This window comes from Glycomyces endophyticus (assembly GCF_039531525.1).
Taxonomy (GTDB): domain Bacteria; phylum Actinomycetota; class Actinomycetes; order Mycobacteriales; family Micromonosporaceae; genus Glycomyces; species Glycomyces endophyticus.
On sequence record NZ_BAAAQF010000015.1, the window covers coordinates 170,595 to 215,043 of the forward strand.

The 44,449-nt window shown below is 71.6% G+C and carries 44 protein-coding genes (1 of these 44 running past the window's edge); 11 read left to right on the forward strand and 33 right to left on the reverse strand.

The features are described 5' to 3' along the window. Together ABD419_RS18165 and ABD419_RS18170 are read right to left on the reverse strand one after the other, a co-directional pair. On the reverse strand, positions 1–17 hold the 5' portion of the coding sequence (locus ABD419_RS18165; protein ID WP_344489082.1) for a UTP--glucose-1-phosphate uridylyltransferase. The gene continues 874 nt to the left of window position 1, outside the view; 17 of the gene's 891 nt are visible here — the first part of the coding sequence; its start codon is at positions 15–17; the stop codon falls past the left edge of the window. Positions 18–156: 139 nt separating this feature from the next. After that, positions 157–2,103: a diguanylate cyclase gene (locus ABD419_RS18170; protein ID WP_344489085.1), complete on the reverse strand. Its 1,947-nt coding sequence runs from the start codon at positions 2,101–2,103 to the stop codon at positions 157–159. Positions 2,104–2,262: 159 nt separating this feature from the next. On the opposite strand from ABD419_RS18170, the gene ABD419_RS18175 reads away from it, so the two are divergent. Next, positions 2,263–2,817 (forward strand): 5-formyltetrahydrofolate cyclo-ligase, encoded by a 555-nt coding sequence (locus ABD419_RS18175; protein ID WP_344489088.1) that lies wholly within the window; start codon positions 2,263–2,265, stop codon positions 2,815–2,817. 114 nt (positions 2,818–2,931) lie between these two features. Next, positions 2,932–3,255, forward strand: coding sequence for an FmdB family zinc ribbon protein (locus ABD419_RS18180; RefSeq protein WP_344489091.1), 324 nt, complete (start codon positions 2,932–2,934; stop codon positions 3,253–3,255). A gap of 61 nt (positions 3,256–3,316) precedes the next feature. Here ABD419_RS18180 and ABD419_RS18185 read toward each other — a convergent pair whose 3' ends face one another. The 5 genes from ABD419_RS18185 to ABD419_RS18205 all read right to left on the reverse strand — a co-directional run bounded on the left by ABD419_RS18185 (position 3,317) and on the right by ABD419_RS18205 (position 7,916). Continuing rightward, positions 3,317–5,425: a transglycosylase domain-containing protein gene (locus ABD419_RS18185; RefSeq protein WP_344489094.1), complete on the reverse strand. Its 2,109-nt coding sequence runs from the start codon at positions 5,423–5,425 to the stop codon at positions 3,317–3,319. Positions 5,426–5,499: 74 nt separating this feature from the next. Continuing rightward, positions 5,500–6,453 carry a complex I subunit 1/NuoH family protein gene (locus ABD419_RS18190; RefSeq protein WP_344489097.1) on the reverse strand — a complete coding sequence of 318 codons (954 nt, stop codon included), beginning with the start codon at positions 6,451–6,453 and terminating at the stop codon, positions 5,500–5,502. Then, a complete protein-coding gene (locus ABD419_RS18195) occupies positions 6,443–6,997 on the reverse strand; it encodes an NADH-quinone oxidoreductase subunit C (RefSeq protein ID WP_425556113.1) in 555 nt (184 codons plus the stop codon). The genes ABD419_RS18190 and ABD419_RS18195 overlap by 11 nt, the downstream gene beginning before the upstream one ends. 29 nt (positions 6,998–7,026) lie before the next feature. Next, entirely contained in the window at positions 7,027–7,551 is a 525-nt protein-coding gene (locus tag ABD419_RS18200) for an NADH-quinone oxidoreductase subunit B (RefSeq protein ID WP_344489229.1), read from the reverse strand. Continuing rightward, on the reverse strand, positions 7,548–7,916 hold the full coding sequence (locus ABD419_RS18205; RefSeq protein ID WP_344489103.1) for an NADH-quinone oxidoreductase subunit A: 369 nt from the start codon (positions 7,914–7,916) through the stop codon (positions 7,548–7,550). The genes ABD419_RS18200 and ABD419_RS18205 overlap by 4 nt, the downstream gene beginning before the upstream one ends. A gap of 405 nt (positions 7,917–8,321) precedes the next feature. On the opposite strand from ABD419_RS18205, the gene ABD419_RS18210 reads away from it, so the two are divergent. The 4 genes from ABD419_RS18210 (at position 8,322) to ABD419_RS18225 (ending at position 13,061) form a co-directional block, all read left to right on the forward strand. Then, the gene (locus tag ABD419_RS18210; protein ID WP_344489106.1) at positions 8,322–8,969 is read left to right on the forward strand and encodes an RNA polymerase sigma factor; all 648 of its coding nucleotides are present in this window, start codon (positions 8,322–8,324) and stop codon (positions 8,967–8,969) included. Continuing rightward, positions 8,966–9,865 (forward strand): hypothetical protein, encoded by a 900-nt coding sequence (locus ABD419_RS18215; protein WP_344489109.1) that lies wholly within the window; start codon positions 8,966–8,968, stop codon positions 9,863–9,865. Before ABD419_RS18210 ends, ABD419_RS18215 begins: the two co-directional genes overlap by 4 nt. Before the next feature lie 324 nt (positions 9,866–10,189). Next, complete coding sequence (locus tag ABD419_RS18220; RefSeq protein WP_344489112.1) at positions 10,190–12,046, forward strand: 2-oxoacid:acceptor oxidoreductase subunit alpha; 1,857 nt, start codon at positions 10,190–10,192, stop codon at positions 12,044–12,046. Beyond that, a complete protein-coding gene (locus ABD419_RS18225; protein WP_344489115.1) occupies positions 12,039–13,061 on the forward strand; it encodes a 2-oxoacid:ferredoxin oxidoreductase subunit beta in 1,023 nt (340 codons plus the stop codon). The genes ABD419_RS18220 and ABD419_RS18225 overlap by 8 nt, the downstream gene beginning before the upstream one ends. A gap of 63 nt (positions 13,062–13,124) precedes the next feature. Here ABD419_RS18225 and ABD419_RS18230 read toward each other — a convergent pair whose 3' ends face one another. Continuing rightward, positions 13,125–14,318 carry a hypothetical protein gene (locus ABD419_RS18230; RefSeq protein ID WP_344489118.1) on the reverse strand — a complete coding sequence of 398 codons (1,194 nt, stop codon included), beginning with the start codon at positions 14,316–14,318 and terminating at the stop codon, positions 13,125–13,127. Positions 14,319–14,386: 68 nt separating this feature from the next. After that, a complete protein-coding gene (locus tag ABD419_RS18235; protein WP_344489121.1) occupies positions 14,387–15,235 on the reverse strand; it encodes an IclR family transcriptional regulator in 849 nt (282 codons plus the stop codon). 492 nt (positions 15,236–15,727) lie between these two features. Between ABD419_RS18235 and ABD419_RS18240 the strand changes: the two genes are divergently transcribed. After that, on the forward strand, positions 15,728–16,900 hold the full coding sequence (locus ABD419_RS18240) for an MFS transporter (RefSeq protein ID WP_344489124.1): 1,173 nt from the start codon (positions 15,728–15,730) through the stop codon (positions 16,898–16,900). 139 nt (positions 16,901–17,039) lie between these two features. After that, entirely contained in the window at positions 17,040–17,978 is a 939-nt protein-coding gene (locus ABD419_RS18245; protein ID WP_344489232.1) for a polyprenyl synthetase family protein, read from the forward strand. 22 nt (positions 17,979–18,000) lie between these two features. Here ABD419_RS18245 and ABD419_RS18250 read toward each other — a convergent pair whose 3' ends face one another. The 17 genes from ABD419_RS18250 to ABD419_RS18330 all read right to left on the reverse strand — a co-directional run bounded on the left by ABD419_RS18250 (position 18,001) and on the right by ABD419_RS18330 (position 35,383). Next, entirely contained in the window at positions 18,001–18,249 is a 249-nt protein-coding gene (locus ABD419_RS18250; RefSeq protein WP_344489127.1) for a type II toxin-antitoxin system RelE family toxin, read from the reverse strand. Continuing rightward, positions 18,246–18,506 carry a type II toxin-antitoxin system Phd/YefM family antitoxin gene (locus ABD419_RS18255; RefSeq protein WP_344489130.1) on the reverse strand — a complete coding sequence of 87 codons (261 nt, stop codon included), beginning with the start codon at positions 18,504–18,506 and terminating at the stop codon, positions 18,246–18,248. The genes ABD419_RS18250 and ABD419_RS18255 overlap by 4 nt, the downstream gene beginning before the upstream one ends. Positions 18,507–18,637: 131 nt before the next feature. Then, complete coding sequence (gene nuoN, locus ABD419_RS18260) at positions 18,638–20,185, reverse strand: NADH-quinone oxidoreductase subunit NuoN (protein ID WP_344489133.1); 1,548 nt, start codon at positions 20,183–20,185, stop codon at positions 18,638–18,640. After that, positions 20,178–21,716, reverse strand: coding sequence for an NADH-quinone oxidoreductase subunit M (locus ABD419_RS18265; RefSeq protein WP_344489136.1), 1,539 nt, complete (start codon positions 21,714–21,716; stop codon positions 20,178–20,180). Before ABD419_RS18265 ends, nuoN begins: the two co-directional genes overlap by 8 nt. Beyond that, on the reverse strand, positions 21,713–23,614 hold the full coding sequence (nuoL, locus tag ABD419_RS18270; protein ID WP_344489139.1) for an NADH-quinone oxidoreductase subunit L: 1,902 nt from the start codon (positions 23,612–23,614) through the stop codon (positions 21,713–21,715). The genes ABD419_RS18265 and nuoL overlap by 4 nt, the downstream gene beginning before the upstream one ends. 10 nt (positions 23,615–23,624) lie before the next feature. Beyond that, positions 23,625–23,924 carry an NADH-quinone oxidoreductase subunit NuoK gene (nuoK, locus tag ABD419_RS18275; RefSeq protein WP_091052246.1) on the reverse strand — a complete coding sequence of 100 codons (300 nt, stop codon included), beginning with the start codon at positions 23,922–23,924 and terminating at the stop codon, positions 23,625–23,627. Then, a complete protein-coding gene (locus ABD419_RS18280; RefSeq protein WP_344489146.1) occupies positions 23,921–24,700 on the reverse strand; it encodes an NADH-quinone oxidoreductase subunit J in 780 nt (259 codons plus the stop codon). The genes nuoK and ABD419_RS18280 overlap by 4 nt, the downstream gene beginning before the upstream one ends. Continuing rightward, the gene (nuoI, locus tag ABD419_RS18285; protein ID WP_344489149.1) at positions 24,697–25,266 is read right to left on the reverse strand and encodes an NADH-quinone oxidoreductase subunit NuoI; all 570 of its coding nucleotides are present in this window, start codon (positions 25,264–25,266) and stop codon (positions 24,697–24,699) included. The genes ABD419_RS18280 and nuoI overlap by 4 nt, the downstream gene beginning before the upstream one ends. Then, positions 25,266–26,576 carry an NADH-quinone oxidoreductase subunit NuoH gene (gene nuoH / locus ABD419_RS18290; protein ID WP_344489152.1) on the reverse strand — a complete coding sequence of 437 codons (1,311 nt, stop codon included), beginning with the start codon at positions 26,574–26,576 and terminating at the stop codon, positions 25,266–25,268. Before nuoH ends, nuoI begins: the two co-directional genes overlap by 1 nt. Continuing rightward, positions 26,573–29,026, reverse strand: a complete 2,454-nt coding sequence (locus ABD419_RS18295; RefSeq protein WP_344489155.1) for an NADH-quinone oxidoreductase subunit G — start codon at positions 29,024–29,026, stop codon at positions 26,573–26,575. Before ABD419_RS18295 ends, nuoH begins: the two co-directional genes overlap by 4 nt. A 2-nt stretch (positions 29,027–29,028) precedes the next feature. Continuing rightward, entirely contained in the window at positions 29,029–30,375 is a 1,347-nt protein-coding gene (gene nuoF, locus ABD419_RS18300; protein ID WP_344489158.1) for an NADH-quinone oxidoreductase subunit NuoF, read from the reverse strand. Continuing rightward, positions 30,372–31,070, reverse strand: a complete 699-nt coding sequence (gene nuoE / locus ABD419_RS18305) for an NADH-quinone oxidoreductase subunit NuoE (protein WP_344489161.1) — start codon at positions 31,068–31,070, stop codon at positions 30,372–30,374. Before nuoE ends, nuoF begins: the two co-directional genes overlap by 4 nt. After that, positions 31,067–32,401 carry an NADH-quinone oxidoreductase subunit D gene (locus ABD419_RS18310; RefSeq protein WP_344489164.1) on the reverse strand — a complete coding sequence of 445 codons (1,335 nt, stop codon included), beginning with the start codon at positions 32,399–32,401 and terminating at the stop codon, positions 31,067–31,069. Before ABD419_RS18310 ends, nuoE begins: the two co-directional genes overlap by 4 nt. Beyond that, on the reverse strand, positions 32,398–33,093 hold the full coding sequence (locus ABD419_RS18315; protein ID WP_344489167.1) for an NADH-quinone oxidoreductase subunit C: 696 nt from the start codon (positions 33,091–33,093) through the stop codon (positions 32,398–32,400). The genes ABD419_RS18310 and ABD419_RS18315 overlap by 4 nt, the downstream gene beginning before the upstream one ends. Further along, complete coding sequence (locus tag ABD419_RS18320; RefSeq protein ID WP_344489170.1) at positions 33,090–33,725, reverse strand: NuoB/complex I 20 kDa subunit family protein; 636 nt, start codon at positions 33,723–33,725, stop codon at positions 33,090–33,092. Before ABD419_RS18320 ends, ABD419_RS18315 begins: the two co-directional genes overlap by 4 nt. A gap of 9 nt (positions 33,726–33,734) precedes the next feature. Then, complete coding sequence (locus ABD419_RS18325) at positions 33,735–34,094, reverse strand: NADH-quinone oxidoreductase subunit A (protein ID WP_344489173.1); 360 nt, start codon at positions 34,092–34,094, stop codon at positions 33,735–33,737. Between the two features lie 2 nt (positions 34,095–34,096). Continuing rightward, positions 34,097–35,383 carry a geranylgeranyl reductase family protein gene (locus tag ABD419_RS18330; protein WP_344489176.1) on the reverse strand — a complete coding sequence of 429 codons (1,287 nt, stop codon included), beginning with the start codon at positions 35,381–35,383 and terminating at the stop codon, positions 34,097–34,099. A 444-nt stretch (positions 35,384–35,827) separates the two neighbouring features. On the opposite strand from ABD419_RS18330, the gene wrbA reads away from it, so the two are divergent. Next, on the forward strand, positions 35,828–36,448 hold the full coding sequence (gene wrbA, locus ABD419_RS18335; RefSeq protein WP_344489179.1) for an NAD(P)H:quinone oxidoreductase: 621 nt from the start codon (positions 35,828–35,830) through the stop codon (positions 36,446–36,448). Between the two features lie 75 nt (positions 36,449–36,523). Here the strand turns inward: wrbA and ABD419_RS18340 are convergent, their stop codons facing one another. Further along, positions 36,524–36,985, reverse strand: a complete 462-nt coding sequence (locus tag ABD419_RS18340; protein ID WP_344489181.1) for a MarR family winged helix-turn-helix transcriptional regulator — start codon at positions 36,983–36,985, stop codon at positions 36,524–36,526. 83 nt (positions 36,986–37,068) lie between these two features. Here ABD419_RS18340 and ABD419_RS18345 point away from each other — a divergent pair, with 83 nt between their 5' ends. Further along, positions 37,069–37,929 (forward strand): dioxygenase family protein, encoded by an 861-nt coding sequence (locus ABD419_RS18345; protein ID WP_344489183.1) that lies wholly within the window; start codon positions 37,069–37,071, stop codon positions 37,927–37,929. Between the two features lie 7 nt (positions 37,930–37,936). Here the strand turns inward: ABD419_RS18345 and ABD419_RS18350 are convergent, their stop codons facing one another. From ABD419_RS18350 to ABD419_RS18375, 6 genes are all read right to left on the reverse strand, one after another. Next, positions 37,937–38,350 (reverse strand): PIN domain nuclease, encoded by a 414-nt coding sequence (locus tag ABD419_RS18350; protein ID WP_344489185.1) that lies wholly within the window; start codon positions 38,348–38,350, stop codon positions 37,937–37,939. Then, positions 38,347–38,553: a type II toxin-antitoxin system VapB family antitoxin gene (locus ABD419_RS18355; RefSeq protein ID WP_091052212.1), complete on the reverse strand. Its 207-nt coding sequence runs from the start codon at positions 38,551–38,553 to the stop codon at positions 38,347–38,349. Before ABD419_RS18355 ends, ABD419_RS18350 begins: the two co-directional genes overlap by 4 nt. 99 nt (positions 38,554–38,652) lie before the next feature. Continuing rightward, positions 38,653–39,291, reverse strand: a complete 639-nt coding sequence (locus ABD419_RS18360) for a class I SAM-dependent methyltransferase (protein ID WP_344489235.1) — start codon at positions 39,289–39,291, stop codon at positions 38,653–38,655. 800 nt (positions 39,292–40,091) lie between these two features. Further along, complete coding sequence (locus ABD419_RS18365; RefSeq protein ID WP_344489189.1) at positions 40,092–41,336, reverse strand: amidohydrolase family protein; 1,245 nt, start codon at positions 41,334–41,336, stop codon at positions 40,092–40,094. Positions 41,337–41,359: 23 nt separating this feature from the next. Then, positions 41,360–42,451, reverse strand: a complete 1,092-nt coding sequence (locus ABD419_RS18370) for an adenosine deaminase (RefSeq protein WP_344489192.1) — start codon at positions 42,449–42,451, stop codon at positions 41,360–41,362. A 36-nt stretch (positions 42,452–42,487) separates the two neighbouring features. Beyond that, positions 42,488–43,117, reverse strand: coding sequence for a DUF4272 domain-containing protein (locus tag ABD419_RS18375; protein WP_344489194.1), 630 nt, complete (start codon positions 43,115–43,117; stop codon positions 42,488–42,490). A 389-nt stretch (positions 43,118–43,506) separates the two neighbouring features. Here ABD419_RS18375 and ABD419_RS18380 point away from each other — a divergent pair. Next, on the forward strand, positions 43,507–44,449 hold a 943-nt coding region (locus ABD419_RS18380), incomplete at its 3' end, for a serine/threonine-protein kinase (RefSeq protein ID WP_344489196.1).

The window sequence follows — 44,449 nt, forward strand, 5'->3', positions numbered from 1 at the left end:
GGCGCGGAATCAGACATATGGCGAGGGTATCGTGGGCACGCAGCGTCAGGTCTCGGCCACCCTGGAGAACAGGGCGTGAACGTTCGAGTTCCCGGGACTCGCGTCGCGGTGCTCCGCCGCTCCACGCGCTGCCTCGGACCGGCCTGCCGCCGCGCGTCAGACCGCGACCCGCCAGGTGTCCCTGCCGGCGGCCTTCGCGGCGTAGAGCGCCTCGTCGGCGGCGGCGAGGACGTCGTTCGCGGTGTCGGCGTGCTCGCCCAGGACGGCGACGCCGATCGAGACGGTCACGCGCAGCTCACGGCCGCCGGAGGCGTCGTTCACCTTGAACGGGCGCGCGGCGACGGAGCGGCCGAGCCGCTCGGCGACCGCGGACGCCCCGTCGGCGTCGGTCTCCGGCAGCAGCACCATGAACTCCTCGCCGCCGTGGCGGAACGCGAGGTCGACCTCGCGGATCTGCCCGGTGATGCGGCGCGCGAGCTCGGTCAGGACCTGGTCGCCGACCGGGTGCCCGTACGTGTCGTTCACGGACTTGAACCGGTCGAGGTCGATCGCCAGCAGCGCCGACGGGCGCTGATAGCGGCGGGCCCGCTCGGCCTCGCGGCGCAGCGACGTCTGCATGAACCGGTAGTTCCACAGGCCCGTGAGCGGGTCGGTCAGGCTCAGGCGCTGGGCCTGGCGGTGCAGCAGCACGTTCTCGACCGCGACCGACGCCTGCCCGGCGAAGGTGCGGAGCGTGTCGACGTCACCGGGCTCGAAGTCGTCGCCCGCGATCCGGTTGTAGAGGACGAGGACGCCGAGGACCCCGGACTCGGTGCGCGGGGCGCCCGCCTCGTCGGTCTCGGCCGGGGCGCGGCCCTCGAAGGGCACCGCCACGATCGTGCGGGCGTCGGGCTCGGTGTCGGCGCGCCGGCGGCCGTCGAAGACGCCGTCGACGATGCGCCCGTGCGCGGGCGCGCCGCTCGCGGCGATCGACCCGACGATGCCCTCCCCGAGGCGGATCGTCGCGGGCTGCGCGACCCCGAGGTCGCCCTCGCCGGCGCGCTGGCGCAGCTGGTCGGCGTCGTCCACGTCGACGAGCATGACCACGCCGGCCTCGGCGCCGGCGGTGACCATCGCGGTGTCGAGGATGACCTCGAGGATGCGGTCGAGGTCGAGGGTGGCGGTGAGGGTCTGGCCGAGGCGGCCCAGCTGGCCGCGCATCTGGTCGCGGGAGGCGGTGAGGGCGTTCACGTACGCCTGGGTCTGGGCGGTCATGCGGTTGAACGCGAGCGCGAGGTGGGCGACCTCGTCGCGGCCGTGGACGGGCACGCGCACGTCCAGGTCGCCTTCGGAGACGCGCTCGGCGGCGGCGGCGAGCTCGTGGAGGGGCCGGGTCGTGGAGCGGGCGAGCCAGGCCGCGAGGCCCATCGCGCAGAGGCCGGAGACGAAGACCATCGCGGCGAGCGTCCAGTACATGGGGGTGACGTTGGTGGCGACCGTGCCGATGTGCAGCGGCAGGAACGCGTCGGTCGCGTCCCAGCGGCCCGCGTCGACGTCGCCGACCTGGAGGCGGTCGGAGCGGCCGTCGAGGAGGACGAGGTCGGCGTCGGCGACGTTCGCGATGCGGTCGAGGAAGCCCCGGTCGACGACGCGGAACGCGGAGAACACGGAGACGGTGCCGTCGGCGTTCTGGACCTCGGCCTGCGCGCCGAGCGCGACGATCGGGCCCGCGCCCGCGTAGGCGGCGGCCTCGCCGCAGTCGACCCAGGCGCCGTCGGGCGCCTCGGCGCCGACGTCGGGGCTCGGGGTCGCGCCCGCGTCCTGGAGGCCGGTGAAGACGACGCCGTCGACGACCCGGCGGTCGACCACGAGCTGGGCCATGTCGATCGCGTCGGCGCTCCCGCCGCTACTGTGGCTGAGCGCGACCACGGCGGCCGAGGCCTGGATGCGCTCGCAGATCGTGCCGAGGGTCGAGTCGACCGTCGTCACCGCCGAGCTCGCCAGCGCGTCGCCGCGGGAGTCCGCCAGGTGGGACATGACGGCAGCGACGAAGACGGCCCCCACCAGGACCGGCCCGAGCACGACGACCAGGAACGCCGTGGTGAGCCGTGAGCGCAGCGACACCGAAGCCCCCTCAAGTTCACTCCCTTAGAAGACTACCTAGAGCTACCGACCGGACACGACACGGCATATGGTTTTCCGGCAGTCTGGCCGAAAGGACGACTGCAATCGCCTGTTCGGGGGAATCCTTCCAGGTGAGGATCGCCGACGGAGGGAATTGGCATGCATGACAGCAAGCAGGCGGCGCGCCGCGCGCTGCTCGGAGCGCGCCGGGCGATGCCCGGGGCGGCCCGCGCGGCCGCGGACGTGGCGGTGTGGAAGGCCTTGCGGGACTTCCTGATCGAGGCCGTGCCGGAGGGGTCGACGGTCGCGGCGTACCGGCCGTTCGGCGCCGAACCGGGCGCGACGCTCGAACCTGAACTGCCCGAACGGCTCACGGTGGTCCACAAGGTGGTCCTTCCGGTGCTGCTGCCGGACGACGACCTCGCCTGGGAGCAGATCGGCGGCGACGGGACGGCGGGGGAACGCCGGGAGCCGGCGCGCATCGAGGACGCCGCGGCGGTCGTCGTCCCCGGCCTCGCCGTCTCATATGACGGGATCAGGCTGGGCCGCGGCGGGGGCTCGTACGACCGGGCGCTGGCGCGGGTGGGGCCGGGCGTGCCGGTGGTCGCGCTCCTGCGCGACGGCGAGTTCGGGCCGGAGGTCCCGGCCGAGCCGCACGACCGGCCGGTGACGGGCGTCATCACGCCGGCGAAGGGGTTCGTGTCGCTGCGGTAGCGGGGCGGGCCGGGCAGTGGGCGACGCCTCACGCCCGCGCAGGATGGAATTAGCAGTCGCCTGCGTTGACTGCTAATGTCGATCGGGTCCCGTGTCAAGTCCTGGAGGTTGGACGTGCCTGTCTACGAATACCGCTGCAAGGAGTGCGGGTACGAGTTCGACAAACACCAGTCGTTCTCCGAAGCGCGGTTGACGGACTGCCCGAGCTGCGCCGCCAAGGGCGCGCTGCGCAAGGTCTTCGGGAACGTCGGCGTGACCTTCAAGGGCAGCGGCTTCTACCGCACCGACTCCCGCTCCACCGACTCGTCGTCGCTGAGCTCGAACGGCTCGCAGAGCGGCGCGAAGAAGGCCGACGCGAAGTCGGACTCCAAGCCCGCGGCGGCGTCCAAGAGCGAGGCCAAGCCCGCCGCGAAGTCGGACTCCGCCAAGGCCGCCTAAGGCGGTCCCAGCACACTCCAGCCGGTGCCCGGCCGCGTCATGCGGCCGGGCGCCGGCTCGTTCAGTCCCCGGTCGGCGGCGCGCTCTCGGCGGGGGCCTCGCGGCTCTCGGCGCCCGCGGCGGGGTCGAAGGGCGCGTCGGCGTCGGGGTCCGGGCGGTAGCGCTCGGGGCGGGCGTCCATGATCCGCCACCAGATCGCCTCGGCGACGGTGCCCTCCGGGGAGCTGCCGTCGCCCTCCTTGGTCTCGTCCCCGGCCCACACGGCGAGGGACAGGCCCGTCGCGGTGCCGGTGAACCAGGTCGGGGAGGCGTTCACGGACAGCGCCTCCTGGACGCGGCCCGGGTCGGAGAACGCCGCGCCGCCGAAGAGGAGCGCGCCGTCGGTGAGCACCGACGACAGCGTCCGGGCGTCGACCGGCGCGATCGCCTCCGCGACGACCTGCGGCTCGGCCTCGTAGACCGGGCCGTCGGGGCCGTCGGCGCGCTCGACGAAGTAGGGCTCGGCGCGGGTGCCGTCGGCGGCGATCGTCGCGTACAGGGAGGCCATGTCGAGGACGGTGACCGGGTAGGCGCCGATGCCGAGGTCGGGCCGGAAACCGCCCGCGCCCGGCTCGGTCTCGGCGGCGACGCCGTGCTCGTCGCGGTCGTGCGGGTCCCACAGCCGCCGCACGCCGAGGTCCGCCGCGGCCGCCGCGACCGCGTCGCCGCCGAGTTCCTCGGCGACCTGGTAGACGGGCGTGTCGAGCTTGTCGAGGACGGCTTGGAGGAGGCTGGTCTCGGGGTCGGAGGCGCCGCCGGTGTTGACGAGTTCGAGGGGTTCGCCGTCGTCGCCGGTGTAGGAGGCGAACTCGCGGGGCGAGGAGCCGTCGAGGTGCTCGGTCCACACGTCGTACCCGGCGGCGAGGGCCGCGAGCGCGGTGACGGCGTTGAACGCGGTCCCGGGCCGGTGGCCGACGTCGTTCGCGAGGTCGAGGCCCGCGCCGTTCTCGCCGCCGTAGTAGGCGAGGACCCGCCCGGTGCCCGGTTCGACGGCGGCCGCCGCGGCGGCGAGGGCCTCGTCCGCCGCGGCGACCTCGCGCAGGCCGCTCCCGCCGAGGGCGAGGGCCTGGAGGTCGGCGTCGAGGGTGGTGGTGATGTCGAGGCCGCCGCGCATGACCTCGTCGGTGGTGATCCCGGCGGCGGCGAGCTCGCTCAGGACGAACCCGTCGGTGACGAGGCCTTCGGGGCCGAGGGCCTCGGCGTCGTCGCCCGGGTCGAGGGTCTCGGGGAGCTCGGTGAGGGCGTCGCGCTTGACCTGGTCGAGCCTCCCGGCGGCGACCATCCGGTCGAGCACGTACGCCCAGCGCTCGGTCGCCTCCTCGACGCTGCCGCCCTGGCCGTAGGGGTCGCGGGGGTCGTAGGGGCCGTCAGGGGACTTGACCTGGGCGACCAGGAGCGCGGACTGGGAGGTGGAGAGGTCGGCGGCGGGGCGGCCGAAGAACGCCTGCGCGGCGGCCTCCACCCCGTACGCGCCGCGTCCGAAGTAGACGATGTTGAGGTAGTGGTTGAGGATCTCGTCCTTGTCGTACTCCTCCTCCATCTTCATCGCCATCGCGGCCTCGCGGGCCTTGCGCAGGTACGAGCCGTCCCCGCGGATGTCGGCGACCAGGCCCACGTACTGCTGGGTGAGGGTCGAGGCGCCCTGGCGGTCGCCGCCGGAGGCGTTGTTGACCAGGGCGCGCAGGACGCCCTTGGCGTCGACGCCGGGGTGGTCGTAGAAGTCGGCGTCCTCGGCGGCCACGAGCGCCCACTCGACGTCGTCGGCGATCTCGTCGAGGCCCACGGAGGTGCGCCGCTCGGCGGCGAGCTCGCCCATGACGGTGGTGCCGTCGCTGTAGTAGACCGTGGAGCCCTGGCTCAGTGCCGCGTCGAGCTCGCCCGGGAGGTCGACGCTGGCGTAGAAGACCGAGCCGACGACGACCGCGGCCCCGGTCAGGACGGCGAGGACGAGCCCGAGGGCGATGAGGCGGCGGCGCCCGCGGCGGCGCGGGCGCTTGCGGGAGGGGCGGTCGCGGGAGGACCGCCTCGGAGTCCGCCGGTCCGGAGCGGCGTCCTCCGGAGCGGGCGGTTCGGTCGGCTGCTGCTTCGCTGCGTCCGCGGTGGTGCGGCGCGCGCCGTGTCGGCCTGCCATACCGGGAAGACGCAGGCGCGCTCGACGGCGGTTGCGTTGGGCCGCAGACCAACCCGAAGCGTGACGAACCGGCCTCAGATCGCGAGGACGACGGCGGTGGTGAGCACGAGCTGCGCGAGCGCGGCCGGCACCAGGACCTTCCAGCACAGGGCCTGGATCTGGTCGACGCGCAGGCGCGGCCAGGCGACGCGGAGCCAGATGACGACCGCCGCCAGCGCGCCCGTCTTCACGAGGGTCCACAGCCAGCCCAGGGACTCGGGGCCGGGGCCGCGCCAGCCTCCGAGGAAGAGGACAGTGGTGAGGGCGGCGATGACGACGATGCCGACGTACTCGGCGAGGAGCAGCAGCGCGAACCGGAGCCCGGCGTACTCGGTGAGGTAGCCGAAGACGAGCTCGGAGTCGGCGACGGGCGCGTCGAACGGGGGCCGGCGGATCTCGGCCAGCCCGGCGGTGAAGAACACCAGCGCCGCGGGGGCCTGCCACAGCAGCCACCAGGGGTTCCAGGCCTCGACGATCGCGGGGAGGCTCAGGGTCCCGGCCGCGACGGCGACCGAGGCGGCGGCGAGGACGAGCGGGAGCTCGTAGGCCATGAGCTGGGCGGCGCCGCGCAGGGCGCCCACGAGCGCGTACTTGTTCGCGGAGGACCAGCCGGCCATGAGCACGGCGAGGACGCCGACGCCGACGAGCGCGACGACCGCGAACAGGCCGGTGTCGAGCGCGGAGCCGACGAGGTCGCCGGGGCCGAGCGGGATGAACAGCAGGACCAGGAGGTACGGCAGGAGCGCGACGGCGGGCGCGAGCTTGAAGACAGGCTTGTCGGCCGCGTCGGGGACGAGGTCCTCCTTCTGCGCGAACTTGACGCCGTCGGCGATGAGCTGGGCCCAGCCGTGGAAGCCGCCGGCGTGCATCGGGCCGAGGCGGCCCTGCATGTGGGCCATGAGCTTGTGCTCGGTCTGGCCGACGACGAGGGGCAGCACCAGGAACGCGGCGAGCACGGCCGCGGTCTTGACGGCGATCTCAAACAGCATCCGGGCCGGCCCCCTCGGGTTCGATCCAGTCCTCGGGGACGCCGGGCGGGCGCTTCGGGGCGCGCTTGCGGGCGGCCTTCGGGCCGTCGGCGTGCCGGCCCTCGCCGGGCTCCTTCGCGCCGGGCCAGGGCTTGACGACGCGGGAGGCGAGCACGAAGTCCTTGCGGAGCGGGTGGCCCTCGAACTCGGGGGCGAGAAGAAGCGGCCGGAGCCCCGGGTGGCCGGGGAAGTCGACGCCGAACATCTCGTGGGTCTCGCGCTCGTGCCAGTCCGCGCCCGGGTAGAGGCCGGTCACGGAGGCGACGGCCGGGTCAGTGAGGAGGGCGCGCAGGACGACGCCGCGGCGGCCGGCGACCGACCAGAGGTGGGCGACGATCCGGAAGCCCTCGGGGCCCTCGTCGACGGCGGAGAGCCAGTCGAAGAAGTCGCAGCCGAGGTCGTCGCGGCAGGCGCGCACGGCCCCGTGCCAGTCGTCGGGGGCGACGTCGGCGACCGCGCGGGGCCCGTCGGCCGCGGTGTCCGCGACGCCGAGGGCGGCGCGCACCCGGCCGTGCCAGTCCGTCGCGTCCGCGGTCACTCGGGCCTCCGCAGCAGGGGCCGCAGGCTCGGCCTGCGCAGGGGCGCGGCGGCGATCTGCCGCTGGAGCTCGCCGATGCCGTGCAGGAGCGCCTCGGGGCGGGGCGGGCAGCCGGGGACGTACACGTCGACGGGGATGATCTGGTCGACGCCCTTGGTCACGCAGTAGGAGTCCCAGTAGGGGCCGCCGGAGTTCGAGCACGCGCCGAAGGAGATGACGTACTTCGGCTCGGGCATCTGGTCGTACAGGCGCTTGATCGCGGGCGCCATCTTGTCGGTCACCGTGCCCGAGACGACCATGAGGTCGGCCTGGCGCGGCGAGTGCGCGAACGGGATGACGCCCAGGCGCATGAAGTCGTGGCGGCTCATCGACGCGGCGATGAACTCGATCGCGCAGCACGCGAGCCCGAAGTTGAAGACCCACAGGGAGTACCGGCGGCCCCAGTTGAGGACGAACCGGATCGGCTCGCCGACCACGCTCGGCGCCCCGGCGCCGGGCCGGGACGGGAACGGGAGCTTCACCGCCACCGCAGGACCCCCTTCCGCCAGGCGTAGGCCAGGCCGAGCGCGAGGACGCCCACGAACAGGCCCATCTCGACCGCGGCCGCCGCCCCGAAGGCCCGGAAGACCGCGGCCCACGGGAACAGGAACACGGCCTCCACCGCGAAGAGGACGAACAGGAACGCGTAGACGTAGTAGCGGATCTGGACCTGGGCCCAGTCCTTGCCGACCGGGTCGACGCCGCACTCGTACGCCGCGCCCTTGGCCGCGCACGGCGCGCTCGGCCGCAGCACCGCGTTCGCGGCCATCGCCGCCGCCACGAACGCGCACCCGACCAGCAGCAGCACCCCGAACGTCGCGTATTCGCCCAGACGAGAGGTGTCCATTCCGACACCCTAATGCCGCAACGGGGTTCCGCGATACCCGTGCGCGCCGGTTTCGCGGGGAACTCCGCCGCGCGGCCCGCAACCGAGCGGCGCTCACACACGTGTTGGAGCTGTACACCCGCGAACAGAAGCTGACACTTTGGAGGGGGGTCACCGCCCGTGACCGCTGCCAGCGCACCGCCGCTCCGCGACCACGCCGCGGTCGAGGCCGAATTCGCCCTGGTCGTCGGCGGCTGGGCGGACGATGGTGTTCGGGGACCCCGTGATCGGGTCGCTGACAGTATTGTCGACATGGCGACCCCCCCTCGTGTCTCCGGCCGCGCGAAAGCGACAATGGTTGCCGCCGGGCACGAGTATCAGGGCCCGATGAATGCCCAAGTTTCCCCTACCTGCGCAGGAGCGGATGTGCGAACGGAGGCGGAGTTCACCGACCTCTACGAGAGCCACTTCTCGGAGCTCGCCGCTCAGGTGTGCGCATATCTCGGTGACGCCACCGAGGCGCAGGACCTCGTCCAGGAGGCCTTCCTGCGCGCGTGGCAGCGCTGGGACAAGGTCGGCGGGTACGAGGAGCCGGTCGCGTGGGTCCGCCGCGTCGCGTGGAACCTCGCCACGAGCCGCCACCGCCGCAACCAGGTGGCCCGCAAGTTCCTCCAGAAGTCGCAGGCCCCCGAGGCCGCTCCCGCCGCGAGCCCCGACCACGTCGCGCTCGTCGCCGCGCTCAAGCGGGTCCCCGCGAAGCGCCGCCAGGCCCTGGTCATGCACTACATGGCCGACATGACGATCAGCGCGATCGCGAAGGAGACCGGCGCCCGCGAGGGCACCGTGAAGTCCTGGCTGCACCGCGGTCGCAAAGAGCTCGCCGCGCTCCTCGCCGACCCCGACGACACCGCCGTCATCAGGACCGGCGCCCCCAAGTCCAGTGCCCCGAAGACCGCTGCGGCCGCGGCCGCCGAGACCGATCCCGACACCATGCCGATTCGCATCCGCCGCGCCGCCCCGCGCGCGCCCCGTACCGCCGGCCGCCGCGCTTCCGTGAAGGAGGACCGCTCATGAGCGCCGACTTCGATCGCGAGCACGAGACGGTCAAGGCGGCCTTCGACGGCCTGAAGGCGGACGCCGCCGGGCAGTTCCCGCCCCCGCCGGTCCGCGAGCTCATCATGCGCGGCCCGGCCGCGCTGCGCCGCCGCCGCCTCGTGTCGCTCGCCGCCGTCGTCGGCGCGTGCACCGCGGTCACCGCGGGCGGGTTCGCCGTCGCGCAGACCCTCGGCCCGCTCAAGGGCGAGCCCGACGCGGCCGAGTCCGCGAACGGCCCGGTGTCCTCCGCCGAGTCCGACGACGGCCCGACCGGGTTCCCCGGCAGCCCGTCCAGCGACGAGGACGACGACGGCGCCGCCACGACGTTCACCCCCTCCCCGCCCGCCGACGACATCGAGGCGCTCCTCATCGAGGGCCCGTTCGAGGGCGACTGGGCGGAGGACTGCGCCGCGGGCCTCCAGGACGCCGACTTCGAGTCCTGGGAGATCACCGGCGACACCGGCTGGAGCATCGCGTTCGCCGCCGAAGGCGACGCGGACGGCGACGGCCCGGTCGACACCGTCCTGGCCCTCACCTGCGGCGAGCAGACCGGCGTGGCCGCGTTCGCCGCCGGCGAGGACGAGGACGGCGAGCCCGTCCTGGCGTCCTTCGGGTGGGTCTGGCAGCCCGACGGCGCCCACGCGCCGACCGCGGTCACCGCGGTCGAGGCCGGGAAGGTGACCCTGGAGGGCGTCGACGCGGCCACCGCCGAGGCGTGGACCGTCGCGTACGCGTGGAACGCGGAGACCGGCATGTTCGCCCTCGTCGACGACGGCGCGACCTCCGAGCCCACGACCGACCCGAGCGAGACCCCCTCGACGCCCGCCGAGACGCCGACGTCCGACGGCGCCTCGACCGGGTCGACCGGGTCCTGACCGGAGCCGCCGCGGACCGCCCCGGCGTGTCGCGCCGCCCAGCATCCGGGACGGCCCGGCGGGCCGGAATCGGGCCCGCCGCAGCCGAAACCGGAGGTCTGGGTCACTCATCCGGGCCGCGGGTCCCATACAGTGAGAGGTAGCGCACCTGGTGGTGTCGCCTACATCGCGCCCGCCGCGCTGGGTTGGCACCGCCGGACCGCGCCCGCGTAGCATCGCAAGTAAGACACGGCGGCGCCCGCTCCACGGCGGGTCCCCGCCGGCCGTCAACCGGAGCACGGACGCCGCAGGCCCTCGTGCCAGAACCCGCAAGAGGAGAACTAGGTGAATACCGTCCGGCAGCTGGACCGGGTCGTCATCCGCTTCGCAGGGGACTCCGGCGACGGCATGCAGCTCACGGGGGACCGCTTCACCGCGGAGACCGCCAAGCTCGGCAACGACCTGTCGACCCTCCCGAACTACCCCGCCGAGATCCGGGCCCCCGCCGGGACCCTCCCGGGCGTGTCGAGCTTCCAGATCCACTTCGCGGACACCGACATCCTCACCCCGGGCGACCAGCCCGAGGTGCTCATCGCGATGAACCCGGCCGCCCTCAAGGCGAACCTGCGGGACCTCAAGCCCGGCGGCACCATCGTCGTGAACACCGACGAGTTCACCAAGCGGAACCTCACCAAGGTCGGCTACGACGACAACCCGATCGAGGACGGCTCGCTCGACGACTACCAGCTGTACCCGGTGGCCCTCGCGACCCTCACGATCGGCGCGCTCGCCGAGCTCGACGTCTCGAAGAAGGACGCCGAGCGCTCGAAGAACATGTTCGCGCTCGGCCTCGTCTCGTGGATGTACTCGCGGCCCACCGAGGCCACCGAGGACTTCCTGCGCGGCAAGTTCAAGTCCAAGCCCGTGATCGCGGAGGCGAACATCGCCGCGCTCCGGGCCGGGTGGAACTACGGCGAGACCGCCGAGGCGTTCGCCGTCCGGTTCGAGATCCCGCCGGCGAAGCTCGCCAAGGGCACCTACCGGAACATCACCGGGAACACGGCCCTCGCGTGGGGCATCACGGCCTCGGGCGTGGCCTCGGGCCTGCCGGTGTTCCTGGGCGCGTACCCGATCACCCCGGCCAGCGACATCCTCCACGAGCTGTCCAAGCACAAGCGCTTCGGCGTCACCACGGTGCAGGCCGAGGACGAGATCGCGGCCGTCGGCGCGGCCCTGGGCGCCTCGTGGGGCGGGGCGCTCGGCGTCACCACCTCCTCGGGCCCGGGCATCGCGCTGAAGTCCGAGACGATCTCGCTCGCGGTGTCCCTGGAGCTGCCGCTCGTCGTCGTCGACGTCCAGCGCGCCGGCCCCTCGACGGGCATGCCGACCAAGACCGAGCAGGCCGACCTCGTGATGGCGATGTTCGGCCGCCACGGCGAGGCCCCGATCGCGGTCCTCGCCCCGCAGTCCCCGTCGGACTGCTTCGACATCATGCTGGAGGCGGCGCGGATCGCGCTGACCTACCGCACCCCGGTCATGGTCCTGTCGGACGGCTACATCGCCAACGGCGCCGAGCCGTGGAAGCTGCCGGAGATGTCCGACCTCCCCGACCTGTCGGTCGAGTTCGCGACCGAGATGAACGCCGTGGACGCCAAGGGCGAGGAGATCTTCCTCCCGTTCCAGCGCGACCCCGAGACGCTCGCGCGGCCCTGGGCGGTCCCGGGCACGCCCGGCCTCCAGCACCGCATCGGCGGCATCGAGAAGGCCGACGGCACCGGCGACATCTCGTACGATCCGATCAACCACGACCACATGGTCCGCACCCGCGCCGCGAAGATCGCCGGCGTCAAGGTCCCGGACCTGGAGGTCGACGACCCGACCGGCGACGCGAACGTGCTCGTGCTCGGGTGGGGCTCCACGTGGGGCCCGATCGGCGCGGCCGTGCGGGCCGTGCGCGAGAAGGGCGTCTCGATCGCCCGCGCGCACCTGCGCTACCTGAACCCGATGCCGCGCAACACGGCCCACGTGCTGGAGCGGTACGACAAGGTCGTGGTGCCGGAGATGAACCTGGGCCAGCTGGCGCTGCTGCTGCGCGGCCACTTCCCCGGCACCGACGTGGTCGGGTACAACAAGGTGCGCGGCCTGCCGTTCACCTCCAACGAACTCCAGGACGCCCTCGAGGAGGTCATCAAGAATGGCTGACGCGGTGAAACTCGACGCCCCGAAGCTGAAGGCCAAGGACTTCAAGTCCAGCCAGGAGGTGCGCTGGTGCCCCGGCTGCGGCGACTACGCCATCCTGGCCGCGGTCCAGTCGTTCCTGCCCGAGCTCGGCCTCCAGCGCGAGAACATCGCGTTCGTGTCCGGCATCGGCTGCTCCTCGCGGTTCCCGTACTACCTGAACACGTACGGCATCCACTCGATCCACGGGCGCGCCCCGGCGATCGCGACGGGCCTGGCGGTCTCCCGCCCCGACCTGTCGGTGTGGGTCGTCACCGGCGACGGCGACGCGCTGTCGATCGGCGGCAACCACCTCATCCACGCGCTGCGCCGCAACGTGAACCTGAAGATCCTGCTGTTCAACAACCGGATCTACGGGCTCACCAAGGGCCAGTACTCCCCCACCTCCGGGCCGGGCACGCTGACGAAGTCGAGCCCCATGGGCTCGGTCGACGCGCCGTTCAACCCGCTGTCGCTGGCGCTGGGCTCGGAGGCCACGTTCGTGGCCCGCACGCTCGACTCCGACCGCGCGCACCTCCACGAGGTGCTGCGGGCCGCGGCCGAGCACGAGGGCTCCGCGTTCGTGGAGATCTACCAGAACTGCCCGATCTTCAACGACGGCGCGTTCGAGGTCCTGAAGAACCCCGACACCCGCGACGAGTCGCTGATCCGGCTCCGCCACGGCGAGCCGATCCGCTTCGGCGACAAGGCCGTCGTGCAGTCCGGGTACGGCCTCCAGGTCGTGGACGCCGACTCGGTCGACGAGTCCGAGATCGTGGTCCACAAGGCCGACGTCGACGACCCCGCGTACGCGTTCGCGCTCTCGCGGCTCTCCGGCATCGCCCTCGACCACACGCCGATCGGCGTGTTCCGCTCCGTCAAGCGGCCCACGTACGACAAGGACGTGCGCACGCAGGTCGACGAGGCCGCGGCCGGCGTCGACCGCAAGGAGGCCCTCGACCGGCTCCTGAACGGCGGCGACACCTGGACCGTCCTCTAAGGGACGCAAGCGGACTGCGGCGGCCGGGCCCTTCGGGGCCCGCCCGCCTGCCGCTTGTCCGGCTCAGCCCTCGATGACGTCCTGGGCGGTCTCCAGGACCGCGCGGATCTCGTCCTGCCAGGCGTAGACGGCGGTCTCGATCGACAGGTAGTAGGCCTCGCGGGAGTCCGCCCACTCCTGCTCGGCCGTGTCGCGGAACCCGGTCTCGTCGCCGCACGCGGCGAGGTCGACGGCGAACGCGATCTCGAACGCCTTCTGGCCCTCGTAGTCCGAGGGGGCGTCCCCGGGCAGGTCCGGGTGGTCGTGGACGTCCGCCGAGCCCTCGTACAGCTCGAAGAAGTAGTCCGTCAGCGGCAGCGAGCCCTCCTCGTCGAACACCCAGCCCGCGCGGCCGCGGCCGTCGAGGCACGCCACGAGCTCGTTCTCGACGGCGGCCATCCCCTCGCGGTAGCGGACCTCCGCCTCGTCGATCGGCGCGAAGTCGTCCACGGGGTTCACCGGGCGCCACGACCAGTTCGCGGTGCGGTACTCGCCGCCCTCGGGGTCCTCGACGAGCTCCATGTCGCCGTAGAGCGCGTCGATCATCTCCCGCTGGCATCCGCCCGGTTCGGGCTGCACGTAGTCGAAGTCGCCGCCGAGGTCGATCTCGCCGTCGCCGCCGGCGCCGTCCGCGGTCTCCGCGCCGACCAGGTGGCCGTACTCCTGGACCGCGGTCGCCTCGCCGAAGTACGCGGTGTACCAGTCGTACTGCTCCTGCGGGGAGAGCGCGGCGAACTCGGCGTCGTCGGGCACGGCGCCGCCGCCGCCGGCCTCGGGCGAGAAGTCGCCGTCGCCGCCGCCGTGGGCGCCGCGGTAGGCCTCCAGATCCGGATCGGACTGGCCGCCTTCGGTGATGGCCCACACGCCGAGCCCGTACCGGGCGGCCTCGTCGGAGTCGGGAAGCCAGTTCCCCCAGTCCTCGGCGCCGTACAGGGCGTCCTGCTCCTCCGGTTCGGCGGTCGTGAACCAGAGCGGGTCGTGCACGGCGAAGCCGTCGCGCTCCAGGCAGTCCTGGATGATGCGGTACTCGGCGCTCTCCAGTTCGTACTGGAGCCGGGCGCTCTCGTTGACCATGGTGACCAGGCGGTCCTCTTCGAAGACCTGGCCGGCCTCGGGGTCGGCGGCGCCCTCGCCCGCGCCGTCGTCCGAGCAGGCGGCCGCGGCGGCCAGGGCCAGGGCCGCGCAGACGGCGCCCGCGGCGCGTTTCCTCGATTGCATGGACGCGTTCCTCTCGAGTCGTGGAATTCCGACTCCCCTGGTACGCCTCCAGAAGGGGCGGGGTTGCCTCAGATGAGCGGCTGAAGTTCGGCGGCCGCCTCGCGCAGGCGGGCGGACATCTGCTGCCAGGACTCGCGGATGTCGGCGATGGGCATGGCGACGGCGAAGACGACGCGCTCGGAGGGGCTGCCGTCGCGGCGGACCACGACCCCGGCGCAGGCGACGTCCTCTTTGAACTGGCCGAGCTCGGCGTAGACCCCGGACTCGCCGTAGACGGCGAGGTCGTGCTCGAAGGCGTCGGGCTCGATGAGGGTGCGGCCGGTGAAGCGGCGCATCCCGGCGGCGCGCAGGAAGCGGGCCCGGTCGGTGGGCAGGAGGGTCGCGAGGAGGGCCTTGCCGAGGGCGGTGGCGTGGGCGCCGTCGTCGAAGCCGACGATGAGGTCCTCCACGTGCGGGCTGCGGTTGCCCTCGATGACCTCGGTGACCGCCGGGCGGTCCTCCACGAAGCGGGCGACGAACGTCGAGTAGCCGGTCTCGACCGAGAGGCGGCGCATGTAGTCGCCGCACGTCTTCGGGCCCGAGATCGCGCGCGTGAGCTCGGAGTAGCGGTCGGAGACCTCCAGGCCGAGGGAGTAGCGGCCCTCGCCGTCGCGGCGGAGGTAGCCCTCGTAGACGAGGGTCCGCAGGAGGTTGTACGCGGTGGCGCGGTTGAGGCCGCACTCGAACGCGATGCGGGGGGCCGAGACGCCGTCGGCGTGGCGGCCCACGAGCTCCATGATGCGCAGGGCCCGCTGGACGCTCTGGATGAGCTTCGTCGGTTCCGGGCGCGCGGGCGCGGCGCCTCTCGGGTCGTCCTCGCGGGCGCCCTCCGCGGGTCGCCGCTCCGAAGGATTCCCTGGTCGCTGCCGGTCCACCATGCCGCCGCTCCAATTGCACACCCATGACCTGACGGCTGCGGCGCCGCACGGGCGCCCGCCAGATCGGCCGTGATCTAACTATATAAACAACAGCCGGTTGCGTCGCCGTCGCATACAGGGCAGTATCGATGTGTCAGCACCGTTCGCGAACCGGCTCCGGCCGGCCGCGGACAAACCGCGGCGGCGGCGTCGAGTCCCCACCAAACTTCCTCGCCGAAGCCGCGGACATTCGAATAACCGAAACGCGGCGGCTCCCTCCCACCAGGGCCGCCGCGTTTCGCTTGTGCGGTGCGATCGCGGTACGGCCAAGCGGGCCAACGTGATCCGCGAACGATCCTGACCTGTACCGGCTGATCACGCCGGGTTCAACCGTCGCACACGCTGCGTGGTCGCGTCAAGCCGAGTCACCCGTCTCCGTGAACGCACGCAGGCGATCCCTGTATGTGAGCACGATTCCGGACGCATCGGACCGCTTGGAGTACGGTTGCCAGCGTGCCCGCCGCCGTCCTGGACCCCACCAGACCCAAGACCTCCACCACGATCACCGCCGCCATGAGCGTGCAGGTCGCGGCCGTCCTGCCGCTGTTCCTCTTCGGCGGGCTGGCCGTGCAGATCGCCGAAGAGCTCGGCATGGGCGTCAGCGGGATCGGCCTCATCTCCGGCATGTACTTCGCGGTCTCCGCGCTCACGACCGTCCCCTCCGGACGGCTCGTCGACCGGTTCGGGGCGCTGGTGACCGCGCGCGTGGCCGTGGGGCTCTCGGCGCTGTCGCTGCTGCTCATCGCCGCCGCCGCGCACCATCCGGTGGCGCTGACGGCGTTCCTGCTGCTGTGCGCGCCAGCGAACGGGCTCGGGCAGCTCGCGTCGAACGTGGTCCTCAGCGAGTGGGCGCCCGCCGAGCGGCGCGGCCTCCTGTTCGGCGCCAAGCAGGCCTCGGTCCCGCTGTGCATCATGCTCGGCGGCCTGAGCGTCCCCGCGGTGGCGCTGACGCTCGGCTGGCGGTGGGCGTTCGTGTTCGGCGCGGCCCTGGTGCTCGCGGCCCTGGTGCCGCTCGCGGGCCTCGGGAGGCCCGCGACGCGCCCGAAGGTCGCCGGGGCCAGGGCGTTCGACCGGCAGCTCCTCGTCTTCGCGGTCGCCACGTTCCTGGGCGCGACCGCGGCCACCCCGATCGGCTCGTTCCTCACCACGTACACCGTGGACATCGGCGGGTCCGAGACCTGGGCGGGATTGAACCTCACGATCGGCGGGATCGCCGGGGTGATCGGGCGCACCGCGTTCGGCGCGGTCGGCGACCGCGGGAACGGCCGCGAGTTCCTCGTCATCACGCTCATGCTCACCGGCGGCGCCGCCGGCGTGGCGACGTTCCTGTTCGAGCTGCCGTGGCTGCTGCCGCTCGGCACCGTCGCGGCGTACGCGCTCGGCTGGGCCTGGCCGGGCCTCATGAACCACGCCGTGACCAGCAGATACCCGGACGCGCCGGCCGTGGCGACCTCGGTGACGCAGACCGGGATCTTCCTCGGCGGGGCCGTCGGCCCCATCGGCTTCGGGTTCGTCGCCGAGCACTTCGGCTGGGGCGCTGGCTGGATCGCCGTGTCGGCGGCCATGGCCGCCTCCGCGCTGTTCATCGTCGCGGGCAGCACCGTCTTCGCCCGGCCCCGGCATTGACGTTCCTCATTGCGGCGCGCGCGACTCCCGATCCCGCCCCCGCTCGCCCGGCGCCGTCACACGATAAGGTGAGGCTGTGGTGACCACCCGACGTGCGCAGACCGCGCTGACCTTTACCGACGAGGCGTTCGCCGAGGCGATGCGCGCCTCGCTCGCCCTCGTCGAGGAGCGGCTGCTCAAAGCCGTCGACACGGAGCAGCCGCTGCTGCGCCAGTCCGGGTCCCACCTGATCCGGGCCGGCGGGAAGCGCTTCCGCCCGATGCTCACCCTCACGTGCGCGCACCTCGGCGACCCCGACCGCCCCAACATCCTGGAGGCGGCCGTCGCCTTGGAGCTGACCCACCTGGCGACGCTCTATCACGACGACGTCATGGACGAGGCCCTCGTGCGCCGCGGCGCCCCCAGCGCCAACGCCCGCTGGGACAACTCCGTCGCGATCCTCACCGGCGACTACCTGTTCAGCCAGGCCGCCCAGATCATGGCCGACCTCGGCACCGAGGCCGTGCGCCTCCAGGCCGCGACGTTCGCGCGCCTCGTCCGCGGCCAGATCAACGAGACGATGCCCCGCCCCGACGGGATCGACGCCGTCGAGTGGCACCTGGAGATCCTCTCCGAGAAGACGGGCTCCCTCATCGCCACCTGCGCGAAGTTCGGGGCCTGGTTCGGCGGCGCCGACGAGGCGACCACCGCCGTCGCCGAGGAGTACGGCGAGGTCATCGGCGTCGCGTTCCAGATCGCCGACGACATCATCGACATCGCCTCGGCCTCCGACGCCTCCGGCAAGACCCCCGGCACCGACCTCCTCGAAGGCGTCCCCACCCTCCCGGTCCTCTACGCCCTCGCCGACGACGACCCCGCCGGAGCCCGCCTCCGCGACCTCGTCGCCGGCCCCGTGGCCGAGGAGGACCTCGAGGAGACCCTGGCGCTCCTGCGCGCCTCCAAGGCCCTCGTCCAGGCCAAGGAGACCCTCCACCAGTACCAGGAACGCGCCCGCAACCTCGCCGCGTCCCTCCCCGAGGGCCCGGCCCGCGACGCCCTGGTCGACATCTGCGACTACATGATCGAACGCGACGCCTGATCCACCGGTCCCGCTCGCTCGGTCAATCGGTCCGCCCGACGTTCTCGATGCCGACGACGCTGATCGCGTCGTCGATCCGGTACAGCACCCGCCACGCGCCGACGCGCGCGCGGCGATAGTCCGGGCCCCATGCGACCGAGCCGACCGGTCGCGGTTGCTCTTCCAACGAGTCCAGGAACTCCAGAAGCGCTTCAAGTTCCTTGTGGTGGGTCGCCATGAACCGCGAGACCTGGGCGACCACCGCCGGTTCCCACTGGACCGAATAGCTCACTGCGCCGCGGCCTCGGCCGCCGCTTCCCGAAGGGTCCGCTTGGCGTCCTCGTGGTCGACGGGCCGCACCCCTTCGGCGCGGGAGATCTGGTTGCGCAGTGCCGCGATGGTGTCCTCCATGTCCTCCCAGTCGTTGAAATTGACGACGAGGGCGATAGGGCGGTCGTGGTCGGTGATGACGGTCTGCTCATGCGCGGCGGCGCGGCGGACGATGTCGCCGAGCTTCGGTCGCGCCTCAGTGATTGAATAAGCGGTCATACAACTAGATTAACATGACATTAATGTCGGCTCGAGGCGCGAACCGGTCCCCTCAGGCGGAGCACCCGCTTCGGGCTGTGCACACGACGAAGGGCCGCAGGGGAACCCTGCGGCCCTTCGTCGTGCCGATGTCAGGTGTTCAGGAAGGTGCTGGCCTGGTCGACGATGTCGAGGAGGAAGCCCGGGGCGACGCCGAGGAGGAGGGTCGCGGCCACCCCTGCGGCGACGACCGTGCCGGCCATCGGGCTGGGGAGGTTGACCGTGGGCGCGTCCGGGGCGGGCTCGTTGAGCCACAGGAGGACCACGACCCGCAGGTACGGGAACGCGAGGATCGCGGAGGAGACGACGCCGACGATCACCAGGCCGAGCTCGTCGGCCTGGAGGGCCGCCGCGAACAGCGAGAACTTCGCGGTGAAGCCGCTCGTGAACGGGAGGCCCGCGAGGGCGAGCATCAGGATCGTGAACACGACCGCGGTGCCCGGCGACTTCTTGCCCAGGCCCGCCCAGCGGGCCAGGTGGGTCGCCTCCTCGTCGCCGTCGCGCACCAGCGAGACGACGGCGAACGCGGCGATCACCGTGAAGCCGTAGGCGGCCAGGTAGAACATGGTCTGGCCGACGGCGTCGCCGAGGGCGATCACGCCGATGAGCAGGTAGCCCGCGTTCGCGATCGAGGAGTACGCGAGGAGCCGCTTGATGTTCCGCTGGGTGACCGCGAAGATCGCGCCGCCGATCATCGTCGCCACCGCGATCACGGTGAGGATCAGGTGCCAGTCCCACGCCGAGGACGACAGGCCCACGTTGAACACGCGCAGGAGCCCGCCGAACGCGGCGACCTTCACGCAGCCCGCCATGAGCGCCGTGACCGGCGTCGGCGCGCCCGTGTAGACGTCCGGGGTCCACATGTGGAACGGCACCGCCGCGGCCTTGAACAGGAGCGCGACCGCGATCATCGCGACGCCGATGTACAGGAACATGCGCGGCTGCCCGGAGGAGACGCCCGCGGCGTTGATCCCGGCGAGGTCCACCGTCCCGGCGAACCCGTACAGCATCGCCATGCCGTACACGTAGAACGCGGACGCGAAGGCGCCCAGCAGGAAGTACTTGAGCGCGGCCTCCTGGCTGATGAGGCGCCGCCGCTTCGCGAGCCCGCACAGCAGGTACAGCGGCAGCGAGAGCATCTCCAGCGCGACGAACATGGTGAGCAGGTCGCCCGAGGTCACGAACATCATCATGCCGGTGACCGCGAACAGCGTCAGCGGGAAGATCTCCGTCGCGCCGTCCTCGCGGCGCTGCTCCACGTCCGCGGCGGAGTCGGCCACGACCGCGGCCTCGGCCACGAAGTCGCCGCCGCGCACCGTGCGCCGCTCGGCGAGCAGGAGGACCGCCACGATCGAGAGGATCGCGATGGTGCCCTGGAGGAACAGGCCCGGGCCGTCGACGATCACCGACCCGATCCCGGTCCCGCCGAGGGAGAACACCGGGCCGCTCTTGTCGGCGTTCAGGACGACCGCGACGAACGCGCCCGCGAGCGCGCCCACGGCCAGGGCCACCTGGACGGGAAGGCGCCGGGCCTTGGGGACCGTCGCCTCCACGAGGAGCCCGACGAACGCCGCGACGAACACGATGACCAAGGGGGCCAGCCCGGCCCAGTCGATCGTGAGCGCTGTGGACTCACTCATTGCTGACTCCCATGGGAAGGTCGGCGGGCTCGTCGGCGACGAACCCGAGGGTGTGGTCGACGGCCGGCTCGATCGCGTCGATGAGCGGCTGCGGGTAGAACCCGAAGCCGAGGATCGCGACGACCAGCGGCGCCACGAGCGCCTTCTCGCGCAGCGTCAGGTCCCGCTTCATCGCCGGCACCTCGTCGAGCTCCGGGTTCCGGTCGCCCTGCATGGTGCGCTGGTACATCCAGAGCACGTACGCGGCGGCGAGGATGATCCCGAGGGCCGCGACGACCGCGACCGGCTCGTTCTCGGTGAACGCGCCGAACAGGACCAGGAACTCGGAGATGAACGGGGCCGTGCCCGGCAGCGACAGCGACGCGAGGCCCGCGAAGAGGAAGATCCCCGCGAGCAGCGGCAGCGTCTTCGCGGCCCCGCCGTAGTCCTTGATCTGCGCCGAGCCGCGGCGCAGCGTCAGGAAGCCCACGACGATGAACAGCAGGCCCGTGGCGAGCCCGTGGTTGAACATGTACAGCACCGCGCCCGTGGCGGACGCCTGCGTGAACGCGAAGATGCCCAGGCCGATGAAGCCGAAGTGCGCGATCGAGGTGTACGCGACGAGCCGCTTGAGGTCGGTCTGCCCGATCGCGACGAACGCCGCGTAGATCACGCCGATGACGCTCATGCCGATCACCCACGGCGCGAACGTCTTCGTCGCGTCCGGGAACAGCGGGAGGCAGTAGCGCAGGATCGCGAACGTGCCGATCTTGTCCATGACGCCGACCAGGAGCGCCGCGACGGCGGCCGGGGCCGCCCCGCCCGCGTCCGGGAGCCACGTGTGGAACGGAAAGAACGGCGCCTTGATCGCGAACGCCACGAAGAACCCGAGGAACAGCCAGTTCTGGAGCGTCCCCGCCGCGAGCGGCTCGGACTCCACCAGCGTCGCCCAGTCGAACACGCCGCCGTTGTTCACCCACAGGGCGATCACGGCCACGAGCATGAGCAGGCCGCCCAGCAGCGAGTACAGGAAGAACTTCACCGCCGCGTACTGCTTCTTCGGGCCGGTGCCGTACGAGCCGATGAGGAAGTACATCGGCACGAGCATCGCTTCGAAGAAGAAGTAGAACAGCAGCACGTTCGAGGCCAGGAACGTCGCGAGCATCGCCGCCTGGAGCGCGAGCACGAGCGCGAAGAACGTCGGCACGCTCCGCTGCACGGCGTCGAGGTCCCGCCAGGCCGCGAGCATCGCGATCGGCGTGAGCCCCGCGGTCAGCGCCACCAGCAGCAGCGCGATCCCGTCGATCCCCCAGGACAGGTTCAGGTCCCAGGCGCCGATCCACGTGTAGGACTCGGTGAACTGGAGCCAGGGCGCGTCGTCGGCGTAGTCGAAGCCGAGGGCCACGACCGCGGTGATGACGGCGACCGCGCCCGCGAAGCCGAGCGCGGTCCAGCGGGCCGCGGCGGCGTGCTCGCGCTTCATCGACGCGACGACCACCGCCCCGATCAGCGGGACGGCGACCAGCGCCGACAGCAACGGGAGTTCGTTCATTGGGTGACCACCACCATGAGCGCGGCCACCACGATGACCGCCCCGGACAGAATGGACAGGGCATAGGAGCGGACGAAGCCGGTCTGGAGCGTCAGCAGCCGCCGCGACGACCCGCCGATCGAGGCCGAGAGGCCGTTCACGGCGCCGTCGACGACGCGGCCGTCCATGGCGACCGAGGCGCTGGCCGCGAGGCGGCTGGGGCGCTCGAAGAGACCGCGGTTGACGGCCTCGCCGCCGAGGTCGGCGCGGGCGGCGCGCACGGGCCAGGCCGCGGCGCGCGGCACCTCGTCGGTGCCGCCGCGGAACAGGAGCCAGGCGAGGGCCGCGCCGAGGACGACCACGACGGTGGTCGCGACGGTGACCTGCATGTGCGTCAGGTGCCCGTGGGCCTCGTGGTGCTCGCCGAAGACGGGCGTGAGCCACTCGGTGACGGGCGAGGCCATGAGGCCGCCCGCGGCGAGCGAGCCGATGCCGAGCAGGACGAGCGGGCCGGTCATGATCGCCGGGGACTCGTGCGGGTGCACGTCCTCGGTCCACCGCTTGGGGCCGTGGAAGGTGAGCACGAACAGGCGGGTCATGTAGAAGGCGGTGAGGGCCGCGCCGAGGAGCGCGGCGCCGCCGACGACCCAGCCCTGCCAGCCTTCGCGGGCGAACGCCGAGGCGATGATCGGGTCCTTGGTGAAGTAGCCCGAGAACGGGAACAGGCCGATGATCGCGAGCCAGCCGGCGGCGAACGTCGCGTACGTGAGCGGCATCTTCCGCCACAGCCCGCCGAAGCGGCGGATGTCGGTCTGGTCGTTCATGGCGTGCATGACCGAGCCGGAGCCGAGGAACAGGCCGGCCTTGAAGAAGCCGTGCGCGAGCAGGTGGATGATGCCGAGCGCGAACGCGCCGCCGCCGAGGCCCACGGCCAGGAACATGTAGCCGATCTGGGAGACGGTGGACCAGGCGAGGACGCGCTTGATGTCGTCCTTGGCGCAGCCGACGATCGAGCCGAGCAGGAGCGTCAGGGCGCCCACGACGACGACGGCGGTCTGCACGTCCGGGTTGAGGCTGAAGATCACGTTCGAGCGGGCGATGAGGTACACGCCCGCGGTGACCATGGTGGCCGCGTGGATGAGCGCCGACACGGGGGTCGGGCCCTCCATGGCGTCCGGGAGCCAGGTCTGGAACGGCCACTGGCCGGACTTGCCGCAGGCCGCGGCCAGGAGCAGCAGCCCGAGGGCGAGGCTCGTGGCGTCCGAGAGCTCCGAGGCGCCATTGAAGACCCCCGCGAAGTCGACGGTGCCGAGCGTGCCGAGCATGAGGAACATCGCGAGGAGGAACCCGACGTCGGCGACCCGGTTGGTGAGGAAGGCCTTCTTGCCGGCGGTCGCGGCCGCGGGCTTCAGCTGCCAGAACGCGATGAGGAGGTAGGACGCGAGGCCCACCCCCTCCCAGCCGACGAACGTCATGAAGTAGTTCCCGCCGAGGACCAGGACGAGCATGGCGGCGGCGAACAGGTTGAAGTACGCGAAGAACTTCCGGCGCCCGGCGTCGTGGGACATGTACCCGACGGCGTAGACGTGGATGAGGAAGCCGACGCCGGTGATGAGCAGGCAGAAGACCGCGCTCAGCGGGTCGAACAGGAGGCTCGCGTCGATCTGGAGGCCACCGACCGAGATGATCGTGAACAGGTCCAGGTGCGCGCTCTTGTCCTCCAGTCCCGCAAGGGAGGCGAACAGGCCGAGCGCGAGCGCGAACGCGGCGCCGATCGCGGCCGTGCCGAGCCAGTGGCCCCACTTGTCGGCGCGGCGGCCGGCGAGCAGGAGGACGGCGGCGCCGAGCGCGGGCAGGGCGATGAGCGCCCAGGTGAAGGACAGCAGCCCTTCGGCGGGCGCGTACGAGATTTCGTCCACAGGGTCCCCTCTAGGCCTTCAGGAGGTTGGCGTCGTCGACGGAGGCGGAGCGCCGGGACCGGTAGATCGCCATGATGATCGCCAGGCCCACGACCACTTCGGCCGCGGCGACGGCCATGACGAAGAACGCCATCACCTGCCCGTCGATCGTGCCGGTGGTGCGGGCGAACGTCACGAGGGTCAGGTTCCCGGCGTTGAGCATGAGCTCCACGCACATGAACACGACGATCGAGTTGCGCCGCACCAGCACGCCGACCGCGCCGATGCAGAACAGGGCCGCGGCGAGGATCAGGTAGTACTCGGGATTCACGAGTCCCGCCCTTCCGTGTGCTTCGGGGCCGCCTCAGCGGGGGTGAGCTGGCGCGGCGGGACGTACTCGGACAGGGACGCCGGCTCGATGGAGCCGTCGGGCCGCAGCGCGGGCGTCGCGGTCGAGTCCGAGGTGGCGAACACGCCGGGCCCGGGCTTGGGGCCGGGGTACACGCCGGGCGCGAACCGCTCGCGGCTGTGCTCCTTCTGCCCGCGGTGGCCGCCCTTCTTGGCGACGTGCGCGAACATGAGCGCGCCGACCGCGGCGACGGTGAGGACGCCGGAGACGATCTCGAACGGGAACAGGTACGTCGAGAACAGGGCCTCGGCGATCCGCTCCACGTTCCCCTGGCCGGCGGGCGCCGCCGGTTCGGCGATCACCAGGCCGGAGACGGCCCGGGCGAGGCCGGTGGACAGCAGCGCGGCCATGCCGACCCCGAGGAGCACGGCGAGGAGCCGCTGGCCCCGGAGGGTCTCGAACATCGAGTCCTTCGAGTCGCGCCCGAACAGCATGAGCACGAACAGGAACAGCATCATGATCGCGCCGGTGTAGACCATGATCTGCACGAACCCGAGGAACGGGGCGTGCTGCATGATGTAGAAGACCGCCAGGCACATCATGGTGACCGCGAGCGACAGGGCCGCGTGGATCGCCTGCCGCGACAGGACGAGCCCGATCGCGCCGGCGAGCGCGATCGGCGCGAGGATCCAGAAGAACACGGCCTCCCCGGCGGAGCCGGACTGGGCGAGGTCCGCGGTCTGGGCGAGGTCGATCACGGCCGGCCCCCGCTCTTCTTCTGCGCCAGCATCTCGGTGAGCGAGAACTCGGCGCCCTCGCTCGCGCCCGGGTTGACCGGGCCCGACTCGTAGTACGCCTTCTCGCTGTCGCCCAGCCGCATCGGGTGCGGCGGCTGCTCCATGCCCTCGATGAGCGGCGCGAGCAGCTCCTCCTTGGTGAAGATGAGGTCGCGGCGGTCGTCGCGGGCCAGCTCGTACTCGTTGCTCATGGTGAGCGACCGGGTCGGGCAGGCCTCGATGCACAGGCCGCAGAAGATGCAGCGCGCGTAGTTGATCTGGTAGGTCTTCGCGTACCGCTCACCGGGCGAGAACCGCTCGGCCTCGGTGTTCTCCGCGCCCTCGACGTAGATCGCGTCGGCCGGGCAGGCCCAGGCGCACAGCTCGCAGCCGATGCACTTCTCCAGGCCGTCCGGGTGGCGGTTGAGCACGTGGCGGCCGTGGTACCGCGGCTCGAGCTTGGAGGGCTTCTCCGGGTACTCGACGGTGACCTTCGGCTTGAACATGTGCGCGAAGGTGACGCCGAAGCCTTTGGCGAAACCGGACATCAATCCTCCTCCCCTTCGGTGCGGGAGCCGTTGACCGGCGCCGTCGCGGTGTTGGCGGGTTCGAGCTGCTTGAGGGACCGCGGGTTCGGCGGGACCGCGAGGTCGAGCGGCGGCACGGGGAACCCGCCCATGCCGGCGTCGGGTTCGGCCGGGGCCTCGTAGGGCTTGCGGCTGGGCCAGAAGAAGATCAGCGCCATGACGGCGATCGCGGCGCCGCCGGCGAACGCGATCCGGGTCGGCAGCTCGTTGCCGGTGTCGAGCCCGATGTTCATGGCCGCCAGGACCATCAGCCACACCAGCGAGACCGGGACGAGGACCTTCCAGCCCAGGTTCATGAACTGGTCGTAGCGCAGGCGCGGCAGCGTGCCGCGCAGCCACACGTAGAAGAACAGGAACGCCAGGACCTTGCCGAAGAACCAGACCAGCGGCATGAAGCCCTCGTTCGCCCCCGGCCACCAGGCGTCCGGGAACGGCGCGGCCCAGCCGCCCAGGAACAGCGTCACCGCCAGGGCCGACATCGTCACCATGTTCACGTACTCGGCGAGGAAGAACGACGCGTACTTCAGCGACGAGTACTCCGTCGCGAACCCGGCCACGAGCTCCGACTCGGCCTCGGGGAGGTCGAACGGGGCCCGGTTCGTCTCGCCGACCATCGCGATCACGAAGATCACGAACGACGGCGCGAGGACGATGAAGTACCAGCCCGGCAGCGTGATCTCGGCGCCGCCGATGGACAGCGGCAGGCCCTCGGCCTGCGCCTCGACGATCGCGCCGGTCGACATGAGCTTCGACTGGAAGAACACCGCGAGGACCGCCAGGCCCAGCGCGATCTCGTACGAGATCACCTGCGCCGCGGCGCGCAGCGCCCCCAGGAGCGAGTACGCGGAGCCGGACGCCCAGCCCGCGAGCACGATCCCGTACACGCCGAGCGCCGAGCAGGCGAGGATCACCAGCACGGACACCTCGAAGTCGGTGAGCTGCAGCTCCGTCTCGATCCCGAAGACGTTCACCTCGGGTCCGAAGGGGATCACCGCGAACGCCGTGAACGCGCACGCGACCGCGATGACCGGCGCCGCGATGAACACGATCCGGTCCGCGGTGCGCGGCATCGTGTCCTCCTTGAACGCCAGCTTCAGGCCGTCGGCCAGCGACTGGAGGAGCCCGAAGGGCCCGTTCCGGTTCGGGCCGGGCCGCACCTGCATGATCGCGACGACGCGCCGCTCGTACCAGATGGTGAACAGCACCAGCAGGACGAGGACGACGAACACGAGGACGCCCTTGACGAGCATCAGCCAGATCGGGTCGTTCATGCTTCAACCGCCTCTACGGTCTCGCCCGCGGGCCGGGGCGCGTTCGGGTAGGCGCGGATCTGGACCACGTCGCCCGAACCGGCGCCCAGGTGGCGGTAGATCCCGCGACCGGGCGCGTTCTGCGGCAGCCAGACCGTGCCCTCGGGCATGTCCGTGACCTTGAGCGGCAGCGTGATCCCGCCGATCGAGGTCGAGACGGTGACCCCCGTCCCCTCGGCCGCGCCGATCGCCTTCGCGGTGGCCGCGCTCAGGCGCACCACCGGGTCGGGCGCGCAGCCCGCGAGGTGCGGGTTGTTCTCCTGGAGCGAGCCGCCGTCGAGCAGCTGCCGCCAGGTCGCCAGGACCGCCTTGCCGTCCTCGTGCGACCGCGCCGGCCGGTCGGCGGCCCAGTCCGGGGCGGGCTGGCGGGTGATCGGGTCCGGGAGCCCGGCGAGCTCGGCCCGCACGGTCCGGGTGTCGGCCAGGCCGAGCTTGACGCCCATGGCGTCCGCGAGCGCGTCGAGCACCGCGTGGTCGCTCATGAGGTCCGACTCGACGACCGTGTCGAAGGTGCGCAGGCGCCCCTCCCAGTCGAAGTACGCCCCGGCCTTGCCGGTGACCGGCGCGACCGGGAGGATCACGTCGGCGACGCGCGTGACCGCGGAGTGCCGGATCTCCAGCGACACCACGAACCGGGCGGCGTACAGGGCCGCCTCGACCGCGGGCGCGTCGGCGAAGTCGTACGGGTCGACGCCGCCGACCAGGAGGCCGTCGATCTCGCCGTCGGCGGCGGCCTGCAGGATCTGCCAGGCCCCGCGGCCGTCGGCGCCGGGCAGGGACTCGACGCCCCAGTACTCGGCGAGCTGGTCGCGGTCGGCCGCGTAGGAGGCGAGGCCGCCGCCGGGCAGGAGCCCGGGGAGGCACCCGGCCTCGACCGCGCCCCGGTCGCCCGCGCGGCGGGGGATCCAGGCGAGGCGCGCCCCGGTCGCGCGGGCGAGCCGCACGGCCGCGGAGAACGCGCCCTCGACGGTGGCGAGGCGCTCGCCCAGGAGGATGACCGCGCCGTCCTCGGCGAGGGCGTCGCGGACGTAGCCGCCGCGCGCCCAGCCGTCGAGGAGCTCGGCCTCCTCCCCGGGGAGGGACTCGATGAGGTTGGCGTTCAGCTTGCGGGTGCCGCGGGTCGCGAACGGGGCGACGACGTGGACGCGCTGGCCGCGGTTGCGGACGGCCTTGCGCAGGCGGAGGAACGCGATCGGGCATTCCTCTTCGAGCTCGATGCCGACGTTGAGGACGACGGGCGCCTGCTCGAGGTCCTCGTAGGTGACGGCGCCGCTGGAGGGGTAGACCCCGGCGACGGCGTGGGCGAGGAACTCGGACTCCTCGGTGGAGTGCGGGCGCGACCGGAAGTCGATGTCGTTGGTGGCGAGCGCGATCCGCGCGAACTTGGCGTACGCGTAGGCGTCTTCGACGGTGAGGCGGCCGCCGGTGAGGACGCCGACGCGGCCGGAGGCGTTCTCGCCGGCGCTGCCGAGTCCGGCGGCGGCGCGGCGCAGGGCCTCGGGCCAGGAGGCCTCGCGCAGGGAGCCGTCGGCCTCGCGGACGAGCGGCTTGGTGATGCGGTCGGCGGCGTCGACATAGGACATGGCCCAGCGGCCCTTGTCGCAGTTCCACTCCTCGTTGACGGCGGGGTCGTCGCCGGCGAGGCGCCGGAGGACCTTGCCGCGGCGGTGGTCGGAGCGCTGGGCGCACCCGGCCGAGCAGTGCTCGCACACGCTGGTGGAGGAGACGAGGTCGAACGGCCGGGACCGGAACCGGTACTGGGAGCCGGTGAGAGCGCCGACCGGGCAGATCTGGACGGTGTTGCCGGAGAAGTACGACTCGAACGGCTCGTCCTCGTAGACGCCGACCTGCTCGAGGGCGGAGCGCTCCATGAGCTCGATGAACGGGTCGCCGGCGACCTGGTCGGAGAAGCGGGTGCAGCGCGCGCACAGGACGCAGCGCTCGCGGTCGAGGAGGACCTGGGAGGAGATGGGGAGCGCCTTCTTGTAGCGGCGCTTGTCCTTGGCCTCCATGCGGGTCTCGGTGCGCCCGGTGCTCATCGCCTGGTTCTGGAGCGGGCATTCGCCGCCCTTGTCGCAGACGGGGCAGTCCAGGGGGTGGTTGATCAGGAGGAACTCCATGATCCCCTCCTGGGCGTCCTTCGCGACCTCGCTGGTGTGCTGGGTCTTGACGACCATGCCCTCCATGGCGGTGGTCGTGCAGGACGCGGCGGGCTTGGGCATGCCGCGGCCGTTGCCCATGTCGGGGACGTCGACGAGGCACTGGCGGCAGGCGCCGGCGGGTTCGAGCAGCGGGTGGTCGCAGAACCGGGGGATCTCGATGCCGAGCTGCTCGGCGGCGCGGATGATCAAGGTGCCCTTGGGGACCGTGACCTCGACGCCGTCGATGGTGAACGTGACTTGATCGGTCATGTCTAGTGGGCTCCGATCTTCGAGCTGTCGTCCGACGGCGCCGTGAAGAGGGGCTGCTTGTGGCCCTCGATGTAGTCGAGGTAGTCCTGCCGGAAGAACTTCAGCGACGAGGTGACGCAGGAGGTGGCGCCGTCGCCGAGGCCGCAGAAGGAGCGGCCGAGGAGGTTCTTGCAGGCGCTCTCGAGGAGTTTGAGGTCCGAGAGCTCGCCGCGTCCGGAGAGGATGCGCTCGTAGACGCGGACCATCCAGTAGTTGCCCTCGCGGCACGGGGTGCACTTGCCGCAGGACTCGTGCTGGTAGAACTTCAGCCAGCGCCAGCAGGAGACCACCGGGCAGTCCTGGTCGGAGAAGATCATGACCGCGGTGGTGCCGAGGATGGACCCGGCCTTGGCGACGTTGTCGAAGTCGAGCGGGACGTCGATCGAGTCGGCCGAGAGCATGGGGGTCGAGGACCCGCCGGGGGTGAAGTACCGGAGCTCGTGGCCGTCGGTCATGCCGCCGGCGAGCTCGATGAGCTCGCGGAGCGTGGTGCCCATGGAGCACTCGTACTGGCCGGGGCGCTTGACGCGGCCCGACAGCGAGTAGATCATCGTGCCGGCGGCGTTCTCGGAGCCGAGGTCCTTCCACCACTGGGCGCCGCCGAGCACGATGTGCGGGACGGCGGCGATGGAGCCGACGTTGTTGATGCAGGTGGGCTTGTTGTACAGCCCGTGCGTGGCGGGGAACGGGGGGCGCAGGCGCGGCTGGCCGCGCTTGCCCTCCAGGGAGTCGAGGAGGGCGGTCTCCTCGCCGCAGATGTAGGCGCCGGCGCCGGAGTGGATCACGACCTCGAGGTCGAACCCGGAGCCGAGGATGTCGGTGCCGAGGTACCCGGCCTCCTTGGCCTCGCGGACGGCGTTGCGCAGGCGGCGGGCGGCGTGGACCGCCTCGCCGCGGACGTACACGAACGCGCGGGACGCCTTGATGGCGTAGGAGGCGATGACGATGCCCTCGATGAGCGAGTGCGGGTCGTTCATCATGAGCGGCAGGTCCTTGCAGGTGCCCGGCTCGCCTTCGTCGGCGTTGACGACGAGGTAGTGCTCCTGGCCGTCGTCGGGCACGAACTGCCACTTCATGCCGACGGGGAACCCGGCGCCGCCGCGGCCGCGGTGCCCGGAGTCCTTCATGAAGGTGATGAGGTCGCCCTCGGAGTACTGGAGGGCCTTGCGGAGCGCCTTGTAGCCGTCGAGCTGCTCGTAGACGTCGAGGCGCCAGGCGCCGGGCGAGAGCCAGCGCTTGGTGACGACGGGCTTGAGCTTGTCGAGGACGGCTTCGCGGGGACGCCGGGGACCGGGCACGGTTACGCTCACTTCGCTTCCTCGGGTTCCTTCTTCAGCAGGGGGGCGTCCGGGTCGTACGCGGGGGCGGCGATGCCGGCCTCGGCGGCGAGGCGGGCCCCGGCGAGCGTGGCGTCGCCCTGGGCGTTGCCCTCGAGTCCGGCGGTGCGCTCCTCCTCGAACCCGGCGAGCTGCACGGAGATCTCGCGGAGGGTGCACAGCGGGGCGCCGCGGCTGGGGACCGGGCGGCGGCCTTCTTTGAGCTCGCGGACCAGTTCGAGGGACTTCGCCTCGTCCATGTCGTCGTAGAACTCGTAGTTGACGGTGACGACGGGCGCGTAGTCGCAGGCGGCGAGGCACTCGGCGTGCTCGAGCGTGATCTTGCCGTCGACGGTGGTCTCGTCGTGGCCGACGTCGAGCTCGTCGCTGAGCGCGTCGAAGACCTTCTGCCCGCCCTTGGCCTGGCAGAGGGTGTTGGTGCACACCGAGACGAGCCAGTCGCCGGCCGGTTCGCGCTTGTACATGGTGTAGAAGGTCGAGACCGCCTGCACCTGGGCCTTGGTGATGCCGAGGACGTCGGCGCAGAACGCGATCCCGTCGTCGGAGACGTAGCCGTCGTGCGACTGCACGAGGTGGAGGAGCGGCAGGAGCGCGGAGCGCTCGCGGCCCTCGGGGTAGCGGACGAGGATGGCCTCGGCCTGCTCGCGGATCTTCTCCGGGTAGTTCACCTGTCGCAACCTCCCATGACCGGGTCGAGCGAGGCCCCGCCCGCGATGACGTCAGCGAGCAGGCCGCCCTCGGCGAGCGCCGGGATGGACTGGAGGTTGACGAAGGAGGGCTCTCTGAGATGGACGCGGAACGGCCGGGTGCCGCCGTCGGAGACGGCGTGGACCCCGAGCTCGCCGCGGGGCGCCTCGATGGCGGTGTACACCTGCCCGGCCGGGACGCGGAAGCCCTCGGTGACGAGCTTGAAGTGGTGGATCAGCGCCTCCATCGACTGGCTCATGATGTGCCGGATGTGGTTGAGGCTGTTGCCGGAGCCGTCCGCGCCGAGGGCGAGCTGGGCGGGCCAGGCGATCTTCTTGTCCTCGACCATGACCGGGCCGGGCTCGAGCTTCTCGAGGCCCTGCTCGATGATGCGCAGGCTCTGGCGGATCTCCTCGAGGCGGACCACGTAGCGGGCCCAGGCGTCGGCGCCGTTGTGGGTGGCGACCTCGAAGTCGTACTCCTCGTACCCGCAGTACGGGTCGGTCTTGCGCAGGTCCCAGGGGAGCCCGGCGGAGCGGAGGACGGGGCCGGTGACGCCGAGGGCGAGGCAGCCGGAGACGTCGAGGTAGCCGACGCCCTGGGTGCGCTCCTGCCAGATGACGTTGCCGGTGAGCAGGCCCTCGTAGTCGTCGAGGCCCTTGGGCATGTAGTCGACGAACTCGCGGATCATGCGGACGCCGTCGACCGGGAGGTCCTGGGCGACGCCGCCGGGGCGGACGTACGCCATGTTCATGCGCAGGCCGCAGACGGCCTCGAAGATGTCGAGGATCTTCTCGCGGTCGCGGAAGCCGTAGATCATCATCGAGAGCGCGCCGAGCTCCATGCCGGTGGTCGCGAGGGCCACCAGGTGGGAGCTGATGCGGTTGAGCTCCATCATGATGACGCGGATGACGTCGGCACGGCGGGGCACCCGGATCCCGAGGAGCTTCTCGACGGCGAGGCAGTACGCGGTCTCGTTGAAGATCGGCGCGAGGTAGTCGGCGCGGGTGACGAACGTGGTGCCCTGGACCCAGGTCCGGTACTCCATGTTCTTCTCGATGCCGGTGTGGAGGTACCCGACGATGGGCCGCACGGAGCGGACCGTCTCGCCTTCGAGCTCGCAGACCAGGCGCAGCACGCCGTGCGTGGACGGGTGCTGCGGGCCGAGGTTGATGATGAGGCGCTCTTCGTTGACCGGGTCGACCGAGGAGACGAGCTCGTCCCAGTCGCCGCCGGTGACGGTGTAGACGCGGCCTTCGGTGGTGTCCCGTTCCGCCGCGTAGGCGTCGGTGCCGTGCTCGGTTGTGGTCACTTGTAGCTCCTGCGCTCATCGGGCGGCGGGATGTGCGCCCCCTTGTATTCGACCGCGATGCCCCCGAGCGGGTAGTCCTTCCGCTGCGGGTGGCCCTCCCAGTCGTCGGGCATGAGGATGCGGGTCAGGTGCGGGTGGCCCTCGAAGACCACGCCGAACATGTCGTACGCCTCGCGCTCCTGCCAGTCGGCGGTCGGGTACACCGAGGTCACCGAGTGGACGACCGGGTTGTCCAGGCCCACCGCGGTCTCCAGGCGCACGCGGCGCCGGTACGTCATCGAGGTGAGGTGGTAGACCACGTGGAGGCGGTTGCGCTGGTCCGGGTAGTCCACACCGGACACCGAGTTGCACAGCTCGAACCGGAGGCTCTCGTCGTCGCGCATCGTCTTGCAGACCTCTTCGGTGCGGTCCGGCGCGATGTAGACCGTGAGCTCGCCGCGGTCGACGACGACCGCGCGGGTGACGTCCTCGCCGAGGAGCTCCCGGAGCGCCCCGACGACCTCGTCGAAGTAGCCGCCGAGCGGCTCCGCGGTCGACACGATCTCCCCCGCGGTCGGCGCGGACTGCACGAGCCCGCCGAACCCGGAGGTGTCGCCCGTGTCGGCCGCGCCGAACAGGCCCTTGCGCTGCACGCCGACGGGCTGGACGCCGTCGGGGCGGGCCTCGCCCGCACCGGTCGCTTCGTCGCTCATCGCTTCGCCACCGCCTTCCGGATGCGCAGCTGCTCCTCGGTCCCGGCCTTCACGGCCTCGGTCCACTCCTTCTTGCGCTGCTTGTCGAAGCGGTACGAGGAGGGCATCGCGCCGGGCTTGACGACCGGCTCGGGGAGGTCGGCGAGCGCCTGCTTGCGCTTCTCGCCCAACGGCTCGTGCTGGACCTTCTCGTGGAGCTTGAGGATCGCGTCCAGCAGCATCTCGGGCCGGGGCGGGCAGCCGGGGAGGTACATGTCGACCGGCACGACGTGGTCGACGCCCTGCACGATCGCGTAGTTGTTGAACATGCCGCCGGAGGTCGCGCACACGCCCATCGACAGCACCCACTTGGGCTCGGCCATCTGGTCGTAGATCTGGCGCAGCACCGGCGCCATCTTCTGGCTGACGCGCCCGGCCACGATCATCAGGTCGGCCTGGCGCGGGGACGCCCGGAAGACCTCCATGCCGAACCGGCCGGTGTCGTAGCGCGCGGCGCCGGTCGCCATCATCTCGATCGCGCAGCACGCCAGGCCGAACGTCGCCGGCCACATCGAGGCCCGCCGCGTCCAATTGACCAGCGCCTCGACGGTGGTGAGGATGATGCCTTGCGGGAGTTTCTCTTCTACACCCATGGTGGAGCCTCAGTCCCAGTCCAGTCCGCCGCGGCGCCATTCGTAGGCGTAGGCGACGAACAGCGCGGCGATGAACATGAGGACGGCCCAGAACCCGAAGATCCCGAGCACGTCGTGGTGGACCGCCCACGGCACGAGGAAGATGATCTCGATGTCGAAGACGATGAACAGCATGGCGGTGAGGTAGAACTTCACCGGGAACTTCGTGGGGCCCGAGGTCGTCGGCGCGGGCTCGATGCCGCACTCGTACGGGTCCTCCTTGGCGCGGTTCCGGCGGCGGGGGCCGGCGATCCGCGACGCGATCACCGAGACGACGCCGAAGCCGCCCCCGATCGCGAGCATGATGACGACCGGCACGTAGACGTCCATCCTCAGAGCCTCCTTCCGAGAGTCGGAGTGACGAACCGCATGCCGTTGACGATGTGGTCGGCGGCGTCCCGACCGGGCCGGTCGGTGAGGTTCGCGAGCAGTTTCAGTACGACGCGCATGAGCGCGGGACGCTTCAGGCCGTGCTCGGTGCACAGCTTCATGACGGCGGGCCTCCCGATGAGGTGCGTGAAGATCCCGCCCATCCGGTAGTACGAGCCCCACAGGCCGTCCATCCGGTCGGCGTACGACCGCAGCACCGCCTCGCGGCGCGGCACGCTCGGCGACCGCAGGGCCTCCGCCGCCACCTGCGCGGCGACCTCGCCCGCCTCGATCGCGTACGCGATGCCCTCCCCGTTGAACGGGTTCACCATCCCGCCCGAGTCGCCGACGAGCATGAGCCCGCGGCTGTAGTGCGGCGTCCGGTTGAACCCCATGGGGAGCGCGGCCCCGCGGACCGGCCCGTCGGCGTTCGCCTCGTCGGCGAGGCCCCACTCCTCGGGCGTGTTCGCCAGCCAGTCCCGCAGCAGCGCGCGGTAGTCGGTCTTGCCGTAGCCCTCGGAGGAGTTGAGGACGCCCAGGCCCGCGTTCACGCGGCCGTCGCCGAGCCCGAAGATCCAGCCGTACCCCGGCTGGAGCACGTCCGGCTCCGCGGCAGTGCGCAGCGACAGCCACGACTCCAGGTACTGGTCGTCGTGCTTTGCCTCGGACTTGTAGTACTGGCGGACCGCGACGCCCATGGGGCGCCGCTCGTCCCGCTTCAGGCCGAGCGAGAGCGCGAGCCTTCCTGAGACGCCGTCGGCGGCGATCACCAAGGGCGCCTTGAAGACCGCCGTCTCGCCGTCCTGGACCGCGGTGACGCCGCAGACGCGGCCGGCGAGGTCGAACAGCGGCGCGGTGACCTTGGCGCCGGTGAGGAGCTTCGCCCCGGCCTCCACGGCCTTGTCGGCCAGGAGCTGGTCGAAGTCGTACCGGGTGCGGGTGAGCCCGTAGTCGGGGAAGTGCTCGAGCACGGGCCAGTCGAGCTCGATGGCGATGTCGTCGGCGACGACGCGCAGCCCGCGGTTACGGATCCAGCCGGCGGACTCGGAGGTGTCGACGCCCATCTTGAGCAGCTGCGCGACCGCGCGCGGCGTCAGTCCGTCGCCGCAGACCTTCTCCCTCGGGAAGCGGGTCTTCTCCAGCAGCAGAACGTCGAGGCCCCGGGCGGCCAGGTGGTGGGCTGCGGCCGAACCACCGGGCCCGGCGCCGACGACGATGACGTCGGCATCCGGGGTTGCGTGAGTGGTCACGGGCGTCCTCTCAGGCGGATGGGGTGGTGATCCTTTACACGACCAACCCGCTTGTGAAGATCTTCACAAGCGTTTGCAGCCAGTCTAGAACTTCGATATCTACGCCCTGTCACTTAGGTCCGCCTAAGTTGTCATTATTCGAGGTCACGAGCCGTACGCGTGTACTTGAACCAGAGTTGCGGGAGCGATTGGAGCGGCTGGCGTGGCGGCGCGATCCGCAGTGATAAAGCCGACAGTTGATACACCTGGCAACTGTCGATACCTGGAAACACTCTCGTAACACGACAAGACATCGCGATCGCTCCCCCGCCGGACTGATTCGCGAATCGGGCGGATGGTGTCGAGCGCCACATGGTTCGAATTTGAACTTTCCAGGGCGCGCCGCTATGGTCGATGGGTAATTCAAATCTGAACTACCTGAAGTCTTCCCGGAAGAGGCAGAACATGACCGTCGAACCCGTCAAGGTCTCCGTGATCTTCTACTCGGCCACCGGCAACGTCACCGCGCTGGCGAAGCAGATCGCCGAGTCGGCCGAGAAGGCCGGCGCCGAGGTGCGGCTGCGCCGCGTCGCCGAGCTGGCCCCGCAGGCCGCGATCGACTCGAACCCGGCCTGGGCCGCGAACCACGAGGCGATCCAGGAGATCCCCGTGGCCGCCGCGGACGACGTCGTCTGGGCCGACGCCGTCGTGATGGGCTCCCCGACCCGCTACGGCAACGTCGCGGCGCAGCTCAAGCAGTTCCTCGACACCCTCGGCCCGCAGTGGTTCCAGGGCCAGCTCGCCGACAAGGTCTACTCCGGCTTCGCCGCGGCCTCCGGCAAGCACGGCGGCAACGAGTCGACGCTGCTCGCGCTCTACAACTCGTTCCACCACTTCGGCGGCATCATCGTCGCCCCCGGCTACGCGAACGAGACCCTGTTCGCCAACGCCTCGCCGTACGGCGTGTCGCACTGGAACGGCTACGACATCGACGAGCAGACCCTCGCCGGGGCCACCGCCCAGGCCGAGCGCGTCGTCGCCACGGCCGCGGCCCTCAAGGCCGGCCGCGCCGCCATCGGCGCCTAGGGCTCAGCACTCGAGGCCCGGTCGGACTCCCAAGGGCACCTGCGGGAACCGGCCGGGCCGCGTCGTACCCGGGGCTCAGGCGGCCTGGATGCGGGCCACGATCCGCCGGGCCATCTGCCCGAGCAGCCGGACCTCCTCGCGGGAGAACTCGTCGAAGATGAGCGAGCGCACGGTCTGCACGTGGCCGGGGGCGGCGTTCCGCAGGAGCTCGCGGCCGCCGTCGGTGAGGCCCGCGAGCGTCGAGCGGCCGTCGGTGGGGCAGGCGGAGCGGACCAGCAGGCCGTCGCCCTCGAGGCGGCGGGCGACGTGCGACAGGCGCGAGAGCGAGCCGTTGCACAGGTACGCGAGGTCGCTCATCCGCATGGTCTGGTCCTCGGCCTGCTCCAGCACGGCCAGGACGCCGTACTCGAAGTGGCTCAGGCCCACGTCGCGGCGCAGGGAGTGGTCGAGCGCGCCGGGGAGGCGCATGACCAGGCCGATCAGCGGCAGCCACGCCGCCATCTCCTCGTCGTCGAGCCACTGCACCGCATCACTCATGCCCCAAGCTTAACTTCACTACTTGATTCCTCAAGGAACCCGAGTAGCATTTTCATTGAAGGTTCAAGAGACTGGAGTCCCCGATGTCCACCCGTCCCGGCGCCGCGTTCGACGCCTTCCTCGAGACCACCGCGCCCCGTGCGGCCGAGCGCCGCGACTGGACCCCCGCCGACGGGGCCCTGCCCGCGCTCTACCTGAGCCACGGCGCGCCGCCGCTGTTCGACGAGGCCGACTGGATGGACCGGCTGTTCGCGTGGGCGCAGGGCATGCCGCGCCCCAAGGGCGTCCTCATCGTCTCGGCGCACTGGGAGGCCGCGCCGCTCATGCTCTCCAGCCCCGCCCCGGGCACGCCCCTGGTGTACGACTTCGGGGGCTTCGCGCAGCGGTACTTCGAGATGACGTACACGACGCCGGACGCCTCCGCGATGGCGAAGCGCGTCGCCGCCGCGATGCCCGACTCCGAACCGCTGCACCAGCACGCGAGCCGCGGCCTCGACCACGGCGCGTGGGTGCCGCTCAAGGTCATGTACCCGTACGGCGACGTCCCGGTCCTCCAGATGTCGATCCCGACCCACGACCCCGACCGCCTCATGGCGATCGGCCGGCGCCTGCGCCCGCTCCGCGAGGAGGGCTACCTGGTGGTCGGCTCCGGCTTCATGACCCACGGCCTGCCGTTCGTCGACTTCCACCACCCCGACCGCGTCCCCGGCTGGTCCGCGGACTTCGACGTCTGGGCCGCCGAGGCCCTGGGGCGCGGCGACATCGACGAACTCGCCCGCTACCGCTCGCAGGCCCCGGGGATGCCCTACGCGCACCCCACCGTTGACCACTACATCCCGCTCTTCGTCACCTACGGCGCGGCCGCCGACCAGGAGCAGCCGGCCGAGACGGTCATCGACGGCTACTGGTTCGGCCTCTCGAGGCGCAGCTTCCAGCTCGCGTGAGCCGGGATCAGACGGTGCCCGGTTCGACGACCCATTCGACCGGCTGGCCGGTGATCTCGGCGATGGTCGCGAAGTCGCGGTCGTAGTGCAGGATCGTGAGGCCCTCGCGCACGGCCACGACCGCGAGCATCGCGTCGACCAGGGACGCGCAGCGGTGCCTGCCGTGGTCGGTGAGTCGCTGCTGAAGTTCGAGCGCATCGGCGAACACGTTGTCGCCCATCGGCACCCACGGGAACGCTGCGATCAGCATCGAGGTGAGGCGGTCCCGCTCGGCCCGGTCGCGGGCGGAGAAGAGCATCTCGAACTCGGTCGCGTCGCAGATGGCGATCAGCCCCCGGCGGTGCAGCGGGTCGAGCCGGGCTTTGACCGGTTCCAGGCCCCAGCGGGACAGCGCGCTCGTGTCGCCCAGGTACCTCGTCACGACCGCAGCTTCCGCCGCACCTCGGGGTCGGCGAGTTCGGCGAAGTAGCCGGTGGACGCGAGATCGATGAACTGCTCGCGGGCCTCCTCCGCGATCACGCGGCGGATGGCGACGTCGATCGTCTCCTTGATGGTCGAGGTCCCCAGGATCGCCTGCGCCCGCTCCATTTGGTCGGTATTGATGTCTACCGTCGTCTTGGACATCCGACTCACCTCCGACTGGACGTACGTTCTGCCTATATCAGTATAGACCCGCGTAGGCTCGAGTAGGCGTACGCAGGCACGGAGAGGCGGACCCGGCTGCTACTTGAAGCCGCGGTGCATGGCGACGGCGCCGCCGGCGAGGTTGCGCCAGGCGACCTTGCGGTAGCCGGCCTTGACGATGCGGTCGGCGAAGTCGGACTGGGAGGGCCACTGGAGCGTGGAGTCGGAGAGGTAGCGGTAGGCGTCGGCGTCGGAGCCGACGCGGCCGGCGACCTTGGGGAGGACGTGCTTCACGAAGACGCCGTGGGCCTTGCGGTAGGGCTTCCAGACGGGCGTGGAGACCTCGCACAGGACCATGCGGCCGCCGGGGGCGAGGACGCGGAGGATCTCGGCCAGGCAGGCGTCGAGGTCGGCGACGTTGCGGATGAAGAAGGAGCCGGTGACGGCGTTGAACGTGTTGTCGGCGAACGGCAGGTGCAGCGCGTCGGCGTTCACGAGCGGGACCTGGCGGTCCTGGTGCGCCTGGAGCATCCCGAGGGAGAAGTCGACGCCGATGACGTCGGCGCCGGACTTGGCGAGCTCGACGGTGGAGACGCCGGTGCCCGCGCCGAGGTCGAGGCAGCGCTCGCCCGGCTGGAGGCTGAGGGCCTCGCGCACGGCGCGGCGCCAGCGCTTGTCCTGCCCGGCGACCATGACGGTGTTCGCGCGGTCGTAGTTCGGCGCGACGCGGTCGAACATCGCCGCGATGCGGCCGGGTTCTTTACGCGGGGTATTCGCTTCGTTCGCCTCGATCACCACGACAGCCTCGCACACCGCGCAGAGAAAATCCGCCGGAGCCCTGTCGGTGTGGGCCCCGGCGGATCAAGGGGTTAAATCGGGCGCGCGCAGGGGTTACGCGTCGCGTGCGGACCTGAGGGAGCAGGGAGGGACCGCACGCTCGCCCGGAGAGGGAGCTTCGGTGGGGACCGACGGGACCGCTTGCGCGGCATGGGGAGCCGGAGTGACCGGGTGTCCGTGCACTGCGCCTCCTCGTCGTCGGTGGGACCCGGCGCAGGTGCGCCGCTCCTCAGTCTGGGATGACGCTGAGAGATCCCCCGAGTGCGGCCTGCGCTACACGATGAGCTTGACGCATGGACGCTGTGATGTCGATCTATGAAACCGAACCGTTATCGCGCGTAACCCATCCGATAACTAGCGGGTGGGCGCGGTCACAGGCGGCGGCCGAGTCGTCACGATCGGCCCGAATCCCGAGGTTGGAGCTGGTTTAGGGGTACATCGCCCGCATCGTCGCATGAGGGCGGGAGGGGGGCGGGGAGGGCGTCCGGGCCCGGGAGGCGCGGCGGCGGGGCGCGCGGCGCGCGCGCCCCGCCTTCTCCAGGGGATACCCGGAGAGGCGGGGACCTCTCCGGTGAATCGAGACGTAAGGCTCCGTGCACCACACGGGCCTCGTTCAGCATTGCGGACGGACCGGCCGCCCGGCAAGCGTCGAGATCGAAGTGTTATCTCCTGGGACGGTTCCTACCGCTGGGTGGGACGGGCTAGGCCGCGTCCTGGACGAGGCTGCCCTTGAGCACGGTGGCGGTGCAGTTCCCGGCGGCGCCGGTGACGAGGGCGGCGTACGGGTCGCCGTCGGTGTCGACGTCGAAGACGGCGAGGTCGGCGCGGGCGCCCTCCTTGAGGACGCCGATGTCGGTGCGGCCGAGGGCCGCGGCGCCGCCCTCGGTGGCGGCGCGGACGAGCCATTCGTTGAGGCCCTCGCCGCCGTCGCCCTGGGCGAGGGCGAGCCGGCGGAGGACGGGCCATTCGGCGGCGACGTCGAGGTCGGGGGCGGAGGCGCGGGAGTCGGTGCCGACGGCGACGGTGTTGCCCTCGGCGCGCAGGGCCGCGACCGGCGGTTCGCCGGCTTCGAGGCGGGCGTTGGAGCGGGCGCAGAGGGCGACCGCGGTGCCCTTGGCGCGCAGGAGCTCCCGGTCGGTCTTGTCGAGGTGGACGCCGTGGGCGACGTGGGCGTCGGCGCCGAGCCAGCCGACCTTGTCCATCTGGGCGGCCGGGGAGTGCCCGGCGCCGCCGTCGGCGAGTTCGAGGGCGAGGCCGGCGCGGCGGTTCATGAACGCGAACGGGCCGGAGCCGCGGCGCACGAACATGTCCTCGTGCATGGTCTCGGCGAGGTGGGGGTGGAGGCGGATGTCGAGGGTGCGCGCGAGTTCGGCGAGGCCCTTGCCGACGTTCGTGCCGAGCGTGTACAGCGTGTGGGGGCTGATGCCGACGGCGACGTCGGAGTTGTTGACGGCCCGGGTGTCGGTGACGACCTCGCGCCAGGCGTTGCGGCGGACCTCCCAGGCGGCGTCGTCGATGAAGCACGCCTCCCAGTAGGCGACGCCGGCGAGGTCGGAGGCGAGGAGGGGCGCGAAGCCCGCGGCGGGGGTGACGACGTCGGCGACGGCGGTGACGCCGTTCGCGAGCGACTCGTCGATGCCGAGCTGCACGGAGGCCTTCCACGCCTCGTCGGCGGTCTCGGGGTTGCGCCGCGCGAACTCCTGGATCCACTCGAAGAACTCTTTTTCGTTGCCGTACATGTCGGCGAACGCGGTGTAGCAGAGGTGCGTGTGGGCGTTGACCAGGCCGGGCGTCATGACGCCGGTGAACGCGGTGGTCTCGTCGGCCTCGGGGGCGCCGGCGGCGGGGCCGACGTAGGCGATCCGCCCGCCGTCGACCCCGACCGCGCCCTCCCGGATCGGATCGCCCGCGAGCGGGACGACGACAGGGGCGGTGTAAACGTGCATGGACCCGAGCTTACTCAGGGTTCCTAAGCGGACGCCTCCAGCGCCTTGTAGGCGGGCCGGACGACCTCCTCGAGGAGCGCGCGGCGCTCGGGCTGGTGCAGGAACGCGGCCTTGACGGCGTTCTCGGTGCACCGCTTGACCTCGGCCCAGCCCCACCCGAACGTCTCGGAGAGCAGCTGGAACTCCCGGGAGGTGTGGGTGCGGCTCATGAGCCGGTTGTCGTTGTTGACGGTGACGCGGAAGCCGAGGTCGAACAGCTCCTTGATCGGGTGCGTCTCGATGGACTCGGCGCCCTCGGTCTGGAGGTTCGACGACGGGCACACCTCGAGCGCGATGCGGCGGTCGCGGATGTAGTGCGCGAGGTTGGAGAGCTTCGCCGAGTCGCCGGTGAGGTCGATGTCCTTGATGAGCTGCACGCCGTGGCCGATGCGGTTGGCGCCGCACACCGAGACCGCGCCCCAGATCGACTCGGGGCCGACCGACTCGCCGGCGTGGATCGTGAACGGCATGTTCTCGCGGCGCAGGTAGTCGAAGGCCGCGACGTGCGCCTCGGCGGGGTTGCCGATCTCGCCGCCGGCGATGTCGAAGCCGACGACGCCCTTGTCGCGGTAGGCGGTCGCGAGCTTGGCGACCTCCAGGGTGCGGTCGGCGTGGCGCATCCCGCAGAGGATGGTGCGGGCCTTGATGCGGTGCCCGGCCTTCTCGGCGAGGCGCTCGCCCTCCTCGAACCCGGCGAGGGTGGCTTCGACGACCTCCTCGAGGGACAGCCCGCCCTGGAGCTGCTGCTCGGGGGCGTACCGCAGCTCGGCGTAGACGACGCCGTCGGCGGCGAGGTCCTGCGCGGCCTCGGAGGCGATCCGGAAGCAGTGGTCGGCCTTCTGGGACACGGCGATCGTGTGGTCGAAGGTCTCCAGGTACCGGGCGAGGGTGCCGGAGTCGGCGGACTCGAAGAACCAGTCGGCCAGCGCGCCGGCCTCGGTCGCGGGCAGCTCGTGGCCGATCTCGTCGGCGATCTCGATGAGCGTCTGCGGGCGCACGCCGCCGTCGAGGTGCTCGTGGAGGACGACCTTGGGGGCCGCGACGAGCTGGTCATGGGTGAGAGCCTCAGCATTCATCCCATGAATATAGTCAGGCGCTGACGCGGGCGCGCCTCACAGCCGGACCTCGTCCCAGTGGACGGGCCGCTCGTTGTCGAAGACCACGGCCCACTCCAGGGCCCAGCGCCGGTGCCACACCAGGCTGTCGTCGACGCCGCGCGGCAGCGGCTGGCCCGCGCGGCGCGACTGGTCGCACACCCAGTCCAGGCAGTAGTAGAAGTCGAGCATCTCCGCGACGACGCCGGGGTCGCGCGTCGGCGTCAGCTGCCGGTCCCGCCAGGACCCGAACGACTCGGGGCGGCGCAGGTCCGGGAGCAGCTCGGGCAGCTCCTCCGAGCAGGGCACCCCCGGGTCGAGGTGGTCGACCAGGCCCAGCAGCCACGCGACCGTGTACAGGGCCTCCAGCTGGTCGGCGTAGCGGCCGCGGTCGCCTCTGCCGCAGGCGATGAAGCCCCACTCGTCGGGGGCGAGGTGGTCGAGGACGTGCGCGTCGAGGAGCCAGCGCATGGCGAGCTCCTCGGGCATGTCGAAGACGCGGGCCTGCACGATGTTCAGGATCGCGGCGCGGGCCTCCACGTGCCCGCGGGGGCGCAGCCGGGGCAGCCGCCCCTCCGGGAACGGGAGCGGCAGCTGCGGGGGCGGCGAGGGTATGCCGAGCGCGACGAAGCCGTCCACAGTGCGCATACGAAGGGTCCGGGGATCTGAGGTCACCGTCGGCATGGGGCTCCCTACCACTTTGGGGTTCACCTGCGGGGGTGAGTGCGCGTTCACTCGGTGGGGGTGGTTGTGAAGAACTGTAGCGTCCGACACAGGCCGGAGTCAACGTGGGCCGCGGAATTAGTACGGGTTCCATACACCTGTTACGCAGGTGTTTCATCGATCCCGTCCCGTGTCGCAAGTGTCCGGAGGGGCGGATTGACCGCCTTGTGACTGCTGCCATTCGACACCTGTTCGAACCAGACTGTCCGGAAACCTACTTTGCAGTAGCACGCCCGCGGCGGGAGACGCTCCTCACGCCTCCGCGCCCGGGGTCCGGTCTCCGGTCGGCCGCGGCCGACCGGCATCCTTAAGACGTGAGCAGTCTCCAAGTCGTAGCGAACCGGTACCAACTGGTCCGCCCGATCGGCGCGGGCGGCATGGGACGCGTCTGGCAGGCCGTCGACCAGCAACTCGACCGCGAGATCGCCGTCAAACTCGTCAAACCGGACCTCCTGGACGGCCCCCAGCGGTACGAGGCCGCCGCCCGCTTCCGCCGCGAAGCCCGCGTCACCGCCCAGATAGGCCACCCCGGCGTCCCCGCCATCTTCGACGCGGGCCTCGACGACGAGTCCGGCGAGCTGTTCCTCGCCATGGCCTACCTCCCCGGGCTCAACCTCCGCGACCTCCTCGACGAGGCCGGCCCCCTCCCCGCCGACTGGACCCTCGCCGTCGGCGCCCAGCTCGCCTCGGTCCTGGAGGCCGCCCACGCCCGGCAGGTCATCCACCGCGACCTCAAGCCCGCCAACATCATCGTCGGCCCCGCCGGCCTCGTCCACGTCGTCGACTTCGGCATCGCCGCCGTCCTCGACCTCGACGCCGCCCGCCTCACCGCCACCGGCGACAAGCCCGGCACCCTCAACTACATGGCCCCCGAGCAGATCCGCGCCCAGCCCGCCGGACCCGCCGCCGACCTCTACGCCCTCGGCGCCCTCCTCTACGAGATGGCCACCGGCGAACGCCTCTTCGCCGACCGCGGCTCCGCCTACGAGGTCCAGACCGCCCACCTCAAGGAGCTCCCCGACCCCGTCCGCCGCCGCCGCCCCGACCTGCCCGCCGAACTCGACGGCCTCGTCTCGCGCCTCCTCTCCAAGGAGCCCGCCGACCGCGGCTCCGACGCCGCCGCCGTCTACCTCCGCCTCGCCGAGCTCCTCCGCGCCGCACCGGCCTCCGCGGCCCCGATCCGCGACTGCGGCGACCCCACCTGGCCGTTCCGCGCGCCCCTCGCCCTCGCCGGCATCGCCGTCGAGGCCGCCGCCG

Bases quoted from the DNA above. Each gene is read 5' to 3' on its own strand.
- ABD419_RS18175 (WP_344489088.1), top strand. From the start codon at position 2,263: ATGCATGACAGCAAGCAGGCGGCGCGCCGCGCGCTGCTCGGAGCGCGC.
- ABD419_RS18185 (WP_344489094.1), bottom strand. From the start codon at position 5,425: ATGGCAGGCCGACACGGCGCGCGCCGCACCACCGCGGACGCAGCGAAG.
- ABD419_RS18190 (WP_344489097.1), bottom strand. From the start codon at position 6,453: ATGCTGTTTGAGATCGCCGTCAAGACCGCGGCCGTGCTCGCCGCGTTC.
- ABD419_RS18205 (WP_344489103.1), bottom strand. From the start codon at position 7,916: ATGGACACCTCTCGTCTGGGCGAATACGCGACGTTCGGGGTGCTGCTG.
- ABD419_RS18215 (WP_344489109.1), top strand. From the start codon at position 8,966: ATGAGCGCCGACTTCGATCGCGAGCACGAGACGGTCAAGGCGGCCTTC.
- ABD419_RS18225 (WP_344489115.1), top strand. From the start codon at position 12,039: ATGGCTGACGCGGTGAAACTCGACGCCCCGAAGCTGAAGGCCAAGGAC.
- ABD419_RS18230 (WP_344489118.1), bottom strand. From the start codon at position 14,318: ATGCAATCGAGGAAACGCGCCGCGGGCGCCGTCTGCGCGGCCCTGGCC.
- ABD419_RS18235 (WP_344489121.1), bottom strand. From the start codon at position 15,235: ATGGTGGACCGGCAGCGACCAGGGAATCCTTCGGAGCGGCGACCCGCG.
- ABD419_RS18245 (WP_344489232.1), top strand. From the start codon at position 17,040: ATGCGCGCCTCGCTCGCCCTCGTCGAGGAGCGGCTGCTCAAAGCCGTC.
- ABD419_RS18255 (WP_344489130.1), bottom strand. From the start codon at position 18,506: ATGACCGCTTATTCAATCACTGAGGCGCGACCGAAGCTCGGCGACATC.
- nuoN (WP_344489133.1), bottom strand. From the start codon at position 20,185: ATGAGTGAGTCCACAGCGCTCACGATCGACTGGGCCGGGCTGGCCCCC.
- ABD419_RS18265 (WP_344489136.1), bottom strand. From the start codon at position 21,716: ATGAACGAACTCCCGTTGCTGTCGGCGCTGGTCGCCGTCCCGCTGATC.
- nuoI (WP_344489149.1), bottom strand. From the start codon at position 25,266: ATGTCCGGTTTCGCCAAAGGCTTCGGCGTCACCTTCGCGCACATGTTC.
- nuoH (WP_344489152.1), bottom strand. From the start codon at position 26,576: ATGAACGACCCGATCTGGCTGATGCTCGTCAAGGGCGTCCTCGTGTTC.
- ABD419_RS18295 (WP_344489155.1), bottom strand. From the start codon at position 29,026: ATGACCGATCAAGTCACGTTCACCATCGACGGCGTCGAGGTCACGGTC.
- ABD419_RS18315 (WP_344489167.1), bottom strand. From the start codon at position 33,093: ATGAGCGACGAAGCGACCGGTGCGGGCGAGGCCCGCCCCGACGGCGTC.
- ABD419_RS18320 (WP_344489170.1), bottom strand. From the start codon at position 33,725: ATGGGTGTAGAAGAGAAACTCCCGCAAGGCATCATCCTCACCACCGTC.
- ABD419_RS18325 (WP_344489173.1), bottom strand. From the start codon at position 34,094: ATGGACGTCTACGTGCCGGTCGTCATCATGCTCGCGATCGGGGGCGGC.
- wrbA (WP_344489179.1), top strand. From the start codon at position 35,828: ATGACCGTCGAACCCGTCAAGGTCTCCGTGATCTTCTACTCGGCCACC.
- ABD419_RS18340 (WP_344489181.1), bottom strand. From the start codon at position 36,985: ATGAGTGATGCGGTGCAGTGGCTCGACGACGAGGAGATGGCGGCGTGG.
- ABD419_RS18345 (WP_344489183.1), top strand. From the start codon at position 37,069: ATGTCCACCCGTCCCGGCGCCGCGTTCGACGCCTTCCTCGAGACCACC.
- ABD419_RS18355 (WP_091052212.1), bottom strand. From the start codon at position 38,553: ATGTCCAAGACGACGGTAGACATCAATACCGACCAAATGGAGCGGGCG.
- ABD419_RS18360 (WP_344489235.1), bottom strand. From the start codon at position 39,291: ATGTTCGACCGCGTCGCGCCGAACTACGACCGCGCGAACACCGTCATG.
- ABD419_RS18365 (WP_344489189.1), bottom strand. From the start codon at position 41,336: ATGCACGTTTACACCGCCCCTGTCGTCGTCCCGCTCGCGGGCGATCCG.
- ABD419_RS18370 (WP_344489192.1), bottom strand. From the start codon at position 42,451: ATGAATGCTGAGGCTCTCACCCATGACCAGCTCGTCGCGGCCCCCAAG.
- ABD419_RS18375 (WP_344489194.1), bottom strand. From the start codon at position 43,117: ATGCGCACTGTGGACGGCTTCGTCGCGCTCGGCATACCCTCGCCGCCC.